This is a genomic window from Lactiplantibacillus sp. DA1 (assembly GCF_032681335.1).
GTDB lineage: Bacteria > Bacillota > Bacilli > Lactobacillales > Lactobacillaceae > Lactiplantibacillus.
This window is the reverse complement of sequence record NZ_JAWHTQ010000003.1, coordinates 1-57,671: the sequence shown is the minus strand read 5'-3', so window position 1 is coordinate 57,671 and position 57,671 is coordinate 1. Positions and strand designations below refer to the sequence as shown.

Annotated in this window: 48 protein-coding genes, 1 pseudogene, 1 riboswitch and 1 other annotated feature (1 of these 51 running past the window's edge); of the genes and pseudogenes, 35 read left to right on the top strand and 14 right to left on the bottom strand. The window is 41.4% G+C overall.

What is annotated here, in order from left to right:
- The 3 genes from RXV91_RS05330 to RXV91_RS05320 all read right to left on the bottom strand — a co-directional run.
- Positions 1 to 822 carry the 5' portion of an ABC transporter permease gene (locus RXV91_RS05330; RefSeq protein ID WP_316439004.1) on the bottom strand. 396 nt of this gene lie to the left of the window's left edge, so 822 of the gene's 1,218 nt are visible here — the first part of the coding sequence; its start codon is at positions 820 to 822; the stop codon falls past the left edge of the window.
- Positions 815 to 1,714, bottom strand: coding sequence for an ABC transporter ATP-binding protein (locus tag RXV91_RS05325; RefSeq protein WP_316439003.1), 900 nt, complete (start codon positions 1,712 to 1,714; stop codon positions 815 to 817). The genes RXV91_RS05330 and RXV91_RS05325 overlap by 8 nt, the downstream gene beginning before the upstream one ends.
- A gap of 1,022 nt (positions 1,715 to 2,736) precedes the next feature.
- Positions 2,737 to 3,237 (bottom strand): methylated-DNA--[protein]-cysteine S-methyltransferase, encoded by a 501-nt coding sequence (locus RXV91_RS05320; protein WP_316439002.1) that lies wholly within the window; start codon positions 3,235 to 3,237, stop codon positions 2,737 to 2,739.
- Between the two features lie 178 nt (positions 3,238 to 3,415).
- On the opposite strand from RXV91_RS05320, the gene RXV91_RS05315 reads away from it, so the two are divergent.
- Positions 3,416 to 3,940: a bifunctional transcriptional activator/DNA repair enzyme AdaA gene (locus RXV91_RS05315; protein WP_316439305.1), complete on the top strand. Its 525-nt coding sequence runs from the start codon at positions 3,416 to 3,418 to the stop codon at positions 3,938 to 3,940.
- Positions 3,941 to 4,120: 180 nt separating this feature from the next.
- Here RXV91_RS05315 and RXV91_RS05310 read toward each other — a convergent pair whose 3' ends face one another.
- Together RXV91_RS05310 and RXV91_RS05305 are read right to left on the bottom strand one after the other, a co-directional pair.
- The gene (locus tag RXV91_RS05310) at positions 4,121 to 5,203 is read right to left on the bottom strand and encodes a LysM domain-containing protein (protein WP_316439001.1); all 1,083 of its coding nucleotides are present in this window, start codon (positions 5,201 to 5,203) and stop codon (positions 4,121 to 4,123) included.
- Positions 5,204 to 5,688: 485 nt separating this feature from the next.
- The gene (locus tag RXV91_RS05305) at positions 5,689 to 6,618 is read right to left on the bottom strand and encodes a LysM domain-containing protein (RefSeq protein ID WP_316439000.1); all 930 of its coding nucleotides are present in this window, start codon (positions 6,616 to 6,618) and stop codon (positions 5,689 to 5,691) included.
- Between the two features lie 308 nt (positions 6,619 to 6,926).
- Between RXV91_RS05305 and RXV91_RS05300 the strand changes: the two genes are divergently transcribed.
- Together RXV91_RS05300 and asp1 are read left to right on the top strand one after the other, a co-directional pair.
- Positions 6,927 to 8,471: a glycosyltransferase gene (locus tag RXV91_RS05300; RefSeq protein ID WP_316438999.1), complete on the top strand. Its 1,545-nt coding sequence runs from the start codon at positions 6,927 to 6,929 to the stop codon at positions 8,469 to 8,471.
- On the top strand, positions 8,468 to 9,967 hold the full coding sequence (asp1, locus tag RXV91_RS05295) for an accessory Sec system glycosyltransferase Asp1 (RefSeq protein ID WP_316438998.1): 1,500 nt from the start codon (positions 8,468 to 8,470) through the stop codon (positions 9,965 to 9,967). Before RXV91_RS05300 ends, asp1 begins: the two co-directional genes overlap by 4 nt.
- Positions 9,968 to 10,050: 83 nt before the next feature.
- Here the strand turns inward: asp1 and RXV91_RS05290 are convergent, their stop codons facing one another.
- The gene (locus RXV91_RS05290; RefSeq protein ID WP_316438997.1) at positions 10,051 to 10,878 is read right to left on the bottom strand and encodes a LysR family transcriptional regulator; all 828 of its coding nucleotides are present in this window, start codon (positions 10,876 to 10,878) and stop codon (positions 10,051 to 10,053) included.
- A gap of 116 nt (positions 10,879 to 10,994) precedes the next feature.
- Between RXV91_RS05290 and RXV91_RS05285 the strand changes: the two genes are divergently transcribed.
- From RXV91_RS05285 to RXV91_RS15305, 15 genes and pseudogenes are all read left to right on the top strand, one after another.
- The gene (locus RXV91_RS05285) at positions 10,995 to 12,005 is read left to right on the top strand and encodes a putative sulfate exporter family transporter (RefSeq protein ID WP_316438996.1); all 1,011 of its coding nucleotides are present in this window, start codon (positions 10,995 to 10,997) and stop codon (positions 12,003 to 12,005) included.
- 83 nt (positions 12,006 to 12,088) lie between these two features.
- Positions 12,089 to 12,652: a GNAT family N-acetyltransferase gene (locus RXV91_RS05280; protein ID WP_316438995.1), complete on the top strand. Its 564-nt coding sequence runs from the start codon at positions 12,089 to 12,091 to the stop codon at positions 12,650 to 12,652.
- Positions 12,653 to 12,819: 167 nt separating this feature from the next.
- Positions 12,820 to 14,476 (top strand): annotated as a pseudogene (locus tag RXV91_RS05275) (transposase).
- A gap of 1,050 nt (positions 14,477 to 15,526) precedes the next feature.
- On the top strand, positions 15,527 to 16,267 hold the full coding sequence (locus RXV91_RS05270) for an ABC transporter ATP-binding protein (RefSeq protein WP_316438994.1): 741 nt from the start codon (positions 15,527 to 15,529) through the stop codon (positions 16,265 to 16,267).
- Positions 16,268 to 16,289: 22 nt separating this feature from the next.
- Entirely contained in the window at positions 16,290 to 18,239 is a 1,950-nt protein-coding gene (locus RXV91_RS05265) for an ABC transporter permease (RefSeq protein ID WP_316438993.1), read from the top strand.
- Positions 18,240 to 18,241: 2 nt separating this feature from the next.
- Positions 18,242 to 18,586 (top strand): hypothetical protein, encoded by a 345-nt coding sequence (locus RXV91_RS05260; RefSeq protein ID WP_316438992.1) that lies wholly within the window; start codon positions 18,242 to 18,244, stop codon positions 18,584 to 18,586.
- A gap of 246 nt (positions 18,587 to 18,832) precedes the next feature.
- Complete coding sequence (locus RXV91_RS05255) at positions 18,833 to 19,021, top strand: gallidermin family lantibiotic (RefSeq protein WP_316438991.1); 189 nt, start codon at positions 18,833 to 18,835, stop codon at positions 19,019 to 19,021.
- A 69-nt stretch (positions 19,022 to 19,090) separates the two neighbouring features.
- Complete coding sequence (locus tag RXV91_RS05250) at positions 19,091 to 22,108, top strand: lantibiotic dehydratase (protein WP_316438990.1); 3,018 nt, start codon at positions 19,091 to 19,093, stop codon at positions 22,106 to 22,108.
- Positions 22,098 to 23,411 (top strand): lanthionine synthetase C family protein, encoded by a 1,314-nt coding sequence (locus tag RXV91_RS05245; RefSeq protein ID WP_316438989.1) that lies wholly within the window; start codon positions 22,098 to 22,100, stop codon positions 23,409 to 23,411. The genes RXV91_RS05250 and RXV91_RS05245 overlap by 11 nt, the downstream gene beginning before the upstream one ends.
- 22 nt (positions 23,412 to 23,433) lie before the next feature.
- Positions 23,434 to 23,994 (top strand): flavoprotein, encoded by a 561-nt coding sequence (locus tag RXV91_RS05240; RefSeq protein ID WP_316438988.1) that lies wholly within the window; start codon positions 23,434 to 23,436, stop codon positions 23,992 to 23,994.
- Positions 23,995 to 24,012: 18 nt separating this feature from the next.
- Positions 24,013 to 25,401 carry a S8 family serine peptidase gene (locus RXV91_RS05235; RefSeq protein ID WP_316438987.1) on the top strand — a complete coding sequence of 463 codons (1,389 nt, stop codon included), beginning with the start codon at positions 24,013 to 24,015 and terminating at the stop codon, positions 25,399 to 25,401.
- A 22-nt stretch (positions 25,402 to 25,423) separates the two neighbouring features.
- Positions 25,424 to 27,067, top strand: coding sequence for an ABC transporter ATP-binding protein (locus RXV91_RS05230; protein WP_316438986.1), 1,644 nt, complete (start codon positions 25,424 to 25,426; stop codon positions 27,065 to 27,067).
- Between the two features lie 62 nt (positions 27,068 to 27,129).
- Positions 27,130 to 27,807 (top strand): response regulator transcription factor, encoded by a 678-nt coding sequence (locus RXV91_RS05225; protein ID WP_316438985.1) that lies wholly within the window; start codon positions 27,130 to 27,132, stop codon positions 27,805 to 27,807.
- Entirely contained in the window at positions 27,807 to 28,790 is a 984-nt protein-coding gene (locus tag RXV91_RS05220; protein ID WP_316438984.1) for a sensor histidine kinase, read from the top strand. The genes RXV91_RS05225 and RXV91_RS05220 overlap by 1 nt, the downstream gene beginning before the upstream one ends.
- Before the next feature lie 1,124 nt (positions 28,791 to 29,914).
- A complete protein-coding gene (locus tag RXV91_RS15305) occupies positions 29,915 to 30,118 on the top strand; it encodes a transposase (protein WP_396426749.1) in 204 nt (67 codons plus the stop codon).
- 121 nt (positions 30,119 to 30,239) lie between these two features.
- Here the strand turns inward: RXV91_RS15305 and RXV91_RS05215 are convergent, their stop codons facing one another.
- Both RXV91_RS05215 and RXV91_RS05210 read right to left on the bottom strand, forming a co-directional pair.
- Positions 30,240 to 30,740, bottom strand: coding sequence for a DUF4811 domain-containing protein (locus RXV91_RS05215; RefSeq protein WP_316438983.1), 501 nt, complete (start codon positions 30,738 to 30,740; stop codon positions 30,240 to 30,242).
- Positions 30,737 to 32,221, bottom strand: a complete 1,485-nt coding sequence (locus RXV91_RS05210; protein ID WP_011101931.1) for an MDR family MFS transporter — start codon at positions 32,219 to 32,221, stop codon at positions 30,737 to 30,739. The genes RXV91_RS05215 and RXV91_RS05210 overlap by 4 nt, the downstream gene beginning before the upstream one ends.
- Positions 32,222 to 32,434: 213 nt before the next feature.
- On the opposite strand from RXV91_RS05210, the gene RXV91_RS05205 reads away from it, so the two are divergent.
- From RXV91_RS05205 to RXV91_RS05190, 4 genes are all read left to right on the top strand, one after another.
- Positions 32,435 to 33,097, top strand: coding sequence for an HAD family hydrolase (locus RXV91_RS05205; protein WP_316438982.1), 663 nt, complete (start codon positions 32,435 to 32,437; stop codon positions 33,095 to 33,097).
- A 118-nt stretch (positions 33,098 to 33,215) separates the two neighbouring features.
- Entirely contained in the window at positions 33,216 to 34,403 is a 1,188-nt protein-coding gene (locus RXV91_RS05200) for an MFS transporter (protein WP_316438981.1), read from the top strand.
- Positions 34,404 to 34,632: 229 nt separating this feature from the next.
- On the top strand, positions 34,633 to 34,758 hold the full coding sequence (locus RXV91_RS05195; RefSeq protein ID WP_316438980.1) for a hypothetical protein: 126 nt from the start codon (positions 34,633 to 34,635) through the stop codon (positions 34,756 to 34,758).
- A 702-nt stretch (positions 34,759 to 35,460) separates the two neighbouring features.
- Positions 35,461 to 36,861 (top strand): aspartate ammonia-lyase, encoded by a 1,401-nt coding sequence (locus RXV91_RS05190; protein ID WP_316438979.1) that lies wholly within the window; start codon positions 35,461 to 35,463, stop codon positions 36,859 to 36,861.
- 252 nt (positions 36,862 to 37,113) lie between these two features.
- Here the strand turns inward: RXV91_RS05190 and RXV91_RS05185 are convergent, their stop codons facing one another.
- Both RXV91_RS05185 and RXV91_RS05180 read right to left on the bottom strand, forming a co-directional pair.
- On the bottom strand, positions 37,114 to 38,040 hold the full coding sequence (locus RXV91_RS05185) for an AEC family transporter (RefSeq protein ID WP_316438978.1): 927 nt from the start codon (positions 38,038 to 38,040) through the stop codon (positions 37,114 to 37,116).
- Positions 38,041 to 38,108: 68 nt separating this feature from the next.
- A complete protein-coding gene (locus RXV91_RS05180; protein WP_316438977.1) occupies positions 38,109 to 38,786 on the bottom strand; it encodes a hypothetical protein in 678 nt (225 codons plus the stop codon).
- Positions 38,787 to 38,981: 195 nt separating this feature from the next.
- Between RXV91_RS05180 and RXV91_RS05175 the strand changes: the two genes are divergently transcribed.
- On the top strand, positions 38,982 to 40,148 hold the full coding sequence (locus RXV91_RS05175; protein ID WP_316438976.1) for a cation:proton antiporter: 1,167 nt from the start codon (positions 38,982 to 38,984) through the stop codon (positions 40,146 to 40,148).
- Between the two features lie 72 nt (positions 40,149 to 40,220).
- On the opposite strand, the gene RXV91_RS05170 is transcribed toward RXV91_RS05175, so the two are convergent.
- Complete coding sequence (locus tag RXV91_RS05170) at positions 40,221 to 40,760, bottom strand: dihydrofolate reductase family protein (RefSeq protein ID WP_316438975.1); 540 nt, start codon at positions 40,758 to 40,760, stop codon at positions 40,221 to 40,223.
- Between the two features lie 479 nt (positions 40,761 to 41,239).
- Positions 41,240 to 41,284: riboswitch (PreQ1 riboswitch) on the top strand.
- Positions 41,285 to 41,304: 20 nt separating this feature from the next.
- On the opposite strand from RXV91_RS05170, the gene RXV91_RS05165 reads away from it, so the two are divergent.
- The 3 genes from RXV91_RS05165 to RXV91_RS05155 all read left to right on the top strand — a co-directional run bounded on the left by RXV91_RS05165 (position 41,305) and on the right by RXV91_RS05155 (position 43,782).
- Positions 41,305 to 42,294 carry a nucleoside hydrolase gene (locus tag RXV91_RS05165; protein WP_316438974.1) on the top strand — a complete coding sequence of 330 codons (990 nt, stop codon included), beginning with the start codon at positions 41,305 to 41,307 and terminating at the stop codon, positions 42,292 to 42,294.
- Positions 42,282 to 42,833 (top strand): ECF transporter S component, encoded by a 552-nt coding sequence (locus RXV91_RS05160; protein ID WP_316438973.1) that lies wholly within the window; start codon positions 42,282 to 42,284, stop codon positions 42,831 to 42,833. The genes RXV91_RS05165 and RXV91_RS05160 overlap by 13 nt, the downstream gene beginning before the upstream one ends.
- A gap of 184 nt (positions 42,834 to 43,017) precedes the next feature.
- Positions 43,018 to 43,782, top strand: a complete 765-nt coding sequence (locus RXV91_RS05155; protein ID WP_316438972.1) for a MerR family transcriptional regulator — start codon at positions 43,018 to 43,020, stop codon at positions 43,780 to 43,782.
- Between the two features lie 275 nt (positions 43,783 to 44,057).
- Here RXV91_RS05155 and RXV91_RS05150 read toward each other — a convergent pair whose 3' ends face one another.
- The gene (locus RXV91_RS05150) at positions 44,058 to 44,735 is read right to left on the bottom strand and encodes an ABC transporter ATP-binding protein (protein ID WP_316438971.1); all 678 of its coding nucleotides are present in this window, start codon (positions 44,733 to 44,735) and stop codon (positions 44,058 to 44,060) included.
- A gap of 13 nt (positions 44,736 to 44,748) precedes the next feature.
- On the bottom strand, positions 44,749 to 45,816 hold the full coding sequence (locus tag RXV91_RS05145; protein ID WP_316438970.1) for an FtsX-like permease family protein: 1,068 nt from the start codon (positions 45,814 to 45,816) through the stop codon (positions 44,749 to 44,751).
- 172 nt (positions 45,817 to 45,988) lie between these two features.
- On the opposite strand from RXV91_RS05145, the gene RXV91_RS05140 reads away from it, so the two are divergent.
- The 4 genes from RXV91_RS05140 to RXV91_RS05125 all read left to right on the top strand — a co-directional run bounded on the left by RXV91_RS05140 (position 45,989) and on the right by RXV91_RS05125 (position 49,991).
- Entirely contained in the window at positions 45,989 to 46,492 is a 504-nt protein-coding gene (locus RXV91_RS05140; RefSeq protein WP_316438969.1) for a DUF1440 domain-containing protein, read from the top strand.
- Positions 46,493 to 46,889: 397 nt separating this feature from the next.
- The gene (locus RXV91_RS05135; RefSeq protein WP_316439304.1) at positions 46,890 to 48,188 is read left to right on the top strand and encodes a cation:dicarboxylate symporter family transporter; all 1,299 of its coding nucleotides are present in this window, start codon (positions 46,890 to 46,892) and stop codon (positions 48,186 to 48,188) included.
- Positions 48,189 to 48,410: 222 nt separating this feature from the next.
- The gene (locus RXV91_RS05130; RefSeq protein ID WP_316438968.1) at positions 48,411 to 49,235 is read left to right on the top strand and encodes a MerR family transcriptional regulator; all 825 of its coding nucleotides are present in this window, start codon (positions 48,411 to 48,413) and stop codon (positions 49,233 to 49,235) included.
- Between the two features lie 78 nt (positions 49,236 to 49,313).
- Entirely contained in the window at positions 49,314 to 49,991 is a 678-nt protein-coding gene (locus RXV91_RS05125) for a DUF554 domain-containing protein (RefSeq protein WP_316438967.1), read from the top strand.
- A gap of 184 nt (positions 49,992 to 50,175) precedes the next feature.
- On the opposite strand, the gene RXV91_RS05120 is transcribed toward RXV91_RS05125, so the two are convergent.
- Complete coding sequence (locus RXV91_RS05120) at positions 50,176 to 50,679, bottom strand: YueI family protein (RefSeq protein WP_316438966.1); 504 nt, start codon at positions 50,677 to 50,679, stop codon at positions 50,176 to 50,178.
- A gap of 807 nt (positions 50,680 to 51,486) precedes the next feature.
- On the opposite strand from RXV91_RS05120, the gene RXV91_RS05115 reads away from it, so the two are divergent.
- From RXV91_RS05115 to RXV91_RS05095, 5 genes are all read left to right on the top strand, one after another.
- Positions 51,487 to 52,257: a C39 family peptidase gene (locus RXV91_RS05115; protein WP_316438965.1), complete on the top strand. Its 771-nt coding sequence runs from the start codon at positions 51,487 to 51,489 to the stop codon at positions 52,255 to 52,257.
- Positions 52,258 to 52,743: 486 nt separating this feature from the next.
- Positions 52,744 to 54,012: a GH25 family lysozyme gene (locus RXV91_RS05110; RefSeq protein ID WP_316439303.1), complete on the top strand. Its 1,269-nt coding sequence runs from the start codon at positions 52,744 to 52,746 to the stop codon at positions 54,010 to 54,012.
- A gap of 114 nt (positions 54,013 to 54,126) precedes the next feature.
- On the top strand, positions 54,127 to 54,792 hold the full coding sequence (locus tag RXV91_RS05105) for a hypothetical protein (protein ID WP_316438964.1): 666 nt from the start codon (positions 54,127 to 54,129) through the stop codon (positions 54,790 to 54,792).
- 169 nt (positions 54,793 to 54,961) lie between these two features.
- Positions 54,962 to 55,156, top strand: a binding site (T-box leader).
- A 58-nt stretch (positions 55,157 to 55,214) separates the two neighbouring features.
- On the top strand, positions 55,215 to 56,471 hold the full coding sequence (tyrS, locus tag RXV91_RS05100) for a tyrosine--tRNA ligase (RefSeq protein ID WP_316438963.1): 1,257 nt from the start codon (positions 55,215 to 55,217) through the stop codon (positions 56,469 to 56,471).
- Positions 56,472 to 56,609: 138 nt separating this feature from the next.
- Positions 56,610 to 57,125, top strand: a complete 516-nt coding sequence (locus RXV91_RS05095; protein WP_316439302.1) for an ECF transporter S component — start codon at positions 56,610 to 56,612, stop codon at positions 57,123 to 57,125.
- Positions 57,126 to 57,671 lie beyond the last annotated feature (546 nt).

Below are 57,671 nucleotides of genomic sequence, written 5' to 3'. Positions count from 1 at the left end.
GTTGATTGAGACCAAGTTGTGAATCACTTGATTGATCAAATCGGTATTCTGTTGCCAAAAATCAATTGTGAGTGAGCTACGTTGGACGAATTGTATGACGGCAAAGCCACCCACTAAATAGACGAGCAGCTGAGTCACAATTACCAGTAAGACACCGTAAATTTTACCGTTGAAGTATTTCCGCGGTGTCGTACTCGAGAAGATGACTTCCATAATTTTGGTTCCTTTGTCTGCGGCAATTTCTTGGGCCGTAATTGCTGAATAGGTGGTCAAGATCAAGTAGACAAAGAAGACGACAATATAGAAGGAGACCGTTTTAGCCGTTTTATCTGAAGCGGCGTGTTTCTGCAATTGTTCAGTAAATTTGGGCTGTACAGCCAACGCCTGAGTCTGTTTGGCACTTAGTTGTGCGCGCTGCACGTTGCGTTGGCTTTGGACAGTGGCTAAGAACTGTTGAATCTTAGCCTTATCGCCGCTGCTGACGGCATTAGGACCAGTGAACTGCGCTTGCAACTGCTGATTCTTGGTTGTTAAAACGAGGTAGCCGGCGATGTCATTGCGCTTCGTCGCCGCCTTGGCGCTGGCGAGTGTTTGGTATTTATTAGCGGTAGCCACATGACTCTGTTTAATGAAGCTTGTGCGTAATTGTGAACTGGTGCTAACGACCGCGATGTCATTCTTACTAGCGCTAGGAGCCGCAAAATAAGAAAAGGCGGCCACGAACCCGAAGAACAAGAAGGGCATAAAAACGAGTGACAAAAAGCTCCAGGACTTGATCTGCCGTAAGTAGGTTTCAAAAGTCACGATCCAAGTCTTATTCATGGTCAACACCTCCCGCTTCAGTTCGGAAAATCTCATCTAGCGTTGGTGGCTGCTGACTGAACTCTTCAATGTAATGACCAGCAGTGACTTGATCAAAAATCGCTGGACCGACTGAAGCATCGGCAAGTTCGAGTCGGAAGCGGCGGGCCCCTTGTTGCGTAACGGTTGTGACTCCTGGTAGATCAGCCAGTTGAGCTTGCGACCAGTCAGTCGTCAAGAAGAGGCGGGTGCGGCCAAACTGGGCGCGGACGTCTTCAACGGTACCCTTAAGGACTGTTTCGCCATTACGTAGCATGACGAGTGAGTCACAGATAGCTTCGACATTACTCATATCATGACTGGAAAAAATAATCGCGGCGCCGCGTTGCTTAGCATCAAGGATAGCTTGCTTGAGCAGGTCAGCGTTGACGGGGTCCAAACCGCTGAACGGTTCATCCAAGATAATTAGTTTAGGCTCATGAATCAAAGTACAAATCAATTGGACTTTTTGTTGGTTCCCCTTAGATAACTTGTCAATTTTATCGGTCGGTTGTCCCTTGACTGCAAAGCGCTTCATCCATGCAGCAATTTTACCCTTGGTCACCCGCGCTGGTTGATTTTTTAACCGCGCCAAGTACACGATTTGTTGGGTGATAGTCAACTTGGACATTAGGCTACGTTCTTCGGGTAAGTAACCGATTTGATCATAGTCATCGGCGGTCAACGGTTGCCCGTTCCAAGTAATCTGACCATCGAATGAGAGAAAATTTAAGATGCTGTGAAACGTGGTTGATTTTCCCGCGCCATTTTGCCCAATCAATCCCATGATTTCCCCGTCATGGACGTCGAATGACACGTCATTCAATGCTTGAACAGTTCCGAAACGTTTCTGAATATGTGCGATGGATAGCATTAGTTTGTCCCCCAAAATTCTTGAAATAAAGTCATTACGTGTTGTGCGAGCTAATTAGTCATGGAATAGAATTAAAACGTGCCAATTAAATCAAAAGCAGCCAGCTTAGGCCCGCTGGAAAAAGTGCGAGTTAGCGTAAACATGATTTGCTAGTTCGTCCGACGCCGACCTCCAGGCATTTCTGCCAATTGCTGGAACGCGGTGGACACAGATTTAAGCCGCAACCCACGTCTTAAATACTGGTCTTCCACTAACCAAGCAAAGGATGCTTGCTAAGTGGAATTTCACCGCTGAGCATTGGCCGAAACGCCTTCCAGTCGGGACAGTATTCGAATGGCTGACAGGAATATACCCAACCTTTGCTGGATTTGTCGTTGTTTTTCATAAACGATAATTTTGTTAATCAACTGTCAGACTGAAAATGATATTGAGCCAGCTCACTACTTCTGAATCAGCGTAGTAAGATTTAATCTCTCGACAAAGTGCTAATGCACCTAACGCTTTGTTTAAAGTTTCAGTATCAAAATAGCCAACGATAAGTTATACCAAGTTAAGTGGCCGTTCATCTGCCATTCAAGCGGCTTCCCGAAACGTGTTCGGTGCCACTGAAGCCTGTGCTTGCTACGCCAACGGACTAATACAAACCGCATTAATCCGTTGGCTAGGCAATGCTCGGCTTCAACCCGTGACCCCTCACAGACTTGAGACTGAAGGGGCTGGGTGACAATGCTCAGTAGCCAAATTATTCTTAGCTGGAAGTGATTTCCTTCCGGCTTAGAATAAGACTCGTATTTGAGATGACGCGGGTTGGGCGTTAGCTCAAATCGACGTCGGCTGCGTTCCAGCAATTGGCACCCAGCCCCGGAGGTCGGCATAGGACGCACACCGGCTGACGAATAACAATCTAAACTTGGCACGTTTTAATCCTAATTAGGATTAGCACAATTAGCAATCATAGTTTGATTTTATGATGACATAGTTGATTCGGTGTGACAAGGGGGCACGCTTGGTTTTAAGCTAAGCTACTTGGTCACGCCGGCGTTTTCCAAGGCCAACAGGGCGCGCTTCATTGGTAAACCACCGCGATAACCGCCTAGTTGACCGTCCTTACGGCAGACACGATGGCAAGGAATAATGATGAGAAGTGGATTTTTACCAACGGCGCTGGCGACGGCTCGGACGGCGGTAGGACGACCAATCATCGTGGCTAGTTGTGAATAAGTTGCGGTTTGGCCGTATGGAATGCGTGCCAAAGCTTGCCAAACTTGTTGTTGTAGCTGAGTGCCGGTTGTTTGGTCAAGAGGCACGTCAAAGTTATGGCGTTGGCCAGTTAGGTAGTCGCGGAGCTCTTGACTGGCTTGTTGATTAGCTTGCTGATCATAATGAATATTAGTAGATTTGAAGAAAGTTTGCCATTCGTCACGTGGACCGTTGGCACGGCCAACAAAGGCTAAACCGGCGGGCGTTGCACCCAGCCAGTAAGTTTGTTGGTTAATGGTTGTTTGGGTCAATGTTAAGTGCATGTTTGAGCCCTCCATCTCAATTAGGATAGCGCTAGTATAACAGAATTTTTGGTGGCTGGACTTTCGAAATCTTGCTTTTTAATCCTTGATTAACACACTGATTAAACTTTGCGCGTATACTGGTAGTCATCAGGAAGCGGAGGTGCGAGGATTGGAGAATTTAACAAAAGCCGATACCATGTGGCGAGCTATTTGTAACAACGATGCAACGACGGATGGTCAATTTTTTTATGGTGTGACGAGTACGGGGATTTTTTGTCGGCCTAGCTGTCGTTCACGTTTACCTAAGCGGGCTAATGTGCGTCTATTTAAAAATGCTGATGATGCCCTAGCGGCTGGTTTTCGTCCCTGTAAGCGTTGTCGCCCAACCGGAACCATTGTAGCGGCTAGCGAATGGGTGCAAACGATCAAGCAAATTATTGAGCAGCACTATGCGGAACCGTTAACGTTGGGCGAATTAGCACAACGGGCACACGGCGCGCCGTTTTACTTGCACCACGTTTTCCAACAACAGACAGGACAAACACCAATGGCTTACTTGCGGTTAATCAGATTGGTACATGCCTGCGACTTGTTAACGACTACTGATCAACCAATTGCCACGATTGCATCAGCCTGTGGGTTTCAATCGGCAGCTTATTTTAGTACGCAGTTTAAGCAGACTTATCGACAAACGCCACGGCAATTCCGACAACAATGCTAGCATGACTAATCCAAGTCTTTGAACTGAAATGGAAATATTGTTAAAGAACATGGTTATACCAACCAGTTCAGCGTGGTTGTGCGACATAAATGAAATGCTAAAAAGCTAGCGCAAACGATGGTCTGTTTGCGCTAGCTTTGAGGTTATGATATAGCTAAATTTAATAATTGCAGATACTGATTAGTACCAGCCGTTTGCTTGCCAGAACGCTTTAGCAGCGGTCCATGAGCCGTAACGACCAGCGACGTATGCGTCAGCAGTCGCTTCTTGGTTGGCAGCAGAATAATCACCATTCAAGAGAACTTTACCAAGTTGGTATTTACCGTAATAAATTCCGTTGGTTGCGGTGTATGAGCCACCGGATTCACGAGCAGCAATCCAGGCCTTGGCTGCAGCTTCAGATGTATTAGTCGAACTAGTCGTTGTGCTCGTCGCTGAACTAGCTGTGTTTGAACTAGCTTGACTGGCAGTTGTGCTGCTGGTAGTTGCACTACTGGTTGCTGCTGAGCTAGCGGTAGTTGTGGTGCTTTGGCTAGTTGCCATCGTACTTTGACTAGCCGCGCTTTTTACTGAACTAGCACTGGCTTGACTAGTACTGCTTTGGCTAGCAGCCGATGTGGCACTTTGACTGGTGGCACTAGTGACTGAACTAGCGCTAGCTTGGCTAGTACTACTTTGACTGGCGACTGTTGATGTACTTTGGCTAGCGGCACTAGTGACTGAACTAGCGCTGGCTTGACTAGTACTGCTCTGGCTAACAGCTGACGTAGCACTTTGACTGGTCGCACTAGCGACTGAGCTGGCACTTGCCTGACTAGTGCTACTCTGGCTAACGACGGCCGTGGTACTTTGACTCGTTGCATTAGTCACTGAACTGGCGCTGGCTTGATTCGTACTGCTTTGGCTAACGGTCGAAGTGGTATCGGTACTTACCGCGCTACTGGCTATATTAGTATGGCTTTGAGTGCTCGTACTAGTTGCTGTAGCGGTGGTAGTTGGAGTCGCTACTGAAGTAGTGGTCCGCGTCATCTTAACCGTCTGGTGCTTATTGACTTGCAGCTTGTCCCCAACGTAAATTAAGTTGACGTTCTTCAAGTGGTTCAACTTTTGAACGGCAGCAACCGTGGTTTTGTGGTTATCGGCAATTTCACTAACCGTGTCACCAGCTTTGACCGTCACCGTATCTGCCTTAGCAGCGGTAGCACCAAGGGCAATGGCACCAGTTGTTGCTAATGAAGATAATAATAGGTGTTTAATTTTCATATAATTGATTCACTCCCAAACTAGAATAGACTTCCTTTAAAGTTTACCATCATGTAAGCGGTTCGTTAAGCGCAATTTGATCATCGATGGACTTTTTATCAAATAAAACATGCCCGATTAAGATACAGTGTAACAGATTAACGCTTACATTACCGCTAATTTGCAACGTTATTTTAGTGATGAGCGTGTCAATGTATTAACCTGAGTAACGTGATCATGGCGACTGAGCTGGTCGTTTAGAAGTTGCAATTGGTAAATGGCGCGAAAAAGTTAACGAATGATGAATTACTGTGGGGGGACGTGTTCAAACTAGCTGGGGGATCAGTGCCTGCCTAGTGACAGGATGAATAGTCGGAATGAAAGTTAGTTGCGTGGCTTGATAACGGTTTGTGATAGGCTGATGGTGCATACTGGCGAGAAAATAAAAGCGCGGCCCTTCATTGAGAGACCGCGCTGATTGTATGTTCAGTTGTGCATGAATATGTTTAGTAATAACCGTTGGCTTCCCAAAAGGCCTTGGCCGCTGCCCATGAACCATAGCGTGAAGCCACGTATTCATTAGCGACGATTTCTTGATTAGAAGCCGAGTAGTCACCGTTTAGGAGTGACTTACTGAGTTGATACTTACCATAATAGTTCCCATTAGAAGCGGTGTATGAACCACCAGATTCTTTGTTGGCGATCCAAGCTTTCGCGGCAGCTTCAGTGTTAGTTGTTGACGAACTGCTGCTAGCGGTCGTTGAACTGTTACTAGTCGTGGCGGTGCTACTTGAAGTTGTGGCACTACTGCTGGCTGCCGTACTCGTGCTTGCGGCGCTAGAAGCAGTGGTGTTGCTTAACTTCGTCATGGACGCGGAAGTGGCAGTTGAACTTGCCGCCGTGCTAGTTTGGCTTGTCGCAGAATTTGAAGCGGCACTGATAGTTGCTGAACTAGTGGCACTGCTTGAAGCGGCGCTAGCGTTAGCCGTGCTGGTCACGCTACTCGAAGCAGCGCTTGTGCTTGATGAGCTGGCGGCACTACTTGAGACGACGCTTGTCGTTGCTGAACTGGTAGCCGTGCTAGCTGCTGACGTGCTGGTACTTTGAGTACTAGCGCTAGTGGCCGCCGCACTGGCAGTACTGGTGCTGGTCGAACTAGCCGTACTTGAAGCAGCGCTAGTTGGTACTTGGGTAGTAACCGTGGTTGCATGGTGTTTGCTGTTGACTTCCAGTTTGTCACCGATATAGATCAAGTTAACGTTCTTTAAATGATTGGCTTTCTGAATCGTTTTGATGGTTGTCTTGTGCGTTAAAGCAATTTCACTGACGGTATCGCCAGCTTTAACGACCACAGTATCAGCATTGGCTACGGTAGTACCTAAGGCTAATAGTCCAGTAGCTGCCAATGAGGTTAATAAGGCATTTTTAATTTTCATAAGCTAATCAGTCACTCCTATAAAAGTTGTGTTGTTATTTCGATCGAATGGTGATTAGTATACCGACCGCAGATTGCAAAGCAATAAATAACAGATTACGGTTTTAGCCCATTTTGTAACAAAGTAACATGGTGTAACAAGTTAACACTTTCATCATCTTTTCGCCACATTATCATCACACTCGCGGTAAAATTCAGAAGGTAACTTAAAAAATGGTTTAAAGCGGTGAGCGATATTCTTATTAATTCAGTAAAATTTGTTATAATCGAGACCGTTAAGCAGAACGTTGTGTAAGGGAGCGAGTAATAATGTATTATTTTGTGAATACCAGCATTAACCCGAAAAAATCGGGAATCGAACATGCTGAGATGAAACGGCTGGCACTTTTTAACCAGCATCACGTTCCTGCTAAGATGGTCACGCGATTCTTTTCGTTATCGTTACACCAGACATTGAAAGCGGCGGGAATTAAAGCTGAAAATCAAATTAATTTGTTTGATTTTATTCAACATTCAAGTAAACAACCAACTAAAAAAGTGACGATTGAAGATTTACACTTAGCATCAAATTTACGTGTGCAACCCGTTGGGCGTCATTATGAGGTCTATCAAAATGACCAGTTATTAATGAAGGTTAATACATTTCTGAACACGCAAAAACAACTGAACAATGTTCAATATTACGACCAAAATGGTAAGTTAGTTAAGATTGATTGGTATGATACTCGGGGATTCAAAGGGCTTGAACAGTTTTATGCCGCTGATGGACAAGTGGCAAGTGAACAAGTCTTTAATCCGGCCGGCGAGGTCGTCTATCAGACTTTTCATATGGCAGATCGACAAAATCAGGTCCAAAATTCACTTTATCGATTCATTAATTATGAGGGGCAAGACTGGTCATTTGCTGGTGAAACGGCAATGACAACCTTTTTCCTCGATGAGCTTAATCGGACGACGCCACATGCGGTCTTTGTGATTGATCGGACGTATGAGCTGGCCTATGCAGCACTCCATATGCGAACTAAAGCGTTTAAAGTCATGCACTTACACAGTAATCACGTTAATGATCCCGCACATCCGAAGACGGCTAGTCTCAACTTTAATTATGCTTACGCGCTCAATAATCTGGATCAATGGAACGGTGTCATCGCGTCGACTCAGCAACAAACTACTGACTTTCAAGCTCGCTTTGGCAACCAACCGGCCGTTTATACCATTCCGGTTGGGATTGTCGATGACGCGACTTTGAACGCGCCCAAGCCAGCTTTTGATCAACGCACCACTGGCAAGATTATTTTTGTGGCGCGTTTAGCCGAAGAAAAGCAACAGGATCAAGTGATTAGGGCGTTCAAAAAGGTATTGGCACAAGTGCCGAATGCAACCCTTGATTTCTGGGGCTATGCGAATGGCGATACGGGCAAGCAGCTACATCAACTCGTGGAACAACTGGGACTGCAATCGGCAGTGACGTTTAATGATTACACGACGGATTTGACGACTGTCTATAATGATGCTCAGCTGGCGATGCTCACCTCGCGGGCAGAAGGTTTTGCACTCGCCTTACTTGAAGGCCAAGCCCACGGGGTGCCCCAGATTGCCTATGATGTCAAATATGGGCCGCGGGATATTATTCGTGACGGTCACGACGGTCAATTGGTACCGGTTAATGATGAGAATGCGTTAGCTACGGCGATGATTGACTTATTGGCACAGCCGAAAAAGTTAGCCATGTATAGTCAACAGGCTTATCAAGATGCCCAACGCTTTAGCACAGCGGCTGTTTGGCAACAGTGGCAACCACTCATGAAAGCCGCAGCTGATTTTTATCAAGTTGAGGGGGCAACGCAGCGATGAATTTTTTTGTGAATCAGTATTTAATGGCGTTAAATTCTGGCGTAGAGCATGCCGAATTCAAACGGCTCCAGTTGTTTAAAAATCATCAAGCACCGGCTAAACTAGTAACGCGTCAATTCGATGGTTTGTTACATCAGAATATGCGGCGCTTCAATATTGCCGATGATCAGATGGCCAACTTGTTTGACTTTTTTCGTGAAACGACCAGCTTTTCCAGTCGGGTCATCAAGATGGCTGATTTGAACTGGCCAACTGCCTATGACATTAAGCCGGACCCCAATGTCAGTGAGGTGCGAGCTGGTGATCGGCTGATTGCTAAGGTCCACTTTGTCCCCAGCACGGTGGGGCATGTGTACTTCATTGAAATTTTTGACCAATTTCACAATTTAGTTCAGCGAACCGACTATGATGAACGGGGCTTCAAGGCCCGTGACGAATTCTTCTCGTCAGCGGGGGAACCAATCACGGATATTTTTTATCGTCCAGATGGTAGTCGGCTGGCCGAACAATATTATGCGCATGATAGCAATGGAACTAACTATGTTTCGCTGTGCCACTTGCTAGATTATCATGGCCGCGACTACTACTTTAACGGTGAACAGGAATGGTACCGGTTCTTCCTAGATGAATTGAACAAGCAATATGATGAAAACAATGTCTTTATTGCTGATCGCCCATTAGCTGCTCAGTGGCCGGTGGTGAATATGCAGACGACGGCTAAAAAATATTTGTGGTTACCGACACCGCATGCGGTGGACCCGCGTGATCAGGTCTATTCTAATTTGAATAACGCGTATGTTTATGGATTACACGAATTTTTGAGTGCCTGGGATGGCGTCATTACGAGCACTGAACAGCAGAAACAGGATTTGACGCAGTGGCTCGGTGGTCAACCGAGTGTCCCAATCCTGACGATTTCAGCGGCCGTTGTTTCCAAACAGCATGCACCAATTGCGATCAGTGAACGTCATGCGCATGAAATTATTTATACCGGCCGTTTGGATGCGGAACGGCGCGTCGATCAGCTGGTGACAGCTTTTGACCAAGTGCACCATAAGATTACGGATGCGACCTTAGTGATTTACGGGTATGGTGGTGAACTTGACCGTCTAAAACAGCAAGTGTCCCAGTTGCACCTAGAGACCGCCGTGACTTTTGCTGGGTATCAACCGAACTTAACAATGGCTTATGATCAAGCCGGTGCTTACGTTTATACTGGTGAAAGTGATGCGCAGCCATTATCGTTAATTGAAGCCCTTAGTCATGGTGTGCCAGCAATTGCTTATGATATTAACTATGGCCCTAAGGATGTTTTGAAGGATGGCAAGAATGGATATTTGGTCACGGATGGTGCCATCAACCAACTTGTCAGGGCGTTGACCCGGACGCTTGAAAATCCGCAACGTCAGCAACGACTTAGCAAGGGTGCCTATCGGAGTAGTGAACAATATAGTGATGAACAAGTTTGGCAACAGTGGCAGCCGGTTGTTCAGTGAATAGAAAAATGGTCTGACTTTAGTGGTCAGACCATTTTTTAAACGCTAATGTCAAAAAGACCTAATAACAACGGCGGGAATCGCTAATCTGACCACGTTGTTAGGTATTGCGTAATTGCTGCTTGTACGGGGCGCAGTGCCGCTGCCGGTTGCGTGTTGGTCAGTAAAAAGAATTGGCGTTGGTAATGGGCACTTAGCTGTTCGATGGGAATCTCGTTGCTTAAAACGTGACGTGAAATAATTGTTTGGCCGATACCATGAGCGAGGAGGTCCGCGATGATTTGGTTATTGTGGATGACCATGACTTGTGCTGGCTGAATGTTGCGGGCCTTTAAAAAGGCGTTGGTATAATGACGCACACCGGAATTAGGTTCACGTAGCAGCCAGAGGGGACTGGCAAAGTCGCCCGCATGGACGAGCTCATCGTGACCAAATGGCAAGCGATTGAGCTGGTCAGTAACGAGTGGCTTTTCAACTAAACCAAAGTCCAGTTTGTGTTGGGACATAGCGGTCAAAATTTCGGCCGAATTGGCAAGCGTCACTTGAAAGTCAAATCGATCACTGACGGCACTCAAATTGGCTAATAAGGTGGGTAGAATCAGACGCCCGGTTGTGTGTGAGGCACCAATCCGGCAAGAAACTTTCACTAAGTGGCGTGGTGATTGCACCGCTGTTTTGGTAGCGGCCCAAGTTGTTAACAACTTTTGAGCCTGTTGATAGAGGAGCTGGCCACTAGCAGTAGGAACAATTTCTTGGCGACCATTACGTGTAAAAAGCGTGGTTTGTAAATCGGCCTCAAGCTGTTTGATTTGTGTCGAGACGGTCGGCTGGGAAATGAAAAGTTGCTCGGCAGCATGGGAGAAGTTGCGGGTCTCGTACACCGCACAGAACGTTTCCAATTGTTTAAACATTGTGTCCACCTCTAACTATTATGTTTATTAATAGTAACTATCATAATAATTTATTTCTCAAATGTAAATAACTTTCGTATACTTAAAAGCATCGAGATAGAGATGGGAGCAAGCGAATGAAGGTCAAAGGGATTTTACCGGGGTTAGTGACCAGTCTGGTCATTGCAATTATTAGTCAGGGATTGGCGCAATTTGTGCCAGCATTAGGTGCGGCCACCATCGCGATTCTATTAGGAATCGTTAGCGGCAACACGTTTTTGAAACAACCACAGCTTGGTCGGGGGACTAAGTTTGCGGAAAGTAAGTTGTTGGAGTATTCCGTAATGCTGCTCGGCGCGACGATGACCGTACAGACAATCGGCAAAATTGGTGGCTTCGGGGTGCTTTTCATTCTGTGTCAAATGACGATTACGATCGTCGGCGCCTTGTGGTTAGGGCGCAAGTTGGGGTTCAGCCAGTCGGTACGTATGCTGATGGCCGGCGGTAACGCCGTGTGTGGGTCGTCGGCGATTGCATCAATCGCACCCGTTATTGACGCGGATGAAGATGATAAGGGGACTGTCATTACCTTAGTTAACTTGATGGGGACAGTGCTGATGTTAACGTTACCGGTCTTAGGAATGGCCGTGTTTGGTGGCAGTGTCATTCTTAAAGGGGCGTTGATTGGGGGAACTTTACAATCAGTTGGGCAGGTAGTGGCCGCAGCTAGTATGGTTAATCAAACAACGGTTCAATTTGCAACGATTTTCAAAATTATGCGGATTATGATGCTAGTCGTCGTTGTTTTGATTTTTGGCCGGTTACACCAACGCACGATTGAAAATGAATTGGCTGAGGATGCTGTCGTCAGTGGTAATGGGAACGGTCATTGGTTACCATGGTACGTGGCCGGGTTCTTAATCTTATGTGCATTGAATAGCTTGATTTCGTTACCAGCAATTATTGGCGCAACGGCTCATACAATCAGTAGTTGGTTTGAAATCATTGCGTTAGCAGCTATCGGGTTACGTTTGAATCTTGTTAACTTTATGAAAGCTGGCAAGCGCTTAGCACTTTATGGCTTAGGCGTGGGGACGATTCAGGTCGTCAGCGCCTTGATTTTAATTACGTTATTACTACAACATTAATTGAATTTTGATACACTTAAATCGCAATCATGGTTAATCATTCAATTAATCATGATTGCGATTTTTCATCCAAGAAAGTAGGAATGCTCATGCTAACTTATCGAGTCACACCAGCGATTGAATTGCGAGAACCGCTACCCCAAAGCGATGCGCCGGCATTACTAGCATTATTAACAGCTAATCGTGCGCAGTATCAGTATTATTTGCCATGGGTTGCTAAAATTCAAACGGTGGCGGATGAACAACGCTTTTTAACCGCGGCACAGCTTCAGTTACAATGGTCGCAAGCGCTCAATCTAGTCATTGTCGTTGAACAACGGGTTGCGGGGATGGTTAGCTGTGACCACTTCGATAATAACGACCACAGTGCCAACATCGGCTATTGGTTGGGACGACCATTTCAGGGACGCGGCGTCATGACGGCAGCCGTCCGTGGTGTCTGTGATTTGGGTTTTAATCAGTATCATCGCCAATATTTGCGGATTCGTGCGGCGGTGGACAATCAGGTAAGCAATGCGGTGGCGCAACGGGCGGGCTTTGACTTTTTGATCCAGCATCCAAGTGGTCAGCACTTATTGGATGGCACCCATGCTGAGAATGTGTATCAGATGTCAGCGGTCGATTGGCTAGCAAGTCGCCGCAAGTGATTATTAGATAAAATAAAGAGGTTGTAGCATATGTCTCCATAACAAAGGCCGGTCTAGGAAAACATTCGGATTTTTTCCTGACTGGCCTTTGTTATAATAGAAAATAAAAAAGAGCATCGGTTGCACCCGATACTCTACGAAATTATCTTCTAAAGGACATTCCAAATATGCAAGATTATTATAGCATGAATCAAACTACTTTGAGTATCGTCTTAGATTATCAACCAGAAGGAAATCATCTCACCCGCTACATTAACGAGCTTGTTGAGAGTCTAAAACTAAAATATGATTACCAGTTCGGATGGCCATGGGAATATAACCTTTTAGCCATGTTAAAACCGGTCCTTTTAACGTACAGTTACGGTATTTTCAGTAGTCGTAAGATTGAACGGTTTGCTTGTGAAAACAAGCCAGCTGGATGGTTAATTACCGATCAAGGCCCATTTTATGACACGATTTGTCGATTTAGAATTTCAGACGAATTAGCTGCCATGACGAATGACAGCTTGTCGCAATTAACCGCGTATCTGCGTCAAAATGGTTTGATAGACGCCATTTTTAATAGATGGGGCTAAAATTCTGGTCGATGTGAACAAGTATAGTTTTGTTTGGAAAAAGAATACGATTCGATTAGATCAGCTGAATCATAAAAAGTTAGGCGAAGTGCATGAGACCCCAATTATTGGCGAAATCCCAGCCGGAGCAGAGTTAACACTTGAAATGCTGGATACCATAATCAACAAAGACTTAGTCGTCCTCAATGAAACCGTGGCAGTAACCAAGAAAACGTTCCTAAACCCGGCCAAGTAGCAACGACGAACTGTTAAATCTCAGAAATGGAAGCTTGATAAATGTCGCTAGAAAATGCGTGAACATCAAGCCAAACAAGCAATCTATGGTCAACGTAATAGTTACGCTAAAACGGACCATTGAAGTCGGCTGACAAATTTTCAGATCGTTACCAGTAATCAATTTATCACCGGATATCATCTGCTTCAAAATCCAGCCGACACTGGGACATTACCGATATTTATTGAACATTAAGAAGCTAACAATACGTTAAGTACCACCATCGTCGCCTATGCCGAATACGGCTCAGAAAGTAATTATCACTTTTTAGAAGATGACTTTGATCAACATACTACTTTAATTTCTTATGGCACAATGCTTAAAGAAAACAGTCGGAAATGAAAAATGATGACCGTAAAGTCATGAACTGGGACTACGATGGAAAGGATGATTACTTTATCAATCCACAGGGTGTGCGATTCAACTTCAATACTTATCGCCAGAGGACTGATAAGTATGGTTTTACGCGAGATATTAAAGAATACGTCGCCGAAAAATATGCTAAAAATCACCAACTTATTCCTGGTGCATTAACCCCAAAAGAAAATATTAAAAGAATTTCCATGAATGAAAATTGGGAGTGTTTTAAGGCAAAACAGCGTGAGTTACTTTCAGCTCCAGAAAACGGTCAGATCTATGCCCAACGCAAGATCGATGTTGAACCGTTTTTTGGTAAGCTGAAGGCTTCTTTGCGTTTTGGCGTTTCTCGGTGCGTGGCTTTGAGCGCGTCACTAAGGAAGCTGACATCGTCGTTATGGCATTGAATATCATGAAACTGGTCACATTAGAGGCCAACTAAAAAATCAAAAACTTAAGCAAATAGGACGAGAAACCAAAATTCGATTTCTCGTCCTATTTGTTTGTGCAAAAGCCAGTTATGTTACAGTCTCCCATAAAAAGATTACCAACAACAGTTGCCAGAGAATCCGGTTTTTGACGAACAAGACTTTTTGTGGATTATACTTGGAAGATTAGTACGCAATTCCGCCTACCAGGATTGCTAGCCAATTACTGGAACGCAGTGGTCGTCAGTTGAAGCTACCATCTAAACCGATCCATCTTTAATATGAGCCTTAGCGTAACTCGACATGCAATGTCGATCAACGGTAATTTTATTGCTGAGCATCCTTCTCGGCTAGATTAGTTTTAACTGGAGTATGATTTATTTGGTTTTAATTTTAGCAATATGAAGGATCAATATGCTGAATAAAAATATATAAACGAAATACAAAAAATAATGAAGATGTAAATGGGTTGTCGTGGGGGGTACTCACACTAACCTTATTGCACTGGAAAAGTGGTGCTATGTCTATGGCAATATGTTTTACACAAAACTAGTCTCACAGTATCTGGGTAAGATCATTGGAAACTTAACGCTTGCTGATAAAAGTGTGAAAATGGGCATGTACTTATTCATGAGTATGAAGTTGCTCGTACAGTAGTTGTCAATGTATATGGCGTGGTAACTTTTTTGTCAGATTTTGTGAAATTTTACTTTAGTTGGAATTTAAGTCATGAGACCCCTAGATCAACGGCAAGCTGATTTAAAGAACTACCTCACTAAGTCAGGCGCTGATATTGTGCGGACTGATATTCTATCGGACCTCATCAGTGACCAATTTAGGATTTAGCGAGTTAAACAGTCTTCTGAGAAGTAAACTTAAATGTTAATTGCCAGCAAGCAAACACTTAAACGGATCGTGGTAAAGGGCCAAAAGTTTAAAAAGAGATGATAAGGACAGGAAGCCCAAGCTGTCAGTTAAGTATGTTTAAAGCACCTATAGCGATAACATGTAGGAAAGTAACTAACGTAATTTAATCATTATCAAGAATTCACTAGTGCGGTGGTACCAATCAAAGACGATGCTAAGAACACTTAATTATCGAATATACATGTCTTCTCATAATTTTTGGGAGTGGATTCATAAATGACAAAAATGTAATCTTTTAACAGACTCTAAATGTATATATAAGTCTATCGGCCACGTATAATGGCTTTAAATAAGAAAACGAGGTGCAAGTATTATGTCGCAATTAGTTTTAAACCACATACAAAAGATATATCAAAGTACGAGTACACAAAAAACAACTGCGTTGAAAGATGTTTCTTTTTCTGTTGAAAAAGGAGAGTACATTGCGATAATGGGAGAGTCGGGTTCAGGTAAAACAACACTCCTAAATCTCATTGCAACGTTAGACAACGCTACTTCGGGTACTATTAGGTTAGACGGCCAAGAAATCGGTTATATGAACGATAAAGAGAGTGCCCAATATAGGAGAGATCATCTTGGATTTATTTTTCAAGATTTTAATCTGCTGAATGTTTTTGACAATAAGGATAATATTTTTTTGCCTTTAGTTTTGGCAAAAAAAAATATTAATGATTATCAAAAACAATTAAAACAAATAACGAGTGAACTAAAGATTGAACAACTGTTGGACAAGTATCCATATCAGTTGTCAGGTGGGCAACAACAAAGAGTGGCTGCAGCGCGTGCTCTGATCACCGCGCCTGATATAATTCTTGCAGATGAGCCAACTGGTGCGTTAGATTCAGTAACTTCTGATAAGATGCTTTCACTCTTTCAAGCTATTAATAATAAAGGCCAAACAATTATAATGGTGACTCATAGTGCTATAGCAGCCAGTCACGCTAAACGAGTTCTTTTTATAAAAGATGGTTCAACATTTGATCAATTATTTCGTGGTGAAAAAGATAATGAGTCGTTTTATTCGACAATAATGTCCGCTTTATCTGTACTTTGAAATTTTTGGGAGATGTTAAACTATGTTTTTAATGAAAATTAGTCTTCACAATCTGCGTTCCAATAAGGCAATGACTCTGCCGTATTTAATAGCAAGTAGTATTTTTACTTCATTTTTATTTATTCTATTAAATCTGTATTTGAACACAAGCATTAGAACGATGCACAATAGCTCAACTTTGAAAAATATTTTGATGTTGGGAGTTATATTATTAACTTTTTTAGTGTTCGTTTTTATGATTTACGCGAGCAGTTATTTGACAAAATTGAGAGCAAAGGAATTAAGTCTATATTCAGTTTTAGGTATGAATAAAAAGCAAATATCCATACTACTAATTGATGAAGAGCTGATATTCTACACATTATCTGTTTTTTGTGGCTTAATTTTCGGTACTATATTTTCAAGATTTTTATTCCTAATTTTACAAAGAATGGTCGGTCTATCAGAAAAAATTAAATATGACTTTTCCGTGTCTGCTCTTGGAATTGCATCGGTGGTTATTGGATTGATTTATTTAATCATTATAGCCATCAGTGTTCATAGAGTTTACGGTTTAAATATTAAGGAATTATCACAAACTCAGAAAAAATCAGAAAATAGTGGCAAAATTCCTTGGTTCTTCGGAACTATTAGTTTTGTTATATTAATAACTGGTTATGTAATTGCGGTTACAACTAAAAATCCAGCAACCAGTGTCTCACGTTTTGAGATTGCTTCATTGCTGGTGATTCTAGGGATTTTTGGAACATTTATGACCAGTGATATTGTTGTATTGAATATGTTAAAAAAGAACTCAAAAGTTTATTATAACTTTGCAAACTTTTTTACAATTGCAGCTATATTACACAGACTTAAAAGAAGTTCCGTGGCATTGGCAACGATTTGCTTATTGTGTACAGCAGCTTTAATAACAGTGACCACATTAAGTTGCTTTTACGTTGGTAAAAATAGTTTGATTCAACAATGGTTTCCTAGGCAAGTTATGGTAACAAGTAATTCAAAAGATAATGCCTCTGTATTAGCAAACTTAAAAAAAGTGGCAGCCAAAGATGAGATAAAATTGACCAATATTAATAGCTTAGATATGAGTCAAGCAATTTATGGAAGTTTAAAAGGTAACTCTTTTAATATCGATGACTCAATCAATGCTCATTATCAGATGTCATTGGTATCGCTAAACTCCTTTGAAAAAAATGAAAGAAAGAACTTTCATCTGAAATCAAATCAAGTATTAGTATTTATTCCTGATCAGAGATACAACTTTAGTAGTATAAAGATTCGTAATAAAGTTTATTCAGTCAAGAAAAGTATACGAAAAGTAGGATTTGCACCAGTTAATGATAACTCAATAGTTCCAAACATTTATATAGTTTCTGAAAATGCGGCTGATGAATTTAACATATTAAAAATGACACCTGTATTTAAAAGTATCACAGGATTTAATCTAAAAGGTAAGCGTAGTCAAAAAAATCGTTATATAAAGAGTGTCGAACGTTCCACGGCGACTATTAAAATTGCCAGCCAGGACACAATGCAAAAAGTTGTAAATTCACTCTTTGGCGGTTTATTGTTTATAGGATTAATTTTGTCATTTATTTTTATATTTATTACTGCATTTACTATGTATTATAAGCAAATTAGTGAAGGATTTGAGGATAGATCTGATTTCAATGTACTTCATAAATTAGGAATGAATGTTAAACAGATTCGCAAAACAATAAATAAGCAAGTTGTAATTACAGCGTTTGCCCCATTAATATTCGCCATAATTAATCAAATATTTGCCTTCCCAATAATTTTGAAGATTTTAAAACTGCTGTCATTAACAAATGACAGGTTGTTCATCGCAACTGGTATCATAACGTCTGTAGCTTTTTTGATTTTTTATTCTCTTATTTGTGTATCAACAACACACAATTATTTTGTTTTGATAGAGGGAAATATAGATAAAAGTCTTGTGGAGGAGAATTAATTATGAAAAGAAAAATGTATCTTTTAGCACTAAACGCTATACTGAGCGTGTTATCAGTTTTTATGGTGGCATTATATCCAATAAATGGCAAAACAACGTTCGGAAAAAGTGGAATGTGGGTAGTAACGACCATTGTAATTATTGTCGGGTTATTAATAATTATTGCAACTTTGAACTATAAGCAGTATCAATTGGCAAATGTTTATCAAGGATTTTTATTGATTGTTTTTTTAGGCGAGGTTGGTATGGGGCTTATGCTTACAACAGGTTTTCTAATGTTTGTTACGATGTTTATCGGCATTTTGGGACTTGTGTCAGTTTTCTGCTTTTACCTTACAAAATGGTAAGGTATGAGTATGTGTTGCCTGAACATAGTAACCTAGTTCAGTGCTTATTTTCAGGAAAAATGCTATTTTGTTTTTCAAATGCTTATTTAAGCAATAATGACGCTATTTGCTAGGTGACAACAATGTAAGATTGGACAGGTTGAGAAGTATTGGTTTTAAATATGAAAGATGGTATCTTATGGGTGTAGACAAGTGGTAATTCAACCGCGGGCTGCTTGCCCTCAATAATATTAGGAGGTAGCTATCATGTTAGAAAATAATGAAACAACTACGCAGACTTTGGATTTAAATGATGCTTTGTTTGATTTGGATGTTACCGAAAATGAGGCTTCGGTTGTGAAAGATGAGGATGATCCAGATTCACGTTTTAAGAGCTGGTCACTTTGTACTTTTGGCTGTGGCCACACGGGTAGCTTTAATAGTTTCTGTTGCTAAAGAGTAGTGCAATTATGTGCCGGATGCTGAAAAGTTTCCGGCATTTTTTTTAAAAGAGGTGTCTGAGTTTTGTATAAAGTTGGAACATATTTTCTAGTACGAACTCCACTTTTATCCTTACAAGATTTTAAAAATCTTGCAAATAAGAGTAAAAGTCCTGAAACTGTTTTAGTGGAATCTCCTGTTATAAATGAAGCGGTGAATTTCGCCAGTCCATCCTTACTTAAGAGTGTATTACTAGAAAAGTCAGAGAGTAGAAGTCCCAAAAAAAAGCGTCAAGTCAAAGTATCTCTAAACAAATATCTGAATCGATTATCCACTAGGCCCACGCCTTTCGGCTTTTTCGCGGCAATTGGCACTGGAAATTTTTGTGAAAGAGAGACTCCACAAAAATTTAATGTCTTAAAACAAAAGCATGTTGAAGCAGATTTACGGTGGGTTTATTATATCGTCGATTTTTTTGAGAAAAATATTTCTCAATACCCTGCAATACAAATACAGTCTAATAATGCGTTAACGAAAGTGATGGGTTTTTATTTACTAGATACAAAAACAAATCTTGGATTGACTAAAGATCGAAATGATCTAGTTGAGAGTATAAAGGTTAAAAGAACAATACTCCTAGATTTTGTATTGAATTACTTAAAGTTTGGTCACAGTTTTCAAGATACTGTTGAAGCGATGCAAGATAAGTTTTCTATTGTTGATTCAAAAAAGTGTGTAGGCTATCTACAGCAATTAATCAATCAGGAAATTGTAATTAGTAAGCTTAGACCTCAATTAACGATTGGAATGGCTGGATTTAAACAGCTATTACAGCAACTAAACAAACAAGTGAAGAGCCCAATACTAGATACGTTAAACATGATTGACAGGCAGATTGATCAATATGCGAAAATTCCAATTGGACAAGGAAACAAAGAATTAAACGAATTACGAGAAGAAATGTCAAAAGTCCACACTAACAAACATTATCTTAAAATCGATGTTGGCTATGTAAATCACTTAGAAGCGAGTGTATCTGTCAAGTCTAGTATAAAAAAAGCTGTAGAAATTTTGGATGTTTTGTCTAAAGATACAGCTACTCAAGAAACCATAAAAAAATATCACGGCCGTTTTATTGAAAAATTTGGATATGAACAATTAGTGCCACTTCAGGTACTAATTGATGAAAGTCTTGGGCTAGGATTTCCAACTGAATACGACAGTGAACCTTCTGAACCTAAAACTATTAGAAATAAGGAGATTGATGCTCTTCTTCTGAAAAAGATGATGAATGCACAATATAGCAAAAGCCCTATACGAATTTTAAAAAATGATTTAAGAAGTGTTAGTGCGTCCCAGGGTCAACATCAGTTATCTGGTGAACTTTATTGCACGCTTCACAAGAATAGCGCTCCCTTTCTAGAGGTAGATGGTTTGTCACTTTCACCGAGTGCTGGTAGCACAGCAGGACGGTTTTATGATTTACTTTCAAATGATTTTACGACAACTACCCTAGAAATGAGACGATCTTCTTTAAAACGAAGATTTAATACAACAAAATTTGTTGAACTGTCTGAAATTCCAGCATTTGGTAGTGGTGCGAATGTTGCAGAAAATAATTCAGTTGTAAATTCAAAACTAAATTTACGAGGATCAACTAATATTGATGATGTGACCGTAGATGACATATACGTTGGTGCTAACAGTGATCAATTATATTTTTATTCTTGCAGTAAAAAGTTACGTGTAGAGTTTGTTGCTAACAATATGTTCAATTATCAAAATGGTACTAGATTGCTTCGTTTGCTCAGAGAGATTTCACAATACAACCTGCGGATGATTACTCCGCCTACATTTAGTATTTTAGATCAATTCGATTATAGTCCAGCTGTTTGGTATGAAGATATTATGTTGAGACCAGCGGAATGGAACTTAAATTCAAAAAATGTTTCGGCTGATATAAACACCTTTGATAAACTATTTAAAGATTGGAAAAGTCAAATTAAGTTACCAAGATATGTACGTTTAAAGTTTGCAGATTATATAACATATGTTGACACGAATAATCAGGAGCATATCGAAATAATCCGAGAAGAGTTGAAGAAGTTTGGTAGAGTCCAATTCTTGGAAGACACGTATGAACTTAATGGTAATGGGAACAGCAGTTTCATAGATCAAACTGGTCAATCATATGCCAATGAGCTAGTCGTCCCATTTGTAAATGAAGATATTATCCAACAAAAACTTGAATATGTACCAAAAAATATATTCAATGCCAAGTCTGATAGTGATGAATTAGCTAATTGGCTATATGTTAGTTTACAAGTTCCAGATAAGAAACAACAAGAATTTATTACTAATATCTTACCTTCTCTAAAAAAAGCGGTAATAAAGAATCATGAGTGGTTTTTTATTAGATATGAGGATCAAGGTAAAGGAAGTATACGTGTAAGAATAAAAGCTGACATGGATGATAATCTTGGAAAATTATATCAGAGCTTTATTAATTGGTATTTGTCCAAGACTGGTGTTGTTGGTAATTTTGAAATTTTACCTTATAAAAAGGAATTATTCAGATATGGAGGAGAAGATGTTTTTGATATGGTCCATCAAATATTTTGGATGGACAGTGAACTTAGCCGACATATACTAGCCAGTCAAACAGGGCTTTCTTTAACAGAACTTCTTGCTCTTAGTTTCATTAAAATGTTTGTCGAGATTAACTATCCGTATTCAAAAGAAGTAAATCTTATGAACAACTTGGTAGATCGTTATGCATTCAGCCATGAATTGCATTCACGGGAATCTGTTTTAGTACATGCGGCTATGCAGCTATTAGATTCGACCGACTCTACGAGCTGGATTTCAGAAGGAAATTTAGAAATTCTAACCCAAGAAAACAATCTGATTAATCGAATCATTAGCACTAAATATCTTACAAGTGGTCGTAGTAGAATCATTGGTAGTCTCATGCATATGAGATGTAATCGGATTTTTGGGATAAACAATATGTCCGAAAAAAAGACAATGGCAACAATTCGAACTATATTAACTTCGTTACCTTTCAAAAATTTTATAGGGATTGATGAAAATGCAAAATAAGCTAGATTTGTCCTTTATAGACGAGGTAAAACAAATTCTAAATACCGAAACCGAAAAATACTTGAATGTAGACAGTTTATTTAAAATTAGTTCTTCAGTTGATACAAGAACGGATTTTTGGAATCCAGTTACTTTGTCATCTGGGTTAAGTGGAATATTGCTTCTTCTAAAAGAACGAGAAGTAACAAATAAAGTTGACCTAAGTGAAACAATATTCTCATATGTTCAAAGTATTGTTCGAAATTTAGATCCCAAAAACGTTGATATTTCAATGTTCAGTGGCCTGACTGGTATTGCTTTTGCCATCAGTCAGGTTTCTCACCAGCGCCAGAACTATTCAAACATTTTAGATCAGTTAGATAGTCGGATTATTCAATTGGTACCGCGATTTTTGAGTAATAATTGTGTAGGTAAAACAAATCCCGGAATTTACGATGTTGTTCAAGGATATTCAGGAATAGGAAGATATTTATTAAGTATTTCGAATCAAAACAAGAATGCCAAAGCGCTTTTAATTCAAATTTTACACTTGATAGAAAATGAACAACTCAGCAAAGTAGGCGAACTATGTTGGTGGGTACCAAACGAATTTCAATTTTTAAAGCGAGACAAAGAATTATATCCAAATGGAAATTTGAATTTTGGACTGGCGCATGGAATGCTGGGGCCAATGTCTTTGTATGCACTATCATCTAAGCAGGGCATTAAAACTGAAAAATGTGAACAAACATTGAAGAGTATGTATGGATATCTAATGAGTTTCTCTCAAAAAGATACAACTGGCTATACGTTCCCCATGCGGTTAGCTGTTGAACAAGTATCCATTATTAATACATTGAATAACTACGTGAAAAACGGTTGGTGTTACGGCAATACAGATTTTTATAATACATTATATTTAATTGGTAGTGCCTTACATGATAAAGAAATACTAGCAACTTCAACAAAGGTATTAGTTAGCATTTTAAATCAAAGCGATTCTGATTTAATTAGTCCTACGTTTTGTCATGGACTGTCGGGGCATTTGGCCTTTTTGTTAAAAGCATATGACCGAACACCTAGTGATTATTTAATGATGAAAATTGATGAGATTGTTCAACGTATTTTCTCATTTTATAAATCGTCCAATGTGTATGGGTTTCAAGATATAGAAACCGATGAATCTCAACAATATGTATTTAACAATTTTGGTTTATTAAATGGGGAGATCGGTATTTTACTAGTGCTATCTGATTACCTCGCTGTAAAATCTGAAAGCAATGGCAAGAGTTCGTGTTGGTCAAATGTATTCTGCTTGGACTGACAAACATTTAAGGAGGAAGATTATGGCTGAAAAAAATATTATTGTAGGAATTTGTGGAGCAGGAACCATTTTAGGCATTCCAGAATATCTTGCAATGTTATCAAGTAGGGTGGGACATGTTCGAGTTATAGCTACAAAAAATGCGACACAAGTAATGTCAGAAACAGCGTTGTCAATGGTATGTGAACACATATATACAGATGATATCAGTTTTAAGGGTAATCAGAATCATATTTCATTAAGCAGATGGGCTGATATGATGATTTTTTTACCGGCCACAGCAAATACCATAGGAAAATTAGCAAATGGTATAGCCGATACATTTTTGACAACAACTGCACTTTCTTTTAATAAAAAGAAAGTTATTTTCCCAAGCATGAACAATCTGATGTGGGAAAATACATTGGTACAAGATAATTTATCTAAATTGGATAAATTTGGTTTTGATATTTATAAACCAATAATGGATCAAACATTTGAAATTGCTAGTCAGAGAATGCGGAGAAACATTACTATTCCGAGTTTAACTGAAGTGCTGAAACAGTTAAATGAAACTTATGGAACTAGTTTAAGTATTAAGTAGAGGCTAGAGGATGCAAACATGAAAATTAATTTGCGATTCAATATATTATGTTTCCTCTCTTTCTGCTCGCTTTTAACAGTTGGACAACTTAATGTTAATGCCAATGGATATCAAGTTTTATTAAAAAAAAGTACAGATGTTAAAAAGTATGAAAGTGTACTAAAGAAGAAAGACATCCAAATAGATGATTCTATTCCTGAAATCGGATATTTACAAGTAGATACAAAAACATCTGAACATAAATCGTTATCTGTACTGCAATCTGTAGGGAAGGTTAAATTAATCGCATGTAGCAAAACACAAAATAGTAGTAGCTCCCCATCAGAAAGCAGATTACAACAATCATTGACCTTGCCCACTTTGTTTTCTTATCAATGGGATATGCAATCAGTTACGCATAATGGCGATGCATATAAAAAATATTTTCCAAATAAGGAAAGCACTGTAGGAATTATCGATTCAGGAGTTATGAGCACACATCCAGCGTTAGAAAATCAACTAGTAGGTACTCAGAAAAACTTTGTTCCTAAGAATGGCTACGATGGGCAGGAGCCATATGAAAATGGAAACAAAGACTTTACCGGTGATTTGAAAGGCCATGGGACTGTTGTAGCTGGACAAATTAGTGCAAAGGGATTGATAAATGGTATTGCTCCCGGGATTGGAATTAGGTCATATAGAGTATTCGGCAAAGAAAAATCTAAAACAACATGGATATTGAAGGCAATTATTGCAGCCACTCAAGACCGCGTTAAAGTCATTAATCTTAGTCTTGGTCAGTATTTGCCCGTGACAAATCCCCGAAATAGCTCGGCTATCTGTGAGGAACCATATCTTGAGGAACAGGCGTATAAAAGTGCTGTGCAATACGCTTTGAGTCATAAAACACTGGTCGTAGCGGCTACAGGAGAGGACGGAACTTCAGAGAAACAAAAAGATTTGAAGGAATTATACAAAAAGCAACATTCACAAACAGTTAGTAAAAAAGTGCGTATCCTAGACTATCCTGCATCTATTCCCGGTGTTATATCTGTGGGATCAAGCAATAACGAAAATTACAAGTCAACATTTAGTAATTATTATGAAAAAAAACGAAAGGATTTTGTTTTAGCTCCTGGTGGTGACACAATTTTGCTTCGTCAATATGGAAAATCGAAGTGGTTTGAGGAAAAATTATTTATGAAGGAATCGATTTTATCCACAACCAATGATGGTAACTATAATTACCAGAGCGGTACTTCATTGTCAGCAGGAAAAGTTTCTGGTCTGTTGGCTGAGATTATCGGTAAATATAATCTTCAAAACTCTCCTCAAAAAGCCGTACAAATATTAATTCGTTCATGTTCATATTCCAAAGATGGTTATCGAATTATTGATGCAAACACTGCTCTAAGTCAGAACTACTAATTTCAAGGTGCGTGAGACTACAATGCAGAAAAAAAAAGATATTAAAAGGTTGTTTAGATTGATACTAAAACATGGCCGACCAAATATTTACTTATTTATGTTTGGTATTTTTGTATCTATTTTGAGTACCTTTTTGTCATTACAAATTCCATATAGAATTAAATCACTAGTTGATCAAATGCCGTCTGTTTTTGATCTTGAAAGATTAGCAATTTTGTTGATATTGACGTTATTCACCAGTGTAGTGTCTGTGCTGACCCTGTCGATTATTGGAGCTCGAGTTGTAAGAAATGTGCGAATTGAAGTTTGGAATAGAGTAGTAAAAGCAAAGTATTCAGATGTTATACAAGATACAGGAGAATCAGTAGCCAGTCATATTATCAATGATTCAGAATTAACAGAAAGATTAGTTTCGGAAGAGTTTCCTCAAACCTTGACATCAGTAATAACAGCAATCGGTGCTGGTGGAATGATGTTTTGGATTAATGCCAAATTGGCGATGACTGTTTTCGTTTTACTATTTACTTTAATTGTTATTATTTTACCGTTTAGTCGAAAAATGACTGGAATAAGTAAAAATATACAATATAATAAAGCAAATGGAATTTCAACTTTATCACGACTAAAGCTTAGCAACATGTTATTCAAGATAAATAACGCGCAAAAGTATGCGTCAAATCGTGGAATACGTAGTATCAATGCTTTATATGATAGTGATATTAAACAGCTGAAATATCAAAGCCTTTTTACCCCGCTTGTCAACGTTATTCTGTTATTAATGGTTTTTGCTGTCATTGTAGTCGGTAAAATTGAAATTCAAAATCATTTACTATCAGCTGGTGGGTTGACAGCATTTTTTCTGTATTTAAGCCAAGAAATAGCCCCCTTCCTACAAATAAGTAAACTAGCGCCCTCATTAGCAAGAACAGTGGGTGGGTCTGAACAACTTTATAAGTATTTATCCTACGATGAAGAAGAGCAAAACAATAAACGATTAAGTGAACCGATAAAGAATATCAAGTTTGAAGATGTGTGTTTTTCATACCCCTATAATAAGAAGATCGTGTTTGACCACTTGAGCTTTGAGATTAACTCACCGTTATATATATCTATAATTGGCCAAAACGGAGGCGGAAAATCGACAATATTAAAAATGTTGGAAAAACTATATAAACCTGACAGTGGTTCTATATATATTAATGGAAACAAATTAAATGATTTAAATATTTCTTCTGTGCGTGACAATATAATATATATAACACAACATCCTTTGTTTTTTTCAGGCAGCATTATGGAAAATTTAACGATTGGACAACGAATCAATGAGTCAAAAGTATGGAATGCCTTATCAAAAGTTAACCTGGAACAAATTGTAAGGCAGCTCCCTTTGAAACTCGAAACTTCAATTGAAGAAATGTCTAATGCCTTTTCAGGGGGAGAACTGCAGCGTTTAGCTATTGCAAGACTTTTCTTACAATCAAAAAATGTGATTTTTCTGGATGAAGTTTTGTCGCATTTAGATCCAGAAAATAGAATTACAATCAAAAGAAATATTTTCCAATTTGCTAAATCAAATAGATGTTTGGTGATTGACATTACACATGATCAGAAACACTTGAAGTCTTCAGACCTTGTTCTGAATTTAGATAATCTAAAACAAAGTTAAATGAATTTAAGCGGCATGATATAATCATTGTTGAAACAACTTTTAGATGGGTGGAAACAGCTATGGACACTATTTTAATAGTAGAAGACGATGACATCGTTGCTGAATTAATTAAAGATGGATTATCTAAAAGAGGCCTACAATCAAAAATAATAAAAGATTTTGAAAATATAACAATTATGGTACATTTAGAAAAACCAAGTTTAATATTAATGGATATCTACTTGCCATATCGGGACGGTTACTATTGGACAAGAAAAATTCGTGAATTTGCTACAACTCCAATAATATTTTTATCATCTGCTGAAGAAAAATTGAATACTGTTGCTGCATTAAATGCTGGAGCTGACGATTTCATTTCAAAACCGTTTGATTTTGAAATGTTAAGTGTCAAAATCAAATCTCTTCTGAGAAGAACGTATGAATTTGATCAAATTAAAAGCAATCTTCATTTTGAAGGATATACTTTAAATTTAGTGAATTCACAATTGGAATTTGAATCTCAGACAATTATATTAACAAATCATGAATTAGTTATTCTAAGGGCACTATTTGAAAATGTGGGTCATATTGTGTCTAAACACATCTTAATGACAGCATTATGGGATAATGATGACTTTGTTGATGAAAATGCTCTCCAAGTGAATCTTGCTCGGCTCAGAAAAAAAATCCATGTCACTTCTTTAGATCAATTCATTAAAACAAAACGTGGTCAAGGTTACATTTTAGGTGATATTTAATGATCAAAATAAAAAGAATATATTTTATCATGCTAAAATATATTGCTAGCAAATTTTCAATAATATTACTATGTGATATGGTTCTCTTTCTTTACGGCATGTCAGGGGCAATTATTCTTGATGTTTCTATCCTTCTGATGGGAGTTTTTCTTTTAGTAGGTTGTTTTACTGTAAGCAGAAATATAAGAGACGAACTTACATTAGCAAAGATAAAGTTTGCAACGATAGATACTCACATTCCGAGTGGAAATACTTTAAAAAAGTATGCTTTATATGCATTGCTTGTTAGAACAGTCAAACATGATGCTAGTGTTATTTCAAAAGCTAATTCAAAGAGTCAGTTTATTCAAGATCGATTTGTTCTGTGGACACATAATATTAAAACGCCTCTAACTGCATTATCCTTAATGGTTGACAGTAGTCAGGATAGCCTAGAATTTCGTTGTGAAAGTCGTAAACAGATTAGAACAATAAAGCAGAATTTAGATGCAATGTTGGAATTTATAAGTCTAACCGGAGGAAATAATGATATTCAATTTAGTGAAGTGGATGTTAACGAATGTGTTCGCGCAGTACTAAGAAATAACAGTTTTCTTTTTCTAAATAAAAAACAACATATAAAATTTAAAAAGCAAACTAAAGTAGTAATTAGTGATAAAAAGTGGTTAACAGTCATAATTGAGCAGATCCTTATCAATGCTAATAAATACACTCCTCAGGGAGGGAATATAACAGTTCAAATACCAATGGATTCTGATACTATTATTGCGATTAGTGATACAGGTATTGGTATTAATAAAGAAGACATAAATCGCATTTATGAGAATGGTTTCACAGGGCTGACTGGTCGAGAAAATACAAATGCAAGCGGTTTGGGTCTTTATATTGCCCATGAAGCTGTGAAACTGCTTTCGTTACAAATATTGGTGCACTCCACAGTCGGTAAAGGTTCAACCTTTATCATAAAACGATTGCCACACTAAGTGATGTTCATTTACATGATATTTGCACCAGTATAAAGTAAATTTTTCAGATGGGGTCTTGATTTTTCACTAAACATTTTTGTTGCCTTTTAAAACCAGTACTAATTTAATATTCAATTTAAGCTTTAGCTCAGTAATTTAGTTGGAATTTTTTAGGGCTTGGGATTTTTTCTATGCTAAGGCTTCGAGTTTTCTACCTTAACACTCAAAAGCTCATTTTTTTCTGAAGTTGCTTAATCGTTTTAGCATTGTTAGGCTTATCTGTCATTTTTTAATCGTCTTTTAGTTGGTCATGGTCACAACTGTCCTTTGCTCAGATTGTGTCCCGCTCCTAAATAGGTACTGGATTCTTGATTTTAAAGTGTTTCGCAACAACTGGATACGAAGCATGATACGTTTGCTGACTTTAATTTTAAATGAATAGTCATAGAAAGTTTTCCCTGAATAGTTCTCTAATCCCTATCAAATAATTTAAATTGAGTTAACTGCTGGTAAATAGTTGCGATGCCTTTGATATAGTACTTTTGCATAAGTTTCAGAGACGAAGTGCCCCCCTGAGTTGAAATATTACGGTTCTATAATATCTGTTGTTGGTAATTAAGTGAAAACTTGATTACTGACAGCAGATATTTTTGTATGTATTTTAATCATGGTATGTTAAAAAAGTGTAAAAAAGAGATATAGTTAGCAGACTTATATCTATCCACTATCACATTTCAAAAGAAAAAACGACTATATCCTTATGAGTAAGGATACTAAATTCTTGTTAGGAATTAAAGACCCAAACATAAAAAATTGAGTGTTATCAGCGATATTCAAAAAAGGCCCCCCCGAGGTCCAAGCAGTAGCGGGCTTTAGTCAAACTCGTATTCGTGTCATGAAACAATTTGCCAAATCAAATGTTAAGTATAAGGCTCTAAAGGGGGATTGGAAATTACTATTGAAGCCTAATGAAAAAATTGATATTAAAAACTATGAGTACTATTCCTTTATCACTGGGCTGCATACCTAAAATCAAGTCGTCGAAAAAATGCTAGATTTCGATCCAGAACTAAGACTAGCTCATGATGGCTTACACACTAAGGAGCGCCATTAAATAACGTGACGTACCCCGTTTAAGACAAATTCTGGATTTTAGTAATCAATTTTCAGAGGAGATTGAGAAGCATTTTGTCAGATTAAGCGATAACCAAGACTCAATTGAGAACGCACTTAAATCTCAATACTCAAATGGTCCTTTGGAAGGGACAAATAATAAAATCAAAGTCTTAAACACACCGCATATAGTTAGGAAAATTTCCATAACTTCATATTACGTATACATTTAATATTCAAATTAAAAAGGTGCTTAGCCGTGCAACGGCTAAGCACCTTTAACAAATTACTAACGACAATTGACAGAGAACCTTTTGTTGTATTGACTTATGTCACAGCCTCTTTTATTAACGCTTAATTTTTAACTGTCACCACTTGCCACGTCTTAGGAATTGTAAACAAATATTGGCGTTGAACAATTTTTGTCTTGGTATTTCCTAGGCTGAATAACACGTGTGTCAGGTGATTTTTGAACTGCCAAGTCGTGGTCTTTAGTTGAACCTGCGCGGGTGAACCGCCAGTCAGTTTAGTTGTTGTGGTGGTTGTGGTCACCGTGTGACTGACTTTAGTGGCGGCTGCAACCCGGTAACTGATGACGCGTTCAGACCCCGTTCCGAGTTGCTGGACCCGCAACGCCGCTTGTTTGGATTTTAGCGGGGCTAAATCTTGAATCTGCGTGCGGGTGACTTCGTGCATGCCCCAATGGTAATTGTCGTTTAGGACGAGGGCGATGAGGCTAGTGGCAATAATGAGGCCACTAATAATAATGGCAATGAGACGGTTGCGGCCTGCCGGTGAAAAAATCATCGTGCCAGCAAAGACAAAGGTTGCAAGAATTAGTAAGATAATGATCATGCGGCATCATCCTCCTGACTAATGGTTTTTGAATGATTGGCTTTTAAGAAGAAGGTAATCCCAAAACCAATCGCACAAAAAATGAGTGAGACAACGAACGCCATGTGATAACCAGTTAAGGTTGCCGTGATTCCGTCCTGACGGTATTTCAAAGGTGCCTGTGTCAGTAATTGGTGTCCTGGCATTTGCCACTTGGCGACGCTGGAGTAGACACTGATTAAAACGGCCGTCCCCATTGAAGCTGCGACTTGACGTAGGGTGTTGTTGGCGGCGGTCCCATGGGAAATTAACCGGAAAGGTAACGCATTGATCCCGGTCGTTGTGACGGGCATGGTAACCATGGTCAGGCCGAACATCCGAATAGCATAAACAACGATAATCCATAAGATCGGGGTCGTGGCACTGATTGATAGGAAGAAAGCAGTGCCTAGCGTTAGGAGTAACATGCCCGTCATTGCTAATCTGCGAGCACCGATATGGTCAAAGATGCGACCAGTAATGGGGCTCATAATCCCCATCATGATTGCGCCAGGTAATAAAATCAATCCAGAGTCCATTGCTGAACGACCGAGGACCGTTTGAATATACATTGGCAAAATCATTTCGACGCCCATCATAGCCATGTAAGCGAGGGCGGTCAGGATTGCGGATAGGGTGAAAGCCGGAATCTTAAAGACACGTAATTCCAATAATGGCTGATCCATGTGAAGTTGCCGCCAGACGAATAGACCAATGAAAATCAGACCAATGACTAAAGTTGTGAGGACGACTGGGTCGCCCCAACCAGCATTACCAACGGATGAAAAACCGTATAACATACTGCCAAAACCAATTGTTGAGATCAAGACTGACCACCAATCAATTGGTTGTTTGGAAGTTGGTAAGACTTTCCGTAAAGTGAAGAATGAAACGATGATGACTAGAATATTGATTGGCAGGATGAATAAGAAGAGTGCCCGCCAGGAATAGTTATCAATAATCCAGCCAGAGAGTGTCGGTCCGATGGCGGGTGCTAAGCCAATAACAATTCCGGCTGTCCCCATTGCGGAACCCCGTTTTTCGGGTGGATAAACTGAAGACATGATTGTTTGAAACACTGGGGCGGAAATTCCGACGCCCATTGCTTGAATCATTCGGGCAATCAGCAACATCTGAAAGTTGACGGCAAAGTACGCCAGCGTAGTTCCCAGACCAAAAATAAGCATGGCTGTTAAGTACAAATACTTGGAATTGATTCGGGTCAGCAACCAGGCACTGACGGGAATCATAATTCCCATGATTAACATGAAACCAGTAGTCAACCACTGAACGGCGGTTGCTGAAATATGAAAATCGGCCATTAACGTTGGAAAAGCTGTCGTTAATAGTGTTTGGGTAATGAAGGTGGTGAACGTCCCGACGAGCAAGGTCAATACGAGCCAAGTCCGGTGATAGGGCTGACCATTGGCATCAAGCGGTAACGTTGAATTTTGAGTTGGCATAATACCGTCCTTTCTTTTATGAATTCTGTAATAATGCACAATCAATAAGTATATCACGATGAAAGTCCTAGGCCTATTAATTGGTACCGGGGCGGTCTGCTGAGTGTTCGGTGTCGTGGTAAAATAAAATAGATAATATTAGTTAATTTGTGGTGAGTCGTGCTAATGATAGTCAGCACAATTCATCGACATTCAGTAAGGAAGCTAAAAAATATGACCAAAAAATATTTAACATTTGATTGTTACGGGACGTTAATTAATACTGAGCCGCTGTATCAATGGGTGGCTAATTTAGGATTGGCGGTTGGTTTAGACCCACTAACGGTTCGTAAAGCCTACGCGACTTATGAGGACGATCCTGCCAGTGTCAATCCTTATCTAGATTATTCAACATTAGTCCGGGCTGATCTTAAGCATTTAGATCGATTGTTTGAACAGAGACACTTCTTTGAAAGTCATTACGTTGAATGCTTGGAAGTGCAACGACACCTATTACCATACGCCGATGTTATACCGACCTTAACAGCGTGGCAGCAATTGGGCTATCAATTGATTATTATGTCGAATTCTTCCTGGGATATTATGCCGGCCAACATTGCTGCTTTAAAGGTGCCTTTCACAGCGGTTGTTACGGCTGAAGACGTTCAAGCTTACAAACCAGCGTCAGCTTTCTTTGAAACGGTTCAAGAGCGTTTTAAGTTAACGGCAGATAATCATTGGCATATTGCACGTGGCTATGAATCCGATGTTGTTCCAGCCAGTACTATGCAGTGGTCGATGATTTGGATTAATCGTGATCAGCGACAACCGACTAGTTCTGAACGGCCGACCCATATGGTTACCGATTTGGCCGCTGCTAAGCAGTGGGTTAACTAGGCGTGCGCGGTAGTGTCCCCGTTGATCAGCAGTTGAAACACTGGCTGATTATTAGGGTCGAACAAGCTTTCTAATTTTGACTAAGCTGTTAAATCTCAAAATTAGGAAGGAAATTAACGTGAATTCAAAATCTTTAAATAAAAGTACGGTCCTATTAATGGCGATTTCGGCAGCCATTGTAGTGGCTAATATTAATTATATTCAACCAATTGAAGCTGACATTGCGCAACAATTTAATCTTCCGAATGCCGTTATTGGGGCGGTGGCAATGCTGACGCAGTTAGGCTATGCCTTCGGGTTGCTCTTAATTGTACCCATGGGTGATATCATGAATCGCCGAATGTTGATTATGCGCTTACTGGTACTCGCAATTATTTCAGCGTTACTAGCCTTCGTGGCTCCCAATATTTGGGTGTACGCCTTGGCAAGCTTACTGATTGGGATAACCTCGGTGGCACCACAAGTTATTATTCCGTACGCTGGCTTTCTCGCACCTCGTAATCAGCGTGGTCAAGTCTTGGGCAACGTCCTGAGTGGCTTGCTCGTGGGGGTTCTCTTGTCACGAACTGTCAGTGGGGTACTTGCGAGCTATTTGCCTTGGCAGATGGTCTATCTGATTGCCGCTATCTTGATTGCAGGATTGTGGCTCGTCTTGTGGCGAAAATTACCGCATGATCCCGTGACGACACATACCACGAATTATAAAGCCATGATTCAGACAGTACCTCAGTTAGTAAAACGCTATCCGGTTTTGCGGGCGTCGGCTGTTAACGGATTTGTCTTGTTTGGTGTTTCTAATATTTTCTGGGCAACACTCGTCTTTTACTTGCAGCATCAATACGGGTGGGGAAGTCGTGAAGCTGGTCTGCTTGCGTTGCTAGGTGTTACCGGTGTGTTAGCAGCCCCTTTAATTGGCCGTCTAGCCGATCGTTTTCGGCCCCGAACGATTATCGGCTTGGGTCTAATGTTATCAACATTAGCCTACGTAGTGTTTTGGCTGAGTGGTACGCATTTGGTGGGGTTAATTATTGGTATCGTCATTCTTGATTTAGGTACTCAATTCGGGCAGGTCGCGAATCAGACACGGATTCAAAGTATCGATGTCCATGCCAGTAGCCGTTTCAATTCGGTATTCATGTTTGGCTACTTCATGGGTGGCGCCCTAGGTTCATTCTGTGGCAACGTCTTATGGGATTTAGCTGGTTGGAACGGCGTCTGCGGGTTAGCAGTCGTCGTGTTAATCATTGGCTTTTATGCCCACTTTGTTCATTATCCACGGGTGGTGACAAGACAAGCGCAACATTAGCAGTGTATTAGTCAATCGGTCATGAATCATGATTAAAACGTGCCAAGTTTAGATTGTTATTCGTCAGCCGGTGTGCGTCCTATTCCGACCTCCGGGGCTGGGTGCCAATTGCTGGAACGCAGCCGACGTCGATTTGAGCTAACGCCCAACCCGCGTCATCTCAAATACGAGTCTTATTCTAAGCCGGAAGCAGACCACTTCCGACTAAGAATAATTTGGCTACTGAGCATTGTCACCCAGCCCCTCTGGTCGGGAAGCCGCTCGAATTGCCGATGAACGACCACCTAATTTGGTCCAATTGGTCGCTGACCATTTTGATACTGGAACTTTAAACGAAACGTTAGGGTTGCATTAACCACTTTGTCGAGACGGGCAATTATTACTATGTTGATTGAGGAATAGTGAGACATCCTAATATCATTTTCACCCTGACAGTTGATTGATAAAATTATTGTTTATGAAAAACAATGATGAATTTACCAAAAGTTGGGTACGCACATGTCAGCCATTCGAATACTGTCCCGACTGGAAGGTGTTTCGGCCAATGCTCAGCGGTGAAATTCCACTTAGCAAGCGGCCTTTGCTTGGTTAGTGGAAGACCAGTATTTAAGACATGGGCTTTGGCTTAAATCTGTGTCCACCGCGTTCCAGCAATTGGCCGAAATGCCTGGAAGTCGGTGTAGGACGCACTACCTAAGCAAGTTTACGCCCACTCGCACCTGTTTCCAGCGGTTTTTAGCTGGCCGTTTTTGAGCTTAAAAAACGGCACGTTTTAATCATGATTAGTCCTAAAATGACTAGCACGATACCTGTTGCTAAGTAGGCTGTTGATGTTGGTGTAATAACTTAATAATTGGTATAGGCGCTGACAGTAGGAGACGATTAATTAATATGAAGTATGCTGATGATGAACTTAATGAATATTAACTATAATCGACGTTGAACTTAATATTAGTCGTAAATCAATTAAAAGGATTGTATTTCAGGGAAAATGGTCTAAACTCTAATTATTCATGTTAGAAGATATAACATGAAATCTAAATAAGAGGGTTTTGCTATGCGAATTGAAGCTGATTGTATTGGTGAGTTAGCTGTTCCGGATGAAGCTTTGTATGGAATTCATACGTTACGTGCCGTTCATAATTTTCCGGTTTCAACGGAATTGATGAATCCACTGATTATGCAAAGTCTCGTTCAAATCAAGAAAGCGGCGGCCAGTGTGAATGCGGCTGCCGGAACTTTGTCTAATGATAAGGCACACGCCATTATTGCGGCATGTAATCAGTTACTACTGGGGCGTTACGCGGATAACTTCATTGTGCCAGCGATTCAAGGGGGTGCTGGCACCTCGGCTAATATGAACGTCAATGAAGTGGTGGCTAATTTGGCTCACCGGTTGATGCCGGCAGTTGCCGTTCATCCCAATGATGATGTTAATCAATCACAATCAACCAATGATACTTTTCCAACGGCCGGTAAAATGGCGCTTTGCATGCAACTCCCAGGACTATTAACGGCACTCAGCCGGTTGGTACAAACGTTACTGGTTAAATCGCAGCGTTATCAGGATGCCATCAAAGTTGGCAGGACTCAGCTTGAAGATGCGGTACCGACGACGTACGGGCGGACCTTTCATGCTTATTACCAATTATTCAAGCGTGATTTGACCCGTGTACGGCAGGCGGGCGAACATCTCCGAATCGTAAATTTAGGTGGGACTGCAATCGGTACCGGCATCAACGCGACTCACACGTATCAACAGCAGATTTTAGTGAAATTAAATCAAAATACTGATTTAGATTTAGTAGCCGCACCAGACTTGATCGATGCAACGCAAAACTGTGATTTGTTCGTGGAATTCTCTGCGGCCATGAAGACGTTAGCCGTTGACCTTTCCAAGTTTAGCAATGACTTAAGATTGCTGGCGAGCGGCCCACAAGCTGGCTTTGGTGAATTGAATTTGCCCGCGCAGCAAGCAGGTTCTTCTATTATGCCAGGTAAAATCAATCCGGTTATTCCGGAGGTTGTTAACCAAGTTGCGTTTGAAGTGATTGGTCATGATACGACGGTAACAATGGCAGCAGAAGCAGGCCAATTAGAATTAAACGCTTTTGAGCCGATTATGTTACGGGCATTGCTAGCCAGTGAGCTGCATTTACAGCGGGCTTTAGAAACATTGGTCGATCACTGTGTGCGGCAATTGACGGTCAATCGTCAGCGCTGTGCGGATCAAGTGGCACATTCGGCCATCACGGCAACTGTTTTGGCGCCATACCTTGGTTACGAGACGACTACCGCGCTGATTAAAGAAGCGCTCACCACTAACCAAGCGATTCCTGAAGTATTGCATCGACGTCGCTTGCTTAGCGATGATTTGGTCGAGCAGCTGTTTTCACCGGCCGGACTCACCCAGCCACGCCCAGAGGTTATTGAACAACTACGAACGGTTGCAAAGTAGGCGTTATTTTGCAGTGCAATTCATGGCTGAGATATCTTAATTCTGAAGGTTGACATCAGCCAGTTTAAAGCCAATTGACGTCGCACGACTTAGCACAAACCCAAGTTAGCGTAATTACTAAAACACAGTGAATCCAAGCTTAAGCCGTATCTCAAATGTTAGTCATTAAAAATGAGCCACCAGAATGAAAAATTCTGATGGCTCATTTTTAGTTGTCGTTTATTTAGTCTCAACTAAAAGCAGTGAGGCACATTAGTGTAAGTTGACCAAAGCAAAGACGATTGGAATGGTAACGACACTTAAAATCGTTGAGATACTCATTAGGGCAACGGCTGGCCCAGGCTCACCATGGACTTTGAGCGAGAACAAGACGACGATTCCGGCGACTGGGCAAGCGGCCATTAAAACCGTGGTGAATAATGGGATGCCAGTGATCCCCATTAGCTGGAGAACAACAATCGCCAAGTATGGAAACAGTAAATTACGCAATAAGATGACTAACCAAAGACGTTTATCGAGTGTCGCACGGTTAAGCTTAACGTCTGCTAAACTGTTCCCAATAACGATCATGGATAATGGGGTATTGACCGAACTGACATACTTGACGGCACTGTTGGCGATAGTTGGCAATTTAAATGACGTGACAAAGATGAATAGGCCCACAATGATGGCGATAATATTGGGATTTAGAATGATCTGTTTAAGATTATCCCGGCGGTTTCCCTGACGGCCAGTAAATAGACTGATGCCGTGCGTCCAACTGAAAATATTAAAGGCTGCTAATGACGCCACTGCAAAGAAGACGCCGGTTGCGCCAAATAGGGCGCTTGTTAGTGGGATTCCCATAAAGCCAGCATTAGAGTAGACAGAACCATAGCGCATGATACGGCGTAAATTGGTATCAGCCACTTGTTTGAAGAGCAGTTGGGTCACGATGATCATGATAAGATAAATGATCACAATTCCAGCAATGACTCGGGCCAGCATTTGCAAGCGGTCGGCTGAAAACGTCTTTTCAAAGGCTTGAATAATCAAGCAGGGTGAGACGATGTATAGCAAAATATTCGTTAAGTCGGTGGAAGTTTGGGCGTGCATGAAGCCAAGCTTATTAATAAGCAAGCCGACTAGCATCAGTATAAACATTAAGATAATTTGACTCGTTAGTTGTGTTAGATTCATCTGCTTCAGTCCAATAAATTAGAATAGTCTCATTATTGGGGCTAAGCATGAGCTTTGTCAACACATCTTTAGGCCGGATGATGAGCCTGGGCGACATCGACGTGATGCTTGAGGTGTGGAAAGACATGGCGATCTGACCAACCCATGATGGCGCCTTGTGCAATTAGAGCAAAGGCCGTTCCAAAGCCAATGGCCTGCAAGTGTCCCGTTGCAAAGAATGATACTATGATGATTGTTAGTGGTGGCAAGTAACTTGTCCATTGGGCAATTATGGCAGAGCCATGTAGAAACCGAAATCGTAAAATATATGATAAATCATCGTTTGGATGTTGAATTAAATTACAACGTTGATAAATCGAAACGGCGGCCGCCATGCCTAATAAGCCGAGCACGTTTAGGATCAACCGTGGAATCAAGGGCAACGCTGGAATTTGTAACCAATCCCAGAAGTAACCGATAAATTGTACGAGATAACTAAATGGGACGATATAAAGTAAATTGGAGATGAAGCGTCGGCGATCGAAATGCCCGAGTAGCAACTGATTGAGAATCGTAACGACCACCCCATATAGTAATAGTGTCGTCCCCAATGAAATGTGCGTCCAATCAGCTAGGTTAACGCTAGAGCCCGTCCAGACGGCACTCCCCAGACTAGTTGCGATAGTGAGTGCATTGGCAGCGGAATTCAATAGGATGGAAAAAATTAAAAATATAAAACGTTGACGAAAATCAGGGATGTTCAACACGACTAAGCGACCTTTCCATTAACAGTATATGGCTTATTATAACCGCTTTCACGAGCGGATGTCACGGCCAGGTTCTGAAAAATATGCTATACTGATTGCACAATAGATTTTACGGTTGAAGGACACTTCAAGAATTCGGACTACTTTTGGGTTGGGTAGTCAGAGCTTGTAGTGCCCTTTTTTAGGAGGCTTTTAATGGATTATGTTGGTAGTTTAGCGTTGATTTTAATTGTTACGGCGGTTGCGGGTCACCTGAGTGTCCGAATGGGCTTACCCGCGGTGATTGGTCAATTGTTAAGTGGAATCGTACTTGGCCCAGCCGTATTAGGTTGGGTCTCGGCAACAAGTTTTATCAAAGACTTCGCGGAGCTTGGCGTGATTATTTTAATGTTCATGGCCGGATTAGAGAGCGATTGGAAATTGCTGAAGAAGTATTGGCGTCCTAGCTTGTTAGTTGCGGTTCTGGGGGTCATTCTACCCGTTGCGGCGATTGACTGGTGTAGCCAACTATTTCACCTTAACGCCACTGAAAGTTTGTTTTTAGGTGTCACGTTTGCGGCAACATCGGTCTCAATCTCCGTGGCAGTGCTCAAAGAGTTAGGCGCCCTCGATGGTAAAGAAGGGACGACGATTTTAGGCGCAGCGGTCGTTGATGACGTCCTGGCTGTTTTGATTCTGGGTTTGATGATCAGCTTATTTGGTAGTGAAGTCAGTGGTGGCGGTAGTCACACATCAACCAACTTGGGACTCTCGCTGGCGATTCAGTTAGCGTTCTTTGTGGCGCTGTACTTTGTGGTCAAGTGGGTGGTGCCACATTTAATGGCCGTGGGGAATGCGCTACTGGTTCCAACATCCATCACGCTGATGTCACTAGTGATTTGTTTTGGACTCTCATACTTAGCGGACACAATCGGTTTAAGTGCCGTGATTGGAGCGTTTTTTGCCGGCATCGCCGTTGGTCAGACGGACTATCATGAAGTTATCGATGAGCATATTCAACCCATTGGTAATGCCGTATTTATCCCAGTCTTTTTCGTTAGTATTGGGCTGAATATGTCATTCAATGGTTTCTTGAACGATTTTTGGTTCATCGTTGTGATTACCGTCGCGGCAATTGCCACTAAGCTCATTGGTGCCGGGGTCGGCGCACGGTTGGCGGGCTTTAATTGGTTAAGCGGCTATGAGATTGGCGCCGGCATGGTGTCACGTGGGGAGATGGCACTGATCATTGCACAGATTGGTTATCAAGGCAAATTACTATCAGCTGATCGTTATTCGGCAGTCATCACGGCAATCATTTTAACGACGCTGATTGCACCACTACTACTGCGTCAAGCAGTCAAAAAGCAAGCTGAAGGATAAAAATTTGGCGATTGAAAAGGACCGGCTTATTTGCAAAAATTGCAAATAAGCCGGTCCTTTTCTACTTGGTAATTAGTCGACAGTTAATCGCTGAAAATGAATTTCGGCAAGTTGACCATATTGATTGGTGGTCACCAATTCAAAGCGTTGTTGCTGGTCAATAGCGTTGAATAGTGGAATACCGTCACCCAGAATGATTGGTGCAATCTGGATGTATAGTTCGTCGATCAAGTTGGCAGCCAAAAGTGGCATCAAGACACCCGCACCACCAACAATCCAGATATTATGACCCGTGGCGCGCCGTAATTTTTTAACAATCTCGGTTACGGGTGTATTAGTGAATTGAGTACGTTCGTCACCAGTATGTGGTTGTGAAGTCATAACAATATTGTGGGTCGCCGGATTATATGGATTAATGAGTTGATCAGTGGTTTGTTCCATCGTATATTCGTAAGTATGGCGACCCATGATGGCGGTATCAACTTGCTGCATAAATGCTTCGGTGGGGGCATCATTAGCACCGGCTGTTTGGAACAACCAGTCTAAACGATTATCCTTTGTGGCTAGATAACCGTCAATTGAAATGGCCCCATAAAACTGAACTTTACGCATGTTTCGACACCTACTTTATCTTTAGTAGTCATATTGTACCATGTTTTTCAGTTGCACACTTGCTGAACTCTGGTAAAAGTTCAGTAACATAATTAAGCGACGCTGCTTGGCTATTATTGTGGGGGCAGCAGAACAATTGGTAATCTAATATACTGAATACGTATTATGCTAGTTATTAGTTGGTTTTAATCATGCTCCATAGCAGCTTAACCAGCACGATGTGTATTAAATGTGACAATTTACATTGTATCGTGCTAGCTACTGGCAGAGAGAAACTTATGGCTGGTCACGGGACTACTGATTAGGCAGTATGATACTGTTATGAGAAAGACCCAAAACATGACAATCTCGCAGTCGTTTTAACGCTGGACCTGGTTTAAAAGTTAAATATTAGTGGTGTTCAACTGTCAAATGGTCCGCTATAATTGAATTAGCATTTCATAAATTCGGTTACTCCTGAAGGTGATTCACAGGGGGGAGCTGGCCTGGTTCGTAAACTTCCCAGGATAAAAAACCAAGAACTTCAATTATCGGAGGTAAGAGAATGAATGCGACGCGTAACGTTATTATTGATTGTGATCCCGGTATCGATGACAGTTTAGCACTACTGTTGGCATTAAAATCACCGGCACTAAATGTGATTGGGATTACGATTGTTTGTGGAAATGTGCCGACCCACATTGGTGCGGAAAACGCACTGAAGATTCTAGATTTAGCTGATCGGTTAGATATTCCGGTCTACTTAGGGGCTAATCGCCCGCTGCAAGTCGCGTATACCAGTGCTCAAGATACACATGGTGACGACGGTTTAGGCAATAGCAAAATTCCAGCAGTAACAGCAGTGCGACCGATTCAAGATGCGGCTAGGTTCATCGAGACTACATTGACGGAGGCGCCCACCACCTCGATTTTGGCGTTGGGACCGTTGACGAACATTGCAACGGTACTACAGCGCGACCCGAACTTGTTTGAGCAAGTTGATCAATTTACATTAATGGGTGGCAGTTATCGTAGCCATGGCAATTGTTCACCAGTTGCGGAGTACAACTTTTGGTGTGATCCAGATGCGGCGAAAGTTGTGTTTGACTTGATGCCGGTTCCAATTCAGATGGTTGGCTTAGACGTTACTCGTAAGATTGTGTTGACGCCTAGTTTGTTGACTTATATTAAAGATATTAATCCCACAATGGGGATGTTTATTGAAAAAATTACCAAGTTTTACTTTGACTTCCACTGGCAGTATGAGCGGGTGATTGGCTGTGTGATCAATGACCCGTTGGCTGTGGCGGGCATGCTTGATTCGACGATTTTGCATGGCTTTGACAGTTACACGACGGTAGCCACGGCTGGTGTCGCCCGCGGTCAATCGATTGTTGATGATCATGATTTTTGGCATGCAACGGTGAATAGTCAAGTGATGACGGACGTTGATGTTGGGGCCTTCTGGCGATTGTTCTTAACGACTGTCATCGGTGCGACTGAGCCTGATTTGACACGTGTCTTGCATCAATTGGTAACGCTATGCGAAAAATAAAGACCCGTACGATTACGTTACTAGCGCTCTGTATCGCACTGAATATTATTGGCAGTAACATCGCGTTGATGCTGAAATTACCTATTTATTTGGACGCAATTGGGACCGTACTAGCCGCGGCTGTGTTCGGTCCACTTGGCGGAATGTTGGTGGGGGGTGCCACGGGGGTAATTGTTGGTGCCACGACTGACTTGTATTCACTATTTTTCATGCCGGTTCAGCTGTTAACGGGATTCATGGCAGGCTGGTTATATCAACGAGTTAAGCCGGGAACTTGGCGTTCAAGTTGGTGGTTGGCTGGGGCAATCGCGCTTCCCGGAACGCTACTATCCACGGCAATCACGGTTATCTTGTTCCATGGAATCACCTCATCAGGGTCTAGTATGCTAATTCAGTTATTATTAGGAACAGGAATGGGTAAGCCGGTGGCCGTTTTTTTGATTCAAGCGGGAACGGATTACTTGGATCGTTTTATTACTGTTTACGTGGTTGCTTTAGTGTACCGGGCCTTACGATATAAGTTACCGCAAGCAAATTAGTTTGGATCATTGTGATAATAGTTTGGCTGCCGGTACAATTACCTATCAATTAAATGATATTTTGTCAGGTCGACTTGAGGCGGTACGCTACGCATCAGTCGCCCTTTTTGAGTAAAATGATGATAACGACTTGACCCTCTCGTTACGTTAGCCCTTATAGTAAAGCTTGTTGAAAGGAGTGACCATGATGGCGTATCAGATTAAGCAGTTAGCAACGTTAGCTGGTGTTAGTGTGCGAACCTTGCGTTACTACGATGAAATCGGGTTATTGAAACCTGCTTTTATCGGTGACAACGGGTATCGTTATTACGAGACACCCCAGATTAATCGATTGCAACGGATTTGTTTATACCGACAGTTACAGATCCCATTGGTCACAATGGCGACATTGCTAGAGCAACCAGCAGCGGTCGTGGTGACACAACTTCAGCGACAATATCAGCAGCTGCAACAGGAACGGCGACATTTAGATCAATTGTTGACCTTGATGGAAACGACGATTACGGCTCAACGGGAGGGCAATCAAATGAATGATCAGGAGAAGTTTGCGGCGTTTAAGCAGACACAGCTAGATGAACATGAAGTTAAATACGGCGCAGAAGCTCGCCAACATTATGGTGAGCAGGCGGTCGAATCAGCAAATCAACGTTTTACTCAACTTAGCGCCACGGATTACGCAACTATGCAGGCGACGGAGCAACGATTATTATTGGCCTTAACGCAACAATTACAACAACCGACCGAAGAACGCGCTGCAATGATTTATCAACTTCATCGTGACTGGTTGGGTTATGCATGGGCGCAGTATCAGCCAGCGATGCATCGTGGATTAGCGCAGCTGTATTTAGCAGACCCGCGATTTCGTCAGTATTATGATGGCCGTGCGGGCAACGGGGCTACGGCCATCTTAGTCCAGTGTATTGAACAGTATACTGAGCCACAAAATTAATTAGTCAACGCCGTGTTATCCAGCCATGGCGTCAGGGCAAAGTGAGTGGTAGCACTATTGTTGGTTAGTGGATGCGCCGCTTGACTTAATCAGCGGTTATTAAGCGTCAATATTCGAAAAACGATGGCTGCTTAAAAGTTAGTTGTGATAACAATAATCTGTAAAATACGCGCCGTAATTGGCCGTGTAAGCTTAAAAGGTCTTCTCCAAGTATTGTTTTGGAGAAGACCTTTTAAGTATTAATGATTTATGGACGGTTTTGTGCTTATAGCTTACTAATCACGCCGGCTCATTTGACCATCTTCGATTTGATAAACTACGTCACAATCGTCGATCAGACGTTGATCATGTGTGACCATGACGATGGCTTTTTGATGGTGATGGGCTTCGTTAGCAAGGCGCTTGACCACGTCGATAGATCTTGGTGTGTCAAGACTTGCGGTGGGCTCGTCGGCTAAAATAACACTTGGATCGTTATAAAGTGCCCGAGCAATGGCAACGCGTTGGCGTTCACCACCTGAAAGGTCGCTAGGATAAGCGTCACGGACTTCAGTGAGTGCTAATTCCGAGAGCAGTTCATCAGTGCTAGCCTGGTTGAATTTGCGCCGGGCCATCTTATCGACGAGTTTGAATTGTTCACGGACGGTTAGAAATGGAATTAAATTAGAACTTTGCAAGATGAAACCAATTTCATTAAAACGGTAAGCTAACCGTTGTTTTTCCGTTTGATTTGATAAGGGTTGCCCATTGAGGATAACTTGCCCACTAGTGGGTGTTTGTAATCCGGCGGCAATCGTCAAAAAGGTTGATTTGCCAGAGCCCGATGGCCCAATAATTGCAACGAATTGCCCCGCACTGACTTCAAAGTTGGCATTGGTCAAAGCGTTAACGGCGGTGTGGCCGTGCCCAAATTGTTTGTTGATATTTTGTAAAGCTAAAACTGGTTGACTCATAATGAAATCCTCCTTATCCGATGGCAACAACGGGATCAATCTTGGCAACGGTACGCCATGAGAGCAAGGCACCGATGACTGCGGCTAGTAAGAGCGCCACACTATAAATTCCAAATTGGGGCCAGTTAATGGCAAACGGTAGTCCAGCAGGCATGATTTGAGCTAATCCCAGCGTAATTAAAAGGCCGATACCAATGCCGATGATGGCCATTGCAACGCTTTGGGTTAGTAGAGCTGCTAAAATATGTTTGGTACCAATTCCTTGTACTTTTAAGACACCGAATAGGGCTTGCTTTTGCAAGGTTAAGACGAACATAAAAATACCAATAACGGCTAAAGCGATGACGAACAAGAAGTAGATCATGGTATTTAGTGTTAATTGTTCGGCACTGTAACCAGGGAGCTTTTCAATAAAGGTCGTAATACTCAAGCGTTGCATATCACCATGGTGCTGATTCTTAAAATGGCTTTTCTTGGTCACGAACGCATTAACTGGTTGTTGATCACCACTAGTGACGGGATTACCCTTGAGCCGATTGAGTGTGGCAACATCCGTGTAGACTGTCGGAGCAATGCTATAAGTACTTGCCTTAAAGGTGCCGACGATGGTTACTTTTTGGTCAGTGGTTCCAATCCGAACCTTTTGCCCTAACTTGTAACCCTTATCCTTTAGTGCCGCGGAGATAATCAGTTGATTCTTACCGTTAATCTGATGTCCAGTGACAACTTTAGGCATTAAGAAACTATCGCGAGTGGTTCCAAAGGCGCTCGCGGTTGTTTTGAGACCATTGTTGGCTGTTCGTAATGTTCCCGATAAGCTAGTTAATGGAGCCACGTCATTGCCTTGAATGCGATCTTGATCTGCCAATTTGAGTTGGGAGGCAGATAATGTCTGGTTCGCGTCCTTATTTAAATAGACAGTTTGCGCATCCCACTGGTCGACTGCTAGGCGATTACCATTGGATAGACCGTTAGCAAGTCCCGCCAACATAAAGACGACAAGCGCAATTAGCAGCAAAACACCGCTAAGTAATCCGTATCTTAGTTTTTCATGACTCATTTCTTTTAGGCCTAAATACATGTCAATTCCTCCTCTTATTTCATTTATCACTCGATAAATCAATGTGATCATAATAACATGTTAATTTCGATAAATCAATTTTTTTATTTAGTCGTCAAGCTAAATCATTTCGAAAAGTTTGCTTTGGCTGGTATGATTGACTTATTGATATAGAGAGGTAGGTAATTTAGTAATGGTGAAAAAGCAGTTCAATCATCGGGCCGCCGTTATCGCTGGTGTTACTGGCGGTGTGATTTCTGGTCTGGTTAAGTTAGGGTGGGAGAATATTTTACCACCACGGACGCCGGAACGGGATGAAACGAATCCCCCACAACAATTATTACAACAAATGGGCATTCCCGCCAGTGTTACGCATGCAACGTATTCATATGCTGGTCATGACTTGCCTGGTGTCAGCTATGTGATGCATTTTGGTTTCTCAACAACGTTTGCCGTGGCTTATAGTTTGTGGGCCCGCAAGCATCCCCGAGCTAAGGGGGGGAGCAGTGCGCTGTACGGATTAGGCGTTTGGACGGCTTTTCATCATGGTATCTTACCAGCACTGGGTACCGTTCCTGCTGCTAAGGATCAGCCGATGACGGAGCATGTATCAGAGGCCGTGGGACATGTCTTATGGATGTGGACTGCTGATTGGGTCAGTGCCGCAATCTATGACCGGATGACACGCTCAAAGTAAATGTTAAAAGCAGTCGGTTACTGAGGTTATCGGTTATTGACATGTTAAGCAGATTCATGGATTATGATAATTGAATATGAGACTAAATTAAAAGACTAGCTAGGTTAGCAAGCTTAAAAGTTCTAATCAAGCTAGTTTTATTTAACGCTGTTTTGATTAATGTTCGTATTTTACTAGTAAAAAAAGACGTGCTAGTTAAAGTAGTATGATGATTATGAGGAAAATAATTGACAATAACAGGCACTATGATAGGACGAACAGATTCTGATACTTATCTTTTTAATTTAATTCTCATATTCAGCAGAAATGTGCTAAAATATTAATATTGTGTGCAATATTTGATGAAAACATCCATAAATGAGAATGGGGCGGAAGTAGCTTGGAAAAGCAGGGAAAGATGAAACGGTATCGCCAGTTTCGATTGAGTTTGGGCTGGCAAATTTTAATTGGGCTAGTGCTGGGAATCGTATTAGGGGTTGTCTTTTATGGCAACAAGACGGCGATTACGGCCATGCAAAATATTGGAACCATGTTCATCAGCCTAATACAAATGATTGTATTACCAATTGTGGTAGCGTGCTTAATTACGGGAATTGCTAATATGGGCGATCTTAAGAAGTTAGGTCGCATCGGTGGTAAAACCATTATCTATTTTGAAATCATGACGACGATTGCAATCGCTTTGGGATTACTAATGGGGAATATTTTTCATCCTGGCGATTATATTGATATTCATCAACTGCATGCGTCGAATATTAGTCAGTACGTTCAAACGGCTAAGACGGTTTCTCACAATGGCATTTGGTCAACAATCATGGGAATTATCCCAACTAATGTCTTTAAATCATTATCTGCTGGTGACATGATTCCGGTTATCTTTTTTGCCGTCTTTTTCGGTTTAGGAACTGCAGCAATCGGTGAACAGGGCAAAATTATTTTGGACTTTATGAATGCTGTTGCTGAAGCGATGTTCAAAGTGACTAACTGGGTCATGCACACCGCCCCAATTGGCGTCTGTGCCTTGATTGGAGTGACGGTTGCAGAGATGGGCTTAAAGGCGCTGGCGCCCCTAGGTTATTTCATTATTCTCGCTTATATTACCATGGCAATCTTCATTGTGGTTGTGATGGGGATTGTTGGTAAGCTGTTTGGTTTAAATATTTGGCATCTACTACGGGTAATTCGTGACGAAATGGTGCTTGGATTTTCAACGGCAAGCTCGGAGGCAGCCTTGCCACGAATTATCGATAAGATGGGAAGGTATGGTGTTAGTGAAGGAATCGTCTCATTCGTTATTCCAACTGGGTATACATTTAACTTAGATGGTTCCGCAATCTATCAATCGTTAGCAGCGTTGTTCTTAGCACAGGCGTATGGGATTCATTTGTCGCTGAGTCAGCAGATCACCTTACTGATCGTGTTAATGATTACGTCAAAGGGGATTGCTGGCGTTCCGGGCGCTTCATTCGTTGTTCTGCTCGCGACGATTTCGACGATTGGCGTTCCAGTACAGGGACTTGCCTTTATTGCGGGGATTGACCGTTTAGTGGACATGGGTCGAACGGTTGTCAATGTGGTCGGTAATTCGTTAGCCGCAGTTATTATTGGTAAGTCTGAACATGAATTCGATACGGCTCAAAGCGACCAGTATTTGGCTGAGATTCGAGCGGGGCGTACCCGAACAGCGGCTAAATAATAGTCGCTCGCGGTGATTAGTGTGGCTATTAGTAACATGAAGCCGAACGATAATGATAAGTGCTTCAATGATGACAGCTACTGATGAGTCATAAATAAAACAGTTGCGTTTCAGAAATGCCATTCTGAGCGCAACTGTTTTATTATGTGTCCGTGGTAGGAATTGTCATTTAGGATGCGTTGTGTTAGTCATTAATAAAGTATTTGCAAAAGGAGGGGCATTATGGCGACTGATTTTTCGATTGGACAACTTGCACAGTTATTTGATATTCCGGTAGCCACGTTGCGCTATTATGATGAAATTGGGCTATTGACGCCAGCCCGAGTTGATCCCCATAGTCATTACCGTTATTATGGTACGCCACAATTTGAGCGTTTAAGTACGATTAAATATTTACGGGCGCTTGGTATGTCACTAGCGACCATCGCTGATTTTTTTGCGGCCCGTGAGTTACCAAAGTTAATACATATGTTAACGACGCAAAACCAGCAAATTGAGATGCAGTTACGTTTGCTAACGGCAGTTCAACAGCGGATTAATAATCGCTTGGCTCAGATTGAAATGGCGCAAACAGCCAATTTTGATCGGACTGAACGGGTAATACTCCCGGAACGGCCAATGGTGGCGTTGCGGCAGCCATATCGACCACAAGACGATATTGAATTGGTTATTGCTAAGTTACGGAAGCAGACCGGTGTAACAAATGAAATCTTTTTAGGTAAGGTCGCACTGCTACTTGATCAGCAAGCGGTCCAAACCGGGCACTTTGAACGCTATACAGGAATCTGTCTAGTATTTGAGCCCGGTGATGCGATTCCCGTACAGCAAGAACGGCTAGTAGCTGGGCCTTACGCACAACGTATTTTTCATGGCACGCATGTGGATGCTCCCACTCAGTATCAGCAATTGTTAGCAGATTGTCATGAGCAGGGGTGGCAAGTGACAGGAACCGCAGTTGAGACGGCGTTGATTGATTACGGGATTACTGATCAGGTTGCACAGTCGATTACCCAGATTCAAATTCCAATTGACTCTCAAGCTACTTGAGACTTTATACTAAATTATGATTGGTCGGATACGTCAATTTAGTATGCAAGATATGGTATCAGTACAAGGAGTGAAGCTATGATTGGGACAATTTTTAATACGAGCATGATTTTAGCTGGTTGCTTGGTAGGCAGTATTTTTAAAAAGGGCATTAAACCAGCCTATCATGCGATATTACTACAAGCGTTAGGGTTGGCGGCCTGTGTGATTGGGATTAACGCGGTCGTGCAGCGGATGCCGCAGAGCAAGTACCCGGTGCTCTTTATTGTTAGCTTGGCAGTCGGTGGCCTAATTGGCCAAGCCTTGGATATTCAGGGCCATTTTGATCGCTGGGTGAGTCGCTTGGCCGGTGGCAACTTAGCAGAGGGGTTGGCAACTGCGGTATTGCTATATTGCATTGGGTCACTATCTATTTTGGGACCGATTGAGGCGGCCTTAAAGCATGACTATACGTTTTTGTTTACAAACGGTATGTTAGATGGAATTACGTCAATTGTTTTAGCATCGACATTTGGTTTTGGCATTGCGATAGCGGCGGGAGTGCTGTTTTGTTGGCAAGGCAGCTTATATGTTTTGGCGCTGGTTTTACAGGGGGCGTTAAGTACCGCGTTGCTGAATGAAGTGACAATTGTTGGTGGCATCTTAATTCTGGCATCTGGTTTAGGAATGCTAAAAATCAAGCAATTTAGTACGTTGAACTTATTGCCGGCTCTATTAGTGCCACCTATCGTGATTAGTGTCATGCAATTATTCTAAAGTCGATGACGATTTTGAAATAAACGGCTATCACTGAATAGCAATTTGACTAATTAATACGATTTCACCATAATTCAACCAAAGTAATAGTCGCATGAAGTGAAAATATTACACCAAAGCCACCATTTTAGGACAGTCGGTGAAACGACCTAAAATGGTGGCTTTGGTGTAATAGCCCGACGGCTCAAATCAGATGGTGTTTGATGCCAAAAAGTTCACGATTCCGTTCCAAATGACGATGAATGTGATCAATCAGGACATCGTGCGACCAATCAGTAGTTGTGCTAAGCGCTGGTACCGGAAAACGCTCATCGATGTCGATTGTGGTGGGCGTGATGGCACAGTTTGCTACTAGCGCAATGGCGAGACTAGCGGGTGTATGTTGATACATTAAATCGTTGCGAATTGCAAACTTGATTTGTTGTTGGTTGGCAAGTTTAACGTAACGATTGAGGATATCTTCATCCAATAATCCGTGGAGGAGTAATTGATAATCAGGATGGGTGGCCATTTCACTTTTGAGTTCAGTCGAGTAATCACGCATGAGTGCTTGGGTGAAGGTAATGCCCAAATCAATACGTTCGTGAAACGTACCGAGATTGCGATGTTGTTCATCTGGATGTAGTACGGGGGCCCCGAATATTGCGGATTGTAAGTGTTTGTCCATTTGGTCTTCAGAATTAGCCATGCCGGTCAGGTCCTTTCACAGGTAATAGTAAAATTGAATTGCTTTTACTTCTATTGTAATGAAGAAAACGCTTTAATCAACTTATTTTTAAAAGCTAGTTTAATTATTCGATTTCTTTAACTGTAATTGGGCTTGAAATGTATTATCGATGACTTGGTAGTAAGTTGTACGTTGCTTATTGATTAGTCGGGTGATGCTACTGAGATCATTGCCAGTGTGACCAATCCTAGTCGTGAAGTCTTGATGACTGATTTGTTCAGTCTGTGGTAACGTTAAAGCTTGTAAAATGTTGATTTGCAGTTTAACAAGGCAATGCTCAGCAGTTTGATATTTAGCGTAAATGAGACCGCGTGAGAAATTCGTGAAGGGCCATTGTAAGAATGATTGTTTCGTAAGTTCCAGAACATAATAATAGTAAGTTAAGTGGGCCTTGCTTTTAATAAATAGTGAATTTTTAATTTGTCAGTTGATTTTACTATACATAAAGCAAAATAACTTTAATGGCTGAAAAAATCTTAATTCTGGTAGATAAAGATGATTTACTGGCTAGCGGGCTAAAATTTGAACTAGCCCGGAAATAGAATTGATGTTGTAATAAAATGAATGCTCACGACACTTTAAACTGATTGAGACAGTGGCTGGTGAGGATGGCACCTTAAGCCTTGATAATATTGACCTAAGCCCAATTTGAAGTTGCCTTTTATTTAAGATTATAAAGGTGTATTATTAACTCGTTCATGGTATGATACTACATAGTATGTTAGTAAATTGAGCTTATCAAATTAAAATAGAAACGGATGGTAACAAATGCCAAGACATTTACGGAAACGGCGTCGGTTATGGACGCTGGTCATAATTGCCATGGTGCTTTTGGGGGTCATTGGATTTACAAGTACACAAGTTTCTGACTGGATTGATGCTTCGTTTACGAATAAGCAAGCGAATGCGGCTAAATCTAGTTCTCAAACGAAGCCTAAGCCAGTTAATCAGGTTAAATTGGACGTACCGCTAGTTAATCAAATGACAACACCACGATTATACAATGGTTGTGAGGTCACGTCGCTGACGATGTTGATGAAATACGCGCATATTAACGTAACTAAAAATGAATTAGCTACGAAGATTACGAGTGTACCACTCACTTATAGTAATGGGGAACATGGTAATCCAGAATATGGTTTCGTTGGTGATATTACCGGTGATAATCCGGGCCTCGGTGTGTATCATAAGCCAATCTATAAATTGGCAAAAACTGAGACAAGTCACGTCAAGGACTTAACGGGGTCAAACTTTGATACTGTGATTGAACAGCTAGAATTAGGACGGCCAGTATGGACAATCACGACTGCTTCATTTGCAACGGTTAGTACGATGCAAACGTGGCAGACACCTCAAGGAGCCGTTAAAGTGACTTACGATATGCATAGTGTGGTCATTGTAGGGTTTAACCGAGCTAAAAAGCTGATTTACATTAACAATCCGTACGGGTACAAACAGCAAGCGGTTAGTTGGAAGAATTTCGAAGCCGCATATAATCAAATGGGAAAACAGGCCATTGTGTTGACTTTGCCTCACTAGTTGGCAAGTGGTGTCATAATACTACCTAGCCAGCAACCAATCCCGCTCAAGACGAACCGTCGCCTTGAGCGGGATTGGTTGCTTTTTTCGTGAAGTTGCAGCTTGCAAAAAAAATCAACAGCATCAATTAGTGAATTGGCCAGGTCTTAATGGTGAGCCTTAATGCCCCTAATTAAGATGGTTAATTAGGGTTGCAACTTGGATGTAACCTAATTGTAATCTACGTCTCGACCTTTCCAGAGTTGTTCATAATATTAACCATAAAGGGGCGATTGGTTGTTAACAAGCTGTAACTGAATTGAAACCGAATTGACGCCGCAGCCTATTAAAAATAGCCTATTATTGGGTAGTGTAAAAATGTTAACATTATAGGAATGTCGTAAACTGCCATTAACAGTTTATCTTTTAGTGATTGTGGGGATCAGTGGCAAGTTACGATGACATTTTTCGCTTGCGGAGTCACAACATGGGGAGAGGGACCGCATGATGGGAATTAAAAAGGTCAATTGGTTGGTTGCCACAGTCGTGCTTGTAACGTTTGGAATGAAGATTAATGTCCAGGCACAGGGGCGCGCGGTGGTGGATATTTCAGAATGGCAAGGTCGGCTCAGTCCTAGTCAGGTGCGAGCGATGAAATCTCAGGTGCTATTTGTGATTAATCGGCGCCAGTATGGCTTAAATTACATTGACCGGGACGCGGTTAATAATACGGCATTGTACGTTCGTTATGGGATTCCATTTGGTGAATATGATTTTTCACAATTTACGGATGCAAGCAGTGCGCGTCGCGAAGCGCAGGCCTTTTATGCGCGTTCCAATAAAGCAGCTCGCTTCTACGCTTTGGATTTTGAGGTTGATACCGTTCGTTCAGGTTCAACCAATGCGGCAGTGGCCGCTTGGTATCATGAGATGCGGTCGTTAACTAACAAGAAGTTGATTTTTTATTCATATGCTTCGTTTGCACTGACATATGCTAACCAGGCGCGCCAACGGTTTGACACACAGTGGATTGGCTCACTGACACGTCGGCCACCGATTATTCCGGCAGCTTTGTGGCAGTATACGGATCGTTATCATTTAACCGGGCTAGCTGCACCGGTTGACAATAGTCGGGTAATGACTAGTATCCATCCCGTTTCGTGGTGGCTCGGAACGACTCGCTCGGTTCCAGTTGTCGCAACCAAACTTAAGACCATGTTGCCAGTTTCAAAAGTGTATCGGTTGAAAACCGGCGTTCCAAGCAAATCAGTTGCAACAACTAAGGTTGTCATTAAGCACGTGGACCGGCCTAAATCACATTTGAGAATTCAATCAGTGGTTAAAAGTAAGGCGCCGACTAAGACTGCCATTAGGTACCTAGCACAGCCTAAATCACAATCAAAGGTTCAAACCATTGTTAAAAGCAAACAAGCGACCAAGGCGATTAAACGCCCCGTGTTAACCGCAAGCCGTCTGAAGTCGCAGCCAATTCAGCATACAAAAGTTGTGATTCATCGTGGCAAAACAGTTAAAAGACAAGTGAGACATCCGCGACAAAAAATTAAAAAGGCCGTGGGGGCAAAACGACTGGTACGTTCAAGCAAGCGAGTCAAGCATCGCGAGATTCGTCATCAACGGTCAAGCGTCAAGCAAAAATCGGGGCATTATCAGCAACACCACACGCACCAAGGGCGGACGAATCGCAAACATTTAGTGGTGGGGAAAACAGCACATCAGCGGGTTAGACGAGTAAATCACCGGTTGTCTCGTACATAGTAACATCCGGGATCAACGGTATTTTTGCTATCCGTGTAGCGTTCAGCAGGAAAATGATAGCTAGGGCTAATCAAATTGGTCAATTGTTGTTATAGAAATTAGGAGGACATTTTTATGAACTTTAAGCATAAGATTCAGTTAGGGATTGCCACCGCAACTGGCATGTTAGTGGTAGGAATGGCTGCCGTGCCGTCTGTGACCAGTGTATTACACGCAGCTTCGGACAATGTCAGTTCAATTAGCCAGACGGCGGCACCGGCGACAGTCAAAGCAACAGATCAGACTGTGAAGGCGTTGAGTGCGAGTGGGACGAAGGGAAACTATCGTGTCAAGTATGCCAAGGCCGGGACTAGTTCCACCGTCGCAACGTATCAGCAAACGGACTATAATACGAAAGGTGACGCTAGTGACCAAGTTGATTATTTAACGACTGCTCAAGGAAAAAGTACAACGTTGAGTTCGGGGACGCCAGCAACTATTCAAGGAACGATCGGGAAAGTGTATGTTCATTGGAATACGGGAAGTTGGTCGGTGACAACGATTGCCAATACGCAAGATGTTGCCAGTAATCCAACAAAATTTGCCAATCAAATCAATACTCAAATTCAAAAGCAGAAGCTAACAACCAAAACTGTTACTAGCGGGGCCGTTATGGTGTATGATAAGGCCCAAAATGGCCAGGCTAATTCGATTCAGTGGCAGAACGGAGCCAAAGTTGCGAAGGTCCAAGGCCAACAGGCGGGTACTGTAATCAAAATTGCGGCTGATGCTAATAATTAAGCATTGGCATAGCGTTTAGTATCGGTGACCTTGGTTGCAAGTCATATTTTAAGTACCGGCATGTTGGCGTGCGAAAATTTGCTGAGCTCCACTTGCTTTGAACGAATCATTTGACTGACAACTATGATTGACATTTGTCAGTAGAGTGCTTATGATGTTAGATAATAATTAAAAAGTAGTGATCGTTAATGAGTAGTCGTTGACCCAACAGTTTAGCGACTCGGTGGTTGGTGCAAACCGAGCTGTGGTCAAAGATGAATTACATAACGTAAACTGCCATTGGCCGGATGATTTCCGTTACTAATCAATGAGCGATCACATGTGGTGATAACTTGGGTGGTAACGCGGAAAACTCGTCCCTGTTTTAAGACAGGGGCGAGTTTTTTCTTTTATCTGGTGACAACGATTGAGGAGGAATAAGGATGAACATTATTGATGATTTAAAATGGCGTGGCGCCATTAATCAACAAACGGACGAGACGGGGCTAAAGGAGCTTACGGAAAGCCAATCCGTTTCATTGTATTGTGGGATTGACCCAACTGGTGATAGCATGCATATCGGTCACTTAATTCCCTTCATGATTCTTAAGCGATTCCAATTAGCTGGTCATCACCCATATGTGGTAGTTGGTGGTGGGACTGGTGCCATTGGCGATCCATCTGGTAAGAACTCGGAACGTAAATTACAGACAATGGACCAAGTTAAACATAATCAAGACGGTTTGAACGCCCAGATGCACAAATTGTTTGGTAGTGATGAAAACTTTTCGATTGTCAACAACTATGATTGGCTGTCAAAGATTTCATTGTTGGACTTTTTGCGTGATTACGGGAAGTTGTTCAGCGTGAATACGATGCTGAATAAAGAAGTCGTTGCCAGCCGTTTAGAAGTTGGGATTTCATACACTGAATTCACGTACCAAATTTTACAATCAGTCGACTTTTTACACTTATATCGTGCTGAACACGTGCAACTTCAAATTGGTGGAGCTGACCAGTGGGGCAATATTACGGCTGGGACGGATTTAATTCACCGCCTAGAAGGTAATGAAGCCCAAGCATATGGCTTAACGATTCCGTTATTACTGAAGGCGGATGGAACTAAATTCGGAAAGACCGCTGGTGGAGCCGTCTGGTTGAATCCTGAACGGACGTCGCCGTATGAATTTTACCAATTCTGGATCAACCAGGATGATCGTGACGTGGTCAAATATCTCAAGTACTTTACGTTCTTAAGTCATGAAGAAATTGATCGTTTGGCTGAAACGGTGAAGACAGCTCCCGAAAAGCGTGAAGCCCAACGGCGTTTAGCTGAAGAAGTGACAGCGTTTGTTCATGGTAAACAGGCGGTTGTTGAAGCGGAAAATATTACTAAGGCCTTATTTACTGGTGATGTTCAGAGCTTAACGGCCGATGAAATTGAACAAGGCTTTAAGGGTGTGCCTTCTGCGGAAGTGACGGCTGAAAAGCAAAATATTGTTTTATGGTTAGTCGATGCTACTAAGTTTGAACCTTCACGGCGGCAGGCACGTGAAGACATTAAGAACGGTGCTATTCGAATTAACGGCGAAAAGGTAACGGATGTGGATGCGGAAATTGATCCAGCAGCAGCCTTTAACGGTAAGTTTGTAATTGTACGTCGGGGGAAGAAACGGTACTTCTTAGCACACGTTAAGTAAATTAATTTATCAGTTGGACTGGACCCGTTGCGGCCCGGTCTTTTTGTTATTATTGTAAGTTGTAACTGGTGTAAACTCTATTTAGGCCTTATTGAATAGGCGGTGTAAATGAAGACAAATATTGAAAATTTAGGGAGGATGAGCAATTTGGTGGGGGTTAAGTTTAATACACGAACGATTGCAATGTTGGGCATGCTGATTGCACTGAATGTTGTTATTTCAATTTTCTTTCATATTCCAATTCCAATGACCCATGGTTACATCAATTTGTGCGATGCGGGTATTTTTATTGCAGCGTTGATTTTTGGTTGGCGTGGTGGCGCCATTGTTGGTGGCGCAAGTGGGTTGTTGTTAGATTTGCTGCTTGGTTATCCGCAGTACATGTTTTTCTCATTGCTTGTTCATGGCCTGGAAGGCTGGCTAGCGGGATATTTAGGCGCCGGTAAGACGCAAGGGCGTCAGGTTGCGGCAATTGGAACCGCAGTTGTTATCATGGTTGCTGGTTATTTTATTTCGGATTCATTAATGTACACGATGGCAACTGGGTTAGTCGGAGTAGCAACTAATTTGGTTCAGGCAGTTGTTGGTGGTGTTTTGGCTTTTCCAATTGTGGCTGGAATTCAACCGTTAATTAAAAAGCAAACAAGTTTGTAGTTGACGATGATTAGTTTGGAATGTGGGTAGCCTCAATATAAAGGGGCTACCCACATATTTTTTGAGGTGCTAGACTAGCAACATATCAATGAAACGATTTTGTGATTGATGTTAATTTAATAGTGAAGTTTTCATAATTTTGAAAAAACAATCAATTTTTTGTTGACACTTTCAATCACGGCTGGTATATTAGTAAACGTTGCTGCTGCGGCAGATGCTTCTCACCACCAAATAATTATTGAAATTAGTTGTTGACAACATTTTCAGTAATTGGTAAGATAGTTTCTGTTGTCGCAAAGGCAACCATAACAAATTAATCAAGTTACTTCTTAAAAAAAAGTTGTTGACAAGATATTGATTAAGATGTTATGATGATTAAGTTGTGTTAAGCGATTAACACACGGAATTAGATCTTTGAAAACTGAACAAAGTTTCGACGAATCAAATGTGTAGGGTCTCTTGATTTTGGATTAAGAGCAAAAACATTTGCGAAGTCAATTCGCTAGCAAATAAATTTTAGTACAACTTTAAATGAGCTTTTTAGAA

Coding starts and splice junctions, on each gene's coding strand:
- RXV91_RS05175 (WP_316438976.1), top strand. CDS start 38,982: ATGGATTATGTTGGTAGTTTAGCGTTGATTTTAATTGTTACGGCGGTT.
- RXV91_RS05230 (WP_316438986.1), top strand. CDS start 25,424: ATGCAGAAAAAAAAAGATATTAAAAGGTTGTTTAGATTGATACTAAAA.
- RXV91_RS05225 (WP_316438985.1), top strand. CDS start 27,130: ATGGACACTATTTTAATAGTAGAAGACGATGACATCGTTGCTGAATTA.
- RXV91_RS05110 (WP_316439303.1), top strand. CDS start 52,744: ATGGGAATTAAAAAGGTCAATTGGTTGGTTGCCACAGTCGTGCTTGTA.
- RXV91_RS05205 (WP_316438982.1), top strand. CDS start 32,435: ATGACCAAAAAATATTTAACATTTGATTGTTACGGGACGTTAATTAAT.
- RXV91_RS05290 (WP_316438997.1), bottom strand. CDS start 10,878: ATGTTTAAACAATTGGAAACGTTCTGTGCGGTGTACGAGACCCGCAAC.
- RXV91_RS05185 (WP_316438978.1), bottom strand. CDS start 38,040: ATGAATCTAACACAACTAACGAGTCAAATTATCTTAATGTTTATACTG.
- RXV91_RS05130 (WP_316438968.1), top strand. CDS start 48,411: ATGGCGACTGATTTTTCGATTGGACAACTTGCACAGTTATTTGATATT.
- RXV91_RS05265 (WP_316438993.1), top strand. CDS start 16,290: ATGTTTTTAATGAAAATTAGTCTTCACAATCTGCGTTCCAATAAGGCA.
- RXV91_RS05140 (WP_316438969.1), top strand. CDS start 45,989: ATGGTGAAAAAGCAGTTCAATCATCGGGCCGCCGTTATCGCTGGTGTT.
- RXV91_RS05160 (WP_316438973.1), top strand. CDS start 42,282: ATGCGAAAAATAAAGACCCGTACGATTACGTTACTAGCGCTCTGTATC.
- RXV91_RS05190 (WP_316438979.1), top strand. CDS start 35,461: ATGCGAATTGAAGCTGATTGTATTGGTGAGTTAGCTGTTCCGGATGAA.
- RXV91_RS05155 (WP_316438972.1), top strand. CDS start 43,018: ATGATGGCGTATCAGATTAAGCAGTTAGCAACGTTAGCTGGTGTTAGT.
- RXV91_RS05150 (WP_316438971.1), bottom strand. CDS start 44,735: ATGAGTCAACCAGTTTTAGCTTTACAAAATATCAACAAACAATTTGGG.
- RXV91_RS05220 (WP_316438984.1), top strand. CDS start 27,807: ATGATCAAAATAAAAAGAATATATTTTATCATGCTAAAATATATTGCT.
- RXV91_RS05305 (WP_316439000.1), bottom strand. CDS start 6,618: ATGAAAATTAAAAATGCCTTATTAACCTCATTGGCAGCTACTGGACTA.
- RXV91_RS05165 (WP_316438974.1), top strand. CDS start 41,305: ATGAATGCGACGCGTAACGTTATTATTGATTGTGATCCCGGTATCGAT.
- RXV91_RS05255 (WP_316438991.1), top strand. CDS start 18,833: ATGTTAGAAAATAATGAAACAACTACGCAGACTTTGGATTTAAATGAT.
- RXV91_RS05315 (WP_316439305.1), top strand. CDS start 3,416: ATGTGGCGAGCTATTTGTAACAACGATGCAACGACGGATGGTCAATTT.
- RXV91_RS05320 (WP_316439002.1), bottom strand. CDS start 3,237: ATGCACTTAACATTGACCCAAACAACCATTAACCAACAAACTTACTGG.
- RXV91_RS05210 (WP_011101931.1), bottom strand. CDS start 32,221: ATGCCAACTCAAAATTCAACGTTACCGCTTGATGCCAATGGTCAGCCC.
- RXV91_RS05325 (WP_316439003.1), bottom strand. CDS start 1,714: ATGCTATCCATCGCACATATTCAGAAACGTTTCGGAACTGTTCAAGCA.
- RXV91_RS05115 (WP_316438965.1), top strand. CDS start 51,487: ATGCCAAGACATTTACGGAAACGGCGTCGGTTATGGACGCTGGTCATA.
- RXV91_RS05125 (WP_316438967.1), top strand. CDS start 49,314: ATGATTGGGACAATTTTTAATACGAGCATGATTTTAGCTGGTTGCTTG.
- RXV91_RS05095 (WP_316439302.1), top strand. CDS start 56,610: ATGAGCAATTTGGTGGGGGTTAAGTTTAATACACGAACGATTGCAATG.
- RXV91_RS05235 (WP_316438987.1), top strand. CDS start 24,013: ATGAAAATTAATTTGCGATTCAATATATTATGTTTCCTCTCTTTCTGC.
- RXV91_RS05120 (WP_316438966.1), bottom strand. CDS start 50,679: ATGGCTAATTCTGAAGACCAAATGGACAAACACTTACAATCCGCAATA.
- tyrS (WP_316438963.1), top strand. CDS start 55,215: ATGAACATTATTGATGATTTAAAATGGCGTGGCGCCATTAATCAACAA.
- RXV91_RS05145 (WP_316438970.1), bottom strand. CDS start 45,816: ATGTATTTAGGCCTAAAAGAAATGAGTCATGAAAAACTAAGATACGGA.
- RXV91_RS05135 (WP_316439304.1), top strand. CDS start 46,890: ATGAAACGGTATCGCCAGTTTCGATTGAGTTTGGGCTGGCAAATTTTA.
- RXV91_RS05280 (WP_316438995.1), top strand. CDS start 12,089: ATGCTCATGCTAACTTATCGAGTCACACCAGCGATTGAATTGCGAGAA.
- RXV91_RS05285 (WP_316438996.1), top strand. CDS start 10,995: ATGAAGGTCAAAGGGATTTTACCGGGGTTAGTGACCAGTCTGGTCATT.
- asp1 (WP_316438998.1), top strand. CDS start 8,468: ATGAATTTTTTTGTGAATCAGTATTTAATGGCGTTAAATTCTGGCGTA.
- RXV91_RS05260 (WP_316438992.1), top strand. CDS start 18,242: ATGAAAAGAAAAATGTATCTTTTAGCACTAAACGCTATACTGAGCGTG.
- RXV91_RS05240 (WP_316438988.1), top strand. CDS start 23,434: ATGGCTGAAAAAAATATTATTGTAGGAATTTGTGGAGCAGGAACCATT.
- RXV91_RS05245 (WP_316438989.1), top strand. CDS start 22,098: ATGCAAAATAAGCTAGATTTGTCCTTTATAGACGAGGTAAAACAAATT.
- RXV91_RS05215 (WP_316438983.1), bottom strand. CDS start 30,740: ATGATCATTATCTTACTAATTCTTGCAACCTTTGTCTTTGCTGGCACG.
- RXV91_RS05300 (WP_316438999.1), top strand. CDS start 6,927: ATGTATTATTTTGTGAATACCAGCATTAACCCGAAAAAATCGGGAATC.
- RXV91_RS05105 (WP_316438964.1), top strand. CDS start 54,127: ATGAACTTTAAGCATAAGATTCAGTTAGGGATTGCCACCGCAACTGGC.
- RXV91_RS05270 (WP_316438994.1), top strand. CDS start 15,527: ATGTCGCAATTAGTTTTAAACCACATACAAAAGATATATCAAAGTACG.
- RXV91_RS05310 (WP_316439001.1), bottom strand. CDS start 5,203: ATGAAAATTAAACACCTATTATTATCTTCATTAGCAACAACTGGTGCC.
- RXV91_RS05170 (WP_316438975.1), bottom strand. CDS start 40,760: ATGCGTAAAGTTCAGTTTTATGGGGCCATTTCAATTGACGGTTATCTA.